At 45.9% G+C, this 50,737-nt stretch carries 47 protein-coding genes, 4 tRNA genes and 1 pseudogene; 21 read left to right on the top strand and 31 right to left on the bottom strand.

The window, feature by feature from the left end:
• The first annotated feature begins 352 nt into the window (after window positions 1-352).
• On the top strand, window positions 353-1,240 hold the full coding sequence (locus tag HMPREF9431_RS05290) for a DUF6261 family protein (RefSeq protein ID WP_004380135.1): 888 nt from the start codon (window positions 353-355) through the stop codon (window positions 1,238-1,240).
• A 368-nt stretch (window positions 1,241-1,608) separates the two neighbouring features.
• On the opposite strand, the gene HMPREF9431_RS12885 is transcribed toward HMPREF9431_RS05290, so the two are convergent.
• From HMPREF9431_RS12885 to HMPREF9431_RS05275, 3 genes are all read right to left on the bottom strand, one after another.
• Window positions 1,609-1,851, bottom strand: coding sequence for a hypothetical protein (locus tag HMPREF9431_RS12885; RefSeq protein WP_155812951.1), 243 nt, complete (start codon window positions 1,849-1,851; stop codon window positions 1,609-1,611).
• Window positions 1,852-2,932: 1,081 nt separating this feature from the next.
• A complete protein-coding gene (locus HMPREF9431_RS05280; RefSeq protein WP_004380131.1) occupies window positions 2,933-3,364 on the bottom strand; it encodes an acyl-CoA thioesterase in 432 nt (143 codons plus the stop codon).
• A gap of 44 nt (window positions 3,365-3,408) precedes the next feature.
• On the bottom strand, window positions 3,409-3,831 hold the full coding sequence (locus HMPREF9431_RS05275; RefSeq protein WP_004380130.1) for a hypothetical protein: 423 nt from the start codon (window positions 3,829-3,831) through the stop codon (window positions 3,409-3,411).
• 137 nt (window positions 3,832-3,968) lie between these two features.
• On the opposite strand from HMPREF9431_RS05275, the gene HMPREF9431_RS05270 reads away from it, so the two are divergent.
• The gene (locus HMPREF9431_RS05270) at window positions 3,969-5,621 is read left to right on the top strand and encodes a glycosyltransferase (protein ID WP_004380129.1); all 1,653 of its coding nucleotides are present in this window, start codon (window positions 3,969-3,971) and stop codon (window positions 5,619-5,621) included.
• A 35-nt stretch (window positions 5,622-5,656) separates the two neighbouring features.
• A complete protein-coding gene (gene glgP, locus HMPREF9431_RS05265; RefSeq protein ID WP_004380128.1) occupies window positions 5,657-8,218 on the top strand; it encodes an alpha-glucan family phosphorylase in 2,562 nt (853 codons plus the stop codon).
• 249 nt (window positions 8,219-8,467) lie between these two features.
• Here glgP and HMPREF9431_RS13460 read toward each other — a convergent pair whose 3' ends face one another.
• A complete protein-coding gene (locus HMPREF9431_RS13460; RefSeq protein WP_040560885.1) occupies window positions 8,468-8,782 on the bottom strand; it encodes a hypothetical protein in 315 nt (104 codons plus the stop codon).
• A gap of 82 nt (window positions 8,783-8,864) precedes the next feature.
• Window positions 8,865-9,710, bottom strand: a complete 846-nt coding sequence (locus HMPREF9431_RS05255; protein WP_004380127.1) for a hypothetical protein — start codon at window positions 9,708-9,710, stop codon at window positions 8,865-8,867.
• Between the two features lie 176 nt (window positions 9,711-9,886).
• Here HMPREF9431_RS05255 and HMPREF9431_RS05250 point away from each other — a divergent pair, with 176 nt between their 5' ends.
• From HMPREF9431_RS05250 to HMPREF9431_RS05230, 5 genes are all read left to right on the top strand, one after another.
• A complete protein-coding gene (locus HMPREF9431_RS05250; RefSeq protein WP_004380126.1) occupies window positions 9,887-11,662 on the top strand; it encodes a biotin/lipoyl-binding protein in 1,776 nt (591 codons plus the stop codon).
• A gap of 10 nt (window positions 11,663-11,672) precedes the next feature.
• Entirely contained in the window at window positions 11,673-12,209 is a 537-nt protein-coding gene (locus HMPREF9431_RS05245) for an HD domain-containing protein (protein WP_040560883.1), read from the top strand.
• A gap of 931 nt (window positions 12,210-13,140) precedes the next feature.
• Window positions 13,141-15,969, top strand: a complete 2,829-nt coding sequence (locus tag HMPREF9431_RS05240) for a putative LPS assembly protein LptD (protein WP_004380123.1) — start codon at window positions 13,141-13,143, stop codon at window positions 15,967-15,969.
• A 5-nt stretch (window positions 15,970-15,974) separates the two neighbouring features.
• Complete coding sequence (locus HMPREF9431_RS05235; RefSeq protein ID WP_004380122.1) at window positions 15,975-16,238, top strand: Hcp family type VI secretion system effector; 264 nt, start codon at window positions 15,975-15,977, stop codon at window positions 16,236-16,238.
• Between the two features lie 27 nt (window positions 16,239-16,265).
• Window positions 16,266-17,006 carry a nucleoside-specific channel-forming Tsx family protein gene (locus HMPREF9431_RS05230; protein WP_004380121.1) on the top strand — a complete coding sequence of 247 codons (741 nt, stop codon included), beginning with the start codon at window positions 16,266-16,268 and terminating at the stop codon, window positions 17,004-17,006.
• A gap of 683 nt (window positions 17,007-17,689) precedes the next feature.
• Here the strand turns inward: HMPREF9431_RS05230 and HMPREF9431_RS13455 are convergent.
• The 8 genes and pseudogenes from HMPREF9431_RS13455 to HMPREF9431_RS05190 all read right to left on the bottom strand — a co-directional run bounded on the left by HMPREF9431_RS13455 (window position 17,690) and on the right by HMPREF9431_RS05190 (window position 22,943).
• A complete protein-coding gene (locus HMPREF9431_RS13455; RefSeq protein WP_004380120.1) occupies window positions 17,690-18,037 on the bottom strand; it encodes a hypothetical protein in 348 nt (115 codons plus the stop codon).
• Between the two features lie 172 nt (window positions 18,038-18,209).
• Window positions 18,210-18,677, bottom strand: coding sequence for a hypothetical protein (locus HMPREF9431_RS05225; protein ID WP_004380119.1), 468 nt, complete (start codon window positions 18,675-18,677; stop codon window positions 18,210-18,212).
• Between the two features lie 862 nt (window positions 18,678-19,539).
• Window positions 19,540-19,695, bottom strand: coding sequence for a hypothetical protein (locus HMPREF9431_RS12870; protein WP_004380117.1), 156 nt, complete (start codon window positions 19,693-19,695; stop codon window positions 19,540-19,542).
• Window positions 19,696-20,372: 677 nt separating this feature from the next.
• Window positions 20,373-20,801, bottom strand: a complete 429-nt coding sequence (locus HMPREF9431_RS05210; RefSeq protein WP_004380115.1) for a hypothetical protein — start codon at window positions 20,799-20,801, stop codon at window positions 20,373-20,375.
• Between the two features lie 500 nt (window positions 20,802-21,301).
• Window positions 21,302-21,589, bottom strand: a complete 288-nt coding sequence (locus tag HMPREF9431_RS12865) for a hypothetical protein (protein ID WP_155812947.1) — start codon at window positions 21,587-21,589, stop codon at window positions 21,302-21,304.
• A gap of 218 nt (window positions 21,590-21,807) precedes the next feature.
• Window positions 21,808-22,275: a hypothetical protein gene (locus tag HMPREF9431_RS05200; protein ID WP_155812946.1), complete on the bottom strand. Its 468-nt coding sequence runs from the start codon at window positions 22,273-22,275 to the stop codon at window positions 21,808-21,810.
• 77 nt (window positions 22,276-22,352) lie between these two features.
• Window positions 22,353-22,547, bottom strand: a pseudogene (locus HMPREF9431_RS05195) (RHS repeat protein); the annotation flags it as partial.
• A gap of 15 nt (window positions 22,548-22,562) precedes the next feature.
• Window positions 22,563-22,943: a hypothetical protein gene (locus HMPREF9431_RS05190; protein ID WP_231287714.1), complete on the bottom strand. Its 381-nt coding sequence runs from the start codon at window positions 22,941-22,943 to the stop codon at window positions 22,563-22,565.
• 484 nt (window positions 22,944-23,427) lie between these two features.
• On the opposite strand from HMPREF9431_RS05190, the gene HMPREF9431_RS05185 reads away from it, so the two are divergent.
• From HMPREF9431_RS05185 to HMPREF9431_RS05155, 7 genes are all read left to right on the top strand, one after another.
• A complete protein-coding gene (locus HMPREF9431_RS05185; protein WP_004380108.1) occupies window positions 23,428-24,978 on the top strand; it encodes a glycine--tRNA ligase in 1,551 nt (516 codons plus the stop codon).
• A complete protein-coding gene (locus HMPREF9431_RS05180) occupies window positions 24,978-25,616 on the top strand; it encodes an FKBP-type peptidyl-prolyl cis-trans isomerase (protein ID WP_004380107.1) in 639 nt (212 codons plus the stop codon). The genes HMPREF9431_RS05185 and HMPREF9431_RS05180 overlap by 1 nt, the downstream gene beginning before the upstream one ends.
• Before the next feature lie 818 nt (window positions 25,617-26,434).
• Window positions 26,435-27,604 (top strand): UDP-galactopyranose mutase, encoded by a 1,170-nt coding sequence (gene glf, locus HMPREF9431_RS05175; protein ID WP_004380106.1) that lies wholly within the window; start codon window positions 26,435-26,437, stop codon window positions 27,602-27,604.
• Between the two features lie 157 nt (window positions 27,605-27,761).
• Complete coding sequence (locus HMPREF9431_RS05170) at window positions 27,762-28,178, top strand: GtrA family protein (protein WP_004380105.1); 417 nt, start codon at window positions 27,762-27,764, stop codon at window positions 28,176-28,178.
• A complete protein-coding gene (locus HMPREF9431_RS05165) occupies window positions 28,175-28,888 on the top strand; it encodes a glycosyltransferase family 2 protein (protein WP_004380104.1) in 714 nt (237 codons plus the stop codon). The genes HMPREF9431_RS05170 and HMPREF9431_RS05165 overlap by 4 nt, the downstream gene beginning before the upstream one ends.
• Window positions 28,888-30,486, top strand: coding sequence for a glycosyltransferase family 39 protein (locus HMPREF9431_RS05160; RefSeq protein WP_004380103.1), 1,599 nt, complete (start codon window positions 28,888-28,890; stop codon window positions 30,484-30,486). Before HMPREF9431_RS05165 ends, HMPREF9431_RS05160 begins: the two co-directional genes overlap by 1 nt.
• 648 nt (window positions 30,487-31,134) lie before the next feature.
• Entirely contained in the window at window positions 31,135-32,529 is a 1,395-nt protein-coding gene (locus tag HMPREF9431_RS05155; protein ID WP_004380102.1) for an MATE family efflux transporter, read from the top strand.
• A gap of 386 nt (window positions 32,530-32,915) precedes the next feature.
• Here the strand turns inward: HMPREF9431_RS05155 and HMPREF9431_RS05150 are convergent, their stop codons facing one another.
• A complete protein-coding gene (locus HMPREF9431_RS05150; RefSeq protein WP_004380101.1) occupies window positions 32,916-33,854 on the bottom strand; it encodes a ribose-phosphate pyrophosphokinase in 939 nt (312 codons plus the stop codon).
• 231 nt (window positions 33,855-34,085) lie between these two features.
• Here HMPREF9431_RS05150 and nspC point away from each other — a divergent pair, with 231 nt between their 5' ends.
• The 4 genes from nspC (at window position 34,086) to HMPREF9431_RS12860 (ending at window position 36,758) form a co-directional block, all read left to right on the top strand.
• Entirely contained in the window at window positions 34,086-35,249 is a 1,164-nt protein-coding gene (gene nspC, locus HMPREF9431_RS05145) for a carboxynorspermidine decarboxylase (RefSeq protein WP_004380099.1), read from the top strand.
• A gap of 96 nt (window positions 35,250-35,345) precedes the next feature.
• Window positions 35,346-36,047, top strand: a complete 702-nt coding sequence (locus HMPREF9431_RS05140) for a queuosine precursor transporter (RefSeq protein WP_004380098.1) — start codon at window positions 35,346-35,348, stop codon at window positions 36,045-36,047.
• A complete protein-coding gene (gene queF, locus HMPREF9431_RS05135; RefSeq protein ID WP_004380097.1) occupies window positions 36,040-36,522 on the top strand; it encodes a preQ(1) synthase in 483 nt (160 codons plus the stop codon). The genes HMPREF9431_RS05140 and queF overlap by 8 nt, the downstream gene beginning before the upstream one ends.
• Window positions 36,523-36,599: 77 nt before the next feature.
• Window positions 36,600-36,758 carry a hypothetical protein gene (locus tag HMPREF9431_RS12860; RefSeq protein WP_155812945.1) on the top strand — a complete coding sequence of 53 codons (159 nt, stop codon included), beginning with the start codon at window positions 36,600-36,602 and terminating at the stop codon, window positions 36,756-36,758.
• A gap of 305 nt (window positions 36,759-37,063) precedes the next feature.
• Here the strand turns inward: HMPREF9431_RS12860 and HMPREF9431_RS05125 are convergent, their stop codons facing one another.
• From HMPREF9431_RS05125 to nosZ, 14 genes are all read right to left on the bottom strand, one after another.
• Window positions 37,064-37,663 carry a 4'-phosphopantetheinyl transferase family protein gene (locus HMPREF9431_RS05125; RefSeq protein WP_004380095.1) on the bottom strand — a complete coding sequence of 200 codons (600 nt, stop codon included), beginning with the start codon at window positions 37,661-37,663 and terminating at the stop codon, window positions 37,064-37,066.
• 1 nt (window position 37,664) lies between these two features.
• Window positions 37,665-38,990: a gliding motility-associated protein GldE gene (gldE, locus tag HMPREF9431_RS05120; RefSeq protein ID WP_004380094.1), complete on the bottom strand. Its 1,326-nt coding sequence runs from the start codon at window positions 38,988-38,990 to the stop codon at window positions 37,665-37,667.
• A 20-nt stretch (window positions 38,991-39,010) separates the two neighbouring features.
• Entirely contained in the window at window positions 39,011-39,481 is a 471-nt protein-coding gene (locus HMPREF9431_RS05115) for a single-stranded DNA-binding protein (protein ID WP_025070767.1), read from the bottom strand.
• A gap of 36 nt (window positions 39,482-39,517) precedes the next feature.
• Complete coding sequence (locus tag HMPREF9431_RS05110; protein ID WP_004380092.1) at window positions 39,518-40,063, bottom strand: hypothetical protein; 546 nt, start codon at window positions 40,061-40,063, stop codon at window positions 39,518-39,520.
• Window positions 40,064-40,088: 25 nt separating this feature from the next.
• A tRNA-Gly gene (locus HMPREF9431_RS05105) sits at window positions 40,089-40,161 on the bottom strand.
• Between the two features lie 32 nt (window positions 40,162-40,193).
• Window positions 40,194-40,276, bottom strand: a tRNA-Leu gene (locus HMPREF9431_RS05100).
• A 27-nt stretch (window positions 40,277-40,303) separates the two neighbouring features.
• Window positions 40,304-40,384 (bottom strand) — tRNA-Leu (locus HMPREF9431_RS05095).
• A gap of 45 nt (window positions 40,385-40,429) precedes the next feature.
• A tRNA-Gly gene (locus HMPREF9431_RS05090) sits at window positions 40,430-40,502 on the bottom strand.
• Window positions 40,503-40,693: 191 nt separating this feature from the next.
• Complete coding sequence (locus HMPREF9431_RS05085; protein WP_004380091.1) at window positions 40,694-41,461, bottom strand: ABC transporter permease subunit; 768 nt, start codon at window positions 41,459-41,461, stop codon at window positions 40,694-40,696.
• Between the two features lie 6 nt (window positions 41,462-41,467).
• On the bottom strand, window positions 41,468-42,175 hold the full coding sequence (locus HMPREF9431_RS05080; protein ID WP_004380090.1) for an ABC transporter ATP-binding protein: 708 nt from the start codon (window positions 42,173-42,175) through the stop codon (window positions 41,468-41,470).
• Complete coding sequence (gene nosD, locus HMPREF9431_RS05075; RefSeq protein ID WP_004380089.1) at window positions 42,172-43,428, bottom strand: nitrous oxide reductase family maturation protein NosD; 1,257 nt, start codon at window positions 43,426-43,428, stop codon at window positions 42,172-42,174. The genes HMPREF9431_RS05080 and nosD overlap by 4 nt, the downstream gene beginning before the upstream one ends.
• Window positions 43,392-43,877, bottom strand: coding sequence for a nitrous oxide reductase accessory protein NosL (locus HMPREF9431_RS05070; protein WP_004380088.1), 486 nt, complete (start codon window positions 43,875-43,877; stop codon window positions 43,392-43,394). Before HMPREF9431_RS05070 ends, nosD begins: the two co-directional genes overlap by 37 nt.
• Window positions 43,878-43,882: 5 nt before the next feature.
• Window positions 43,883-44,506 (bottom strand): hypothetical protein, encoded by a 624-nt coding sequence (locus HMPREF9431_RS05065; RefSeq protein ID WP_004380087.1) that lies wholly within the window; start codon window positions 44,504-44,506, stop codon window positions 43,883-43,885.
• 101 nt (window positions 44,507-44,607) lie between these two features.
• Complete coding sequence (gene nosZ, locus HMPREF9431_RS05060) at window positions 44,608-46,590, bottom strand: Sec-dependent nitrous-oxide reductase (protein ID WP_231287712.1); 1,983 nt, start codon at window positions 46,588-46,590, stop codon at window positions 44,608-44,610.
• 347 nt (window positions 46,591-46,937) lie between these two features.
• Here nosZ and HMPREF9431_RS05055 point away from each other — a divergent pair, with 347 nt between their 5' ends.
• Window positions 46,938-47,177, top strand: coding sequence for a hypothetical protein (locus HMPREF9431_RS05055; RefSeq protein ID WP_004380085.1), 240 nt, complete (start codon window positions 46,938-46,940; stop codon window positions 47,175-47,177).
• Between the two features lie 482 nt (window positions 47,178-47,659).
• Here HMPREF9431_RS05055 and HMPREF9431_RS05050 read toward each other — a convergent pair whose 3' ends face one another.
• The 3 genes from HMPREF9431_RS05050 to HMPREF9431_RS12855 all read right to left on the bottom strand — a co-directional run bounded on the left by HMPREF9431_RS05050 (window position 47,660) and on the right by HMPREF9431_RS12855 (window position 50,434).
• Window positions 47,660-48,331 (bottom strand): hypothetical protein, encoded by a 672-nt coding sequence (locus tag HMPREF9431_RS05050; RefSeq protein WP_004380083.1) that lies wholly within the window; start codon window positions 48,329-48,331, stop codon window positions 47,660-47,662.
• Between the two features lie 514 nt (window positions 48,332-48,845).
• The gene (locus HMPREF9431_RS05045) at window positions 48,846-50,093 is read right to left on the bottom strand and encodes a phosphoglycerate kinase (protein WP_004380081.1); all 1,248 of its coding nucleotides are present in this window, start codon (window positions 50,091-50,093) and stop codon (window positions 48,846-48,848) included.
• A 146-nt stretch (window positions 50,094-50,239) separates the two neighbouring features.
• Complete coding sequence (locus tag HMPREF9431_RS12855) at window positions 50,240-50,434, bottom strand: hypothetical protein (RefSeq protein WP_155812944.1); 195 nt, start codon at window positions 50,432-50,434, stop codon at window positions 50,240-50,242.
• A gap of 131 nt (window positions 50,435-50,565) precedes the next feature.
• On the opposite strand from HMPREF9431_RS12855, the gene HMPREF9431_RS05035 reads away from it, so the two are divergent.
• Entirely contained in the window at window positions 50,566-50,733 is a 168-nt protein-coding gene (locus tag HMPREF9431_RS05035; protein ID WP_155812943.1) for a hypothetical protein, read from the top strand.
• Window positions 50,734-50,737: the final 4 nt, after the last annotated feature.

The following is a 50,737-nucleotide window of genomic DNA, read 5'->3' as shown; positions in this document are numbered from 1 at the left end:
CATGTTAGTGAGCGGCTCGCTGTACCATTTTTAAAGCGAAATCATGTTAGTGAGCGGCTCGCTGGCCATTTTTTAAGCGAAATCACGTTAGTGAGCGGCTCGCCGGCCATTTTTTAAGCGAAATCACGTTAGTGAGCGGCTCGCTGGTCATTTTTTAAGCGAAATCACGTTAGTGAGCGGCTCGCTGACCATTTTTCAAGCAAAATCATGTTAGTGAGCGGCTCGCTGACCGTTTTTTAAGCGAAATCACGTTAGTGAGCGGCTCGCTGATGATTTTTTAAACAGAGATTAACCGGCGGAAGCTTCCGCCACATCATTATATTTTTATATTTTGTAACTAAAACGATTAAAAATGAAAGAAATCAACGGAATTGATTTGGCGCACATGAAAAGTGGTGCCCATTTTTTGTTCATCACCGACACGGTGGGGCTCGCCACGGCCGATGCCAAAGTAAAAACAAAGGTGACGGCCGAGTTGACGGCCCTGCAAACGGCGCTGAAGGCCGAGGACGATGCGCTGGCGTTGTCGAAAGCCAACCTGCTGAGCAAGGAGATTAAGGCTATCGATGCCGAGCGCGATAAGCACTACAAGGCGCTGCGCAAGGCCATCACGTTTTTCCTGAACCATCCCGATGCCCAGCTGGTGAAGGCCGCCGCGCGGTTGGAACAGCTGCTGAAGGATTACAACATCGATCCTGCGATGCAGTTGGACCGCGAGACAGGCTTGTTGCTCAACCTCATCAGCGATTTGGAAACGAAGTCGGCTGCCGATGTCACGGCCTTGGCTCTCACGCCCGTGGTGCAGGCCATGAAGCAGGCCAACGACAAGCTGCGCGAGGTGACGCGGGCGCGTGCCAACGACCGTGCGGTGCAGATTGTGGGTCAGTTGAGGCAGGCGCAACACGCCTCCGACGAGGCCTATCACACGTTGGTGCAAAAGGTGAATGCCTTGGCGGTGGTCGAGGGCGAGGCCGACTATGCCGATTTCATCAGCAAGATGAACGAGCAGGTGAAGCACTACAAGCAGGAGGTGCTACCCAAGGCGAAGAAAAAGGGCGATGGCAAGCAGCCTGGCGACGGTGGAAAACCCGGAGAGGGAAAGAAGCCCGGCGACGGCGGGAAGAAGCCCGATGGCAAGAAGCCGGGTGATGGTGGCGATGGCAAGGATAAACCGGGCGGTGGCAAGGATCAGCCGGGCGGAAAGGGTCAGGGCGATGCCACGGTGACGCCGAAATCATAACTTGCTTTAAAACAAAAGGGCATCATCTCGATGCCGGTTTGCATACAAAACTTGTTTTAAAGAATGGGGGCGGGAGTGCGCGATGCATTTCCGCCCCCGATGTGTTGTGTAGTTGTATTCATTCATTTGCGTATGGAAACGCCGCTGCGCGGACGTTCGGGCGGGCACGCAGGCACCGCCCCTACGTATTTTGCTTGGATGGATTGCGTGTGAATGTAGAATGGCATTTGGACAGGTTGCGCGTGGAATGGGTGATTTCGTTTGGTGGATTGCGTGTGGGTGGTTTTGTTTGTTTGGAAAACGGTACACATGAACCAACACCATCGGTGTTGTACTTTTGTCAGCCCAGGGTTGCCGACGATAGGAGGCTACCCTGGGTAAAGTCGTGGAGGGGAACCTATGCCATCGGCATTGTACTTTTTAAAATCAATTTTCGTGTGGGGAAACCATTCGCGAATAATCCATTCGCGCGTGTGGTAATGATGTGCGATGAGAAAGAGTACAACCCCCAAGGGGGTAGCCTCCTCGCTTGCACTGTTACCCAGGGTAGGCTGCGTTGCACTTGCCAACCCTGCGCTATCGAAAGTATAACCCCGATGGGGTATGGGCACACCGCATGGTTTGGTGGAGATGGGTAGGGGCGGATTGCATATGGGTGGTTGATGTCGTTTGGGCAGATTACGTATGGGACGGTTGGTTTCGTTTGGGTGGATTGTGTGTAAATGGTTATTTTGTTTGTGTGGGATTGCGTGGAAAAATATGATGGAGATTGGTAGGGGCAGTGCCTGTGTGCCCGCCCATGTCGCCCCACAAGGGCGCATCCATCATCCATTCCCAGCGCACAATGCGTGTATTTTTGGTATGGAAACGCCGCTACGCGAACGTTCGGGCGGGCACACAGGCGCCGCCCCTACGATTTCGTGTGGGTGTTTTTATTTGTTTGTTGGTTGGTGAAAACGGTACACATGAACCAACACCATCGGTGTTGTACTTTTGTCAGCCCAGGGTTGCCGACGATAGGAGGCTACCCTGGGTAAAGTCGTGGAGGGGAACCTATGCCATCGGCATTGTACTTTTTAAAATCAATTTGCATGCGGGAGATCATTCATTCGCCGCGTGTGGTAATGATGTGCGATGAAAGAAAGTACAACCCCCAAGGGGGTAGCCTCCTCGTTTGCACTGTTACCCAGGGTAGGCTGCGTTGCACTTGCCAACCCTGCGCTATCGAAAGTATAACCCCGATGGGGTAATGGCACACCACATGGTTTGGAGCTATCGAATGTGCAATACGGTGGGGTATGAACACACCTTGCGATTGGCGTGGGCTATCGAATGTACAATGTGATGAGGTAGGGGCACACCGTGCGGTTTGATGGAGATTGGTAAGGGGCGGTGCCTGTGTGCCCGCCCGCGTCGCCCTGCAAGGGCGCATCCATCGTTAAAATTCCCGCGCACAATGCATGCATTTTTGGTATGGAAACGCCGCTGCGCGGACGTTCGGGCGGGCACATAGGCGCCGCCCCTACGCATTTTGCTTGAGAGAATTGCGCGCGGATGTTCGCCCCTACGGTTTCGTTTGGGTGGAGTGCGCGATGCATTTCCGCCCCCGATGTGTTGTTTGGGTAGGGGGTTATTCTTCGACAATACTGGCTTTATTGCCTTTCTCTTGTCAAACTCAAATGTGGGTGGGGGTTATTTTTTCCGTCGCACGTCGCGCCCTTCATATTTGCAAATGGCTTCAATCCATTCTTCGGGCATGGGGATAGAATGGTTTTCGAGCAGGTCGTAGGCCACCATCACTGTGCGCCCCACGCATTTCACGGCTTTCGTTTGGCAGTCGATGAGCTGTTGTGTGAGCGTGAAACTCTTGGTGCCGATGGCGGTGATGGCTGTTTGCACTTCCACTTGGTCGGTGCTATAGACCTGTGCGAGGAAGTCGGCTTCGACGTGTGCGGCGAAGATGGCATAGCGCTCGTTGGGGATGTTGCACACCTTGCGCACGTAATCGATTTTTGCGGTATCGTAATATTGAAAATAGGCTGTGTTGTTGATGTGTCCGAATTGGTCGGCATCGGTAAATCGGAGCTGAATGGGAAGGCTGTGGTGAAATGTTATTTGTTCCATAGGGTTTGTTGGTGTTTTTTGTTGAATGATGTTTGAACGGGGCGTTACTGTTTGACGAAGACGAGTCGGCGCGGCATCTTTTGCCATTTGCGCTGGATGGCAAATTTGATGGTGCTGCCTTTACCTTGCTCGAAGACGAATGTGCCGTCGGGCTGGGCCGTGAGTGTGGCTTCGAGGTCTTCGCTGCCATAGTCGTTGGTCACCAAGAGTGCGGCCGTGTGGTTGTCTTTGAGGGTTACGTTGGTGAAAATCCATTTGCGGCTGTCTAAATCGGCGCCGAAATAGCCCGCCACTTGTCCGAAGAGCTCTTGCCCCGGGATGAGGATGTTGTTTTGATAGAAATTGATGTGCAGATAGACTTTGTACTCCTTATTATATAGATGGCCTTTGAAAGGCTCGTTGGTGTTTTGCGCCCATGTGCATGTGCAGGCGAGCGTGAGGAGGATTGATAAAAACCATCGTTTCATTATGCGATACACTTAGTTGCGTGCAAAGGTATAAAGTTTATGTCAAGGAATGGGCGCTTTTGGGCAAAATAGTGTGCGCTTCATTGGCTTTTTAGGAATTTTATGCTATCTTTGTCGCTCAAAAAAAGGTTTTTCGTATGGTTAAAGGGCAGTGTGTTCCGGATTATATTTTTGAATCGAGTTGGGAAGTGTGCCACATGGTGGGTGGCATTTACACCGTGTTGTCGACGCGTGCCAAGACCATGCAAAAGCTGTTTGCCGACAGGGTGTTTTTCGTTGGTCCCGACTTTGGCGACGAGGTCGATAATCCTTTGTTTACGGCGGATGAGAAACTGTATTCTGATTGGCGTGTAAAGGCGCAGCAAGAGGGATTGCACGTGCGTGTGGGGCGCTGGAATGTTCCGGGAGCGCCGATTGCGCTGTTGGTGGATTTCCGCCCGTTCTATGCGCAAAAGAATGATATCTATGGTCAGATGTGGGCCGATTTCCAGGTGGATAGTCTGCATGCCTATGGCGATTATGACGAGGCATCGATGTTTTCCTATGCTGCGGCAAAGGTGGTCGAGAGTTTCTATCGGCATGTGTTGCCGGCTGCGGCAAAGGTGGTTTATCAAGGCCATGAATGGATGACCTGCTTGGGCTTGCTTTATATTCATAAGCATGTGCCGCAGATAGGCACTATTTTCACGACGCATGCCACGAGCATCGGGCGTAGCATTGCGGGCAACATGAAGCCGCTCTACGAATATCTTTGGGCTTATCGTGGCGACCAGATGGCCGAAGAACTCAACATGCAGAGTAAACATTCGGTGGAGAAGCAGGCTGCGAAATATGTGGATTGCTTCACCACCGTGAGCGACATCACAGCTGTGGAATGTCGCGAACTGTTGGATAAGCCCGTGGATGTGGTGCTGCCCAATGGTTTTGAAGACGATTTTGTGCCGCGCGGAAAGGCTTTCGATGCGCAGCGCATGGCCGCACGAAAAGTTTTGTTGCAGGTGGCCAATGCCTTGACAGGCGACCGTTTCGACGACCAAACGTTGATTGTTTCGACGAGTGGGCGCTACGAGTTTCGCAACAAAGGCATTGATGTGTTTATTGAAGCGATGCATCGATTGCGCCGCGCCCCTTTGCCACAAAAGGTGGTAGCCTTTATCGAAGTGCCGGGCTGGGTGGCTGGTCCGCGCGAAGATTTGCAAGTGCGTCTGCGCAGCGGTCAGACTTTTGACACGCCTTTGGACAACCCTATTTGCACCCATTGCTTGCACGACGTAGCAAGCGATCGCGTGTTGGGCATGATGAACTATTTGGGCATACACAACGCTTTGGACGAGCGCGTGAAACTCATCTTTGTGCCTTGTTATCTGACGGGGCAGGATGGCATCTTCAATCAGCCTTATTATCATTTGGTGGGCGGCAACGATCTCTGCGTCTATCCGTCCTACTATGAGCCTTGGGGCTACACACCACTCGAAGCCATCGCTTTTCATGTGCCGTGCATCACAACCGATTTGGCCGGTTTTGGTCTGTGGGCAAACCACACTGTTGGGCATGAAGCAAGGTTAGCAGATGGCGTCTGTGTGGTGCATCGCGATGACAATAATTATCAAGAGGTGGCCACAGCCATTTGCCAAGCTATTGAACACTATGCGAAGGCCGACGAGACGCAGCGTAAAACTTGCCGAAAGGCGGCTTGGAACTTGTCGAAAGCGGCACTGTGGAAGCACTTCATTCCTTATTATGAAAAGGCCTATGCCCTTGCACTGCGCAAAGCTGCTGCACGGGCGTAGCAACAATATTTTAAAAACATTATCAATCAAGCGGTATGAAAATTAAAGCTGACTATGTAAATGCCCCCCAATGGCGGGAGCTAACAGTGAAATCGCGTTTGCCTGAGCAATTGAAATGCTTAGACGAATTGGCTCACAATCTATGGTGGGCATGGAACAATGAGGCACCCAAGCTCTTCAAGAGCCTCGATGCCGACCTCTATGAGGCTGTCAATTACAACCCGGTGTTGTTGCTCGAGCGTTTGAGCTATGAGCGGAAAGAGGCTATTGTGAAGGACAAGGCGCTCATGAAACGCGTGAAGGATGTTTACACGAAGTTTCATGATTACATGGCTGTGAAACCCAACAAGAAGCGTCCCTCGGTGGCCTATTTCTGCATGGAATTTGGTTTGACGCAGGTATTGAAAATCTATTCGGGCGGTTTGGGCATGCTGGCCGGCGACTATTTGAAAGAGGCTTCGGACAGCAATGTCGACATGTGTGCCGTGGGGTTCCTCTATCGTTATGGCTATTTCACACAGAGCCTCAGCATGGACGGCCAGCAGATTGCCAAGTATGACGCACAGAATTTCAACTCCTTGCCCATTGAGCGTGTGCTCGATGCCAACGGCAACCAGATGGTGGTCGACGTGCCCTATATGAACTATCATGTGCATGCCTTGGTGTGGCGCGCGAATGTGGGGCGCATCAGCCTTTATCTGTTGGACACCGACACCGACATGAACTCCGAGTTCGACCGTCCCATCACCCACAGCCTCTATGGCGGCGACTGGGAGAATCGTCTCAAGCAAGAGATTCTGTTGGGCATCGGCGGCATCTTGACGCTGAAGAAATTGGGCATCAAGAAGGACATTTATCACTGCAACGAGGGGCATGCCGCGCTCTGCAACTTGCAGCGTCTGTGCGATTACGTGGCCGAAGGACTCACCTTCAACCAAGCCTTGGAACTGGTGCGCGCCTCGTCGCTCTACACCGTGCACACGCCCGTTCCGGCAGGTCACGACTATTTTGACGAAGCTCTCTTTGGAAAATATATGGGTGGTTACCCCGAAATGTTGGGCATATCGTGGGACGAATTCATAGGAATGGGTCGCGAAAATCCCGATGATCACAACGAGCGTTTCTGCATGAGTATTTTTGCCTGCAACACCTGCCAGGAGGTGAACGGTGTGAGCAAGCTCCACGGATGGGTGAGCCAAAAGATGTTTGCACCCTTGTGGCAGGGCTATTTCCCCGAAGAAAACCACGTGGGTTACGTCACCAACGGCGTGCACTTGCCCACCTGGACGGCCACGGAATGGCGCCTCATCTATGACAAATATTTCGATCCGAGCTTTATACTCGACCAGAGCAACGAAACCATTTGGCACGCCATTGAGAAGGTGCCCGATGCCGAAATCTGGGAAACGCGCATGGCACTGAAGCAAAAGCTCGTCAACTACATCCGCGAGAAGTTCAGCGAGACGTGGTTGCGCAACCAGGGCGACCCGGCACGTGTCGTGTCGTTGTTGCAACGCATCACGCCCAACGCGCTGATGATTGGTTTCTGTCGTCGTTTCGCCACCTACAAGCGCGCCCACTTGCTCTTCACCGACATCGACCGCTTGGCCAAGATTGTGAACAATCCCGAGCGTCCCGTGCTCTTCTTCTTCTCGGGAAAAGCCCATCCGGCCGATGGCGCAGGGCAGGGACTCATCAAGCGCATCTACGAAATCAGCCAGCGTCCCGAGTTCTTGGGCAAGATTATCTTCTTAGAAGACTACGACATGCAGCTGGCGCGCCGCTTAGTGTCGGGTGTCGACATTTGGATGAACACGCCGACGCGCCCCTTGGAAGCCTCGGGAACATCGGGCGAGAAGGCCGAAATGAACGGTGTGGTCAACCTCTCGGTGCTCGATGGTTGGTGGGTTGAAGGCTATCGCGAAGGTGCGGGCTGGGCTTTGCCACAGAAGCGCACCTACGAGAACCAGGAATACCAGGACAAGTTGGATGCAGCCACCATCTATGGCTTGTTGGAGAACGACATCATCCCGCTCTACTACGACCGCGGCAAGAAGCCCTATAGCGAAGCGTGGATCAAGGTGGTGAAACGCTCTATCGCAACCATCGCGCCCCATTACACCATGAAGCGCCAGCTGGACGATTACTTCGAGAAGTTCTACGACCGTCAGGCAATGCGTTTCCGCGAGCTGAGCAAAGACAACGACAAGTTGGCACGCGAGTTGGCCCACTGGAAGGAGTGTGTGGCCGAGCGTTGGGATGCCATCCACGTGGTGAGCCGCGACACCTCGCTCTTAGACGAAGGGGGCGAAACGGGCAAGAAATACACCATGACCTATGTCATCGACGAGCAGGGCCTCGACGACGCTGTGGGTTTGGAGCTTGTGGTGCTCAACAACCAGGCCGATGCCGACGGGCGCGAGGTCTATCAGGTGCATCCTTTCAAGGTGAAACAGCACGAAGGCAACCTCTATACCTTCGAGGCCGTGATAGAGCCCGACGAGGCCGGTGCCTTCAAGAGCTGTGTGCGCATGTATCCCAAGAATGCCAATCTGCCCCATCGGCAGGACTTCTGCTATGTGAAATGGTTGGATTAAACGCCGGTTGATCGTTTATGTAAAGGCAAGCTGCTGTGGAACGCGTTTCCCGGCAGCCTGCTTTTTGTTGCATGCCGTGCGGGGATGAAGCGGAGCCGAAAAGCCGGAATGGTTTTCGTTGTTTTTCGTGAAAAACCTGCCTCCGAGTCTTCTGTAAAGGTGTTTTCCGAAAAAGATACCCATTCAGAGGGTCTGCAAGGGTGTTTTCGAAATTTGATGCCCATTCAGAGGGTCTGTAAGGGTTGTTTTTTAAATTCGATGCTCATTCGGAGGGTCTGCGAGGGTTGTTTTCAAAATTCGATGCCCATTCAGAGGGTCTGCAAGGGCTGTTTTCAAAATTAGTCGTCCATTCGGAGGGTCTGTAAGGGTTGTTTTCAAAATTCGATGCCCATTCAGAGGGTCTGCAAGGGCTGTTTTCAAAATTAGTCGTCCATTCGGAGGGTCTGTAAGGGATGTTTGGGAAAGAAACCATGCTTTCGCGCGTTGTTTTTCAAAGACTTTTTTCCAAAACACCTTTTCTTGCGTTGTTTTTCGGGGAATTTTCTCCCAAAACAGCATTCCCATGTGCTTGGGAATGCTGTTTTCGTAGAGGGCGACGTGGCATGTCGCTCGTTTGGATGGGGAAAGCGGCAAGGCTCACCGCCGATTATCCTTCTTGCGTTGTTTTTTTGAGTGCTTCGCGTTTCAGCTTCTCGGCCATGTAACGCGCCTTCACGTTCACATCGTTGATGTCCTTTTTGCGATAGTAGCTGCGCGAGGCACCTTCGCTGCTCAGCACCAGTGAGTCGTTGCCTAAATAGACAATGTCGCAGGTGTCGATGCGCGGGTCAATGGTTTGGATGGTGTTGTCGTTTTTGAAAATAGGCGTGGCGCTGAGGATAATCACCTTGCCATTCCAAATGCGCCAGCCCGTGAAATAGCCTAATTGTGGATAGACCACGGGGCTCTCTTGCTCTAAGGCCGATTGCTCGCTGACGTAGCCGACGCTCTGTGCGCCCCACTGCCGCCGCAGCCAAAAGCCATATTCGCGTGGGATGAGATAGGTGCGCTTCACGGAGTCGGGCATGTCGCGCATCATGCGGCGTTGCAGGCTCTTGCTCATGTATTCGTAATCGCGCATCTTGGGCATCACCACGTAGCACCAAATGCCTTTCAGCTGGTCGAGGTTCACCACCTCGTCGGCAACGCGCTTGTCATAGCGATTGGCCACAATGCCAATCCAGTCGCCAATCTGTATGTCGCCCAGAATGCGCTTGTTTCTTCGTGCATCCACCACATCGTAGGTCACGGGGTCGCTGCCATCGTTGGGCAACAACACAATCACCGAGTCGTTGCATCCCTCGCAGGCCAACCCATAAATGGTGCTGTCGCCAATGGATTGGTAATCGGTCTTTATCTTTTGCTGTGTGGTTGATTTCTTGGTTGTCTGCTGTCCGCAGGCTGCAATACATGCGATGGCTATGCTGAGTGTTGCGATTGATTTGAACTTCATGTGCGTTTTATTTTGTGCAAATATAAGAGAATAATCACAAAAAAAGGGGATGAGGCGGGCGTTTTTGATTTTTTTTATCTAATTTTGCAGGCCGACGAGCTGCCGTTCTGCTACTGTTTTACGCATTCAGAAACGCCCCGTTCGTTCGTTTTTAAGGATATCAATACAACAAAATAATGGGAAAGAAAATTCAGTTCAGTCTCGTATATCGAGATATGTGGCAGAGCTCCGGAAAGTTTCAGCCACGCAAGGATCAACTGGTGCGCATAGCTCCCGTCTTCGTGGAAATGGGTTGCTTCGCCCGTGTAGAAACCAATGGTGGTGCTTTTGAGCAGGTGTGCCTCTTAGCCGGCGAAAATCCGAACGAAGCCGTTCGCGCGTATTGCAAACCATTGCATGAGGCCGGCATCAAAACCCACATGTTGGACCGCGGTTTGAATGCGCTTCGCATGTATCCCGTGCCCGACGATGTGCGTCGATTGATGTACAAGGTGAAACACGCGCAAGGCACCGACATCACACGCATTTTCGATGGGTTGAACGATGTGCGCAACATCATCCCTTCGATTAAATGGGCCAAAGAGGCCGGCATGACCGCACAAACGGCGCTCTGCATCACCAATTCGCCCATTCACACGTTGGAATATTACACCAAGATTGCCGACGAGCTGATAGCGGCTGGTGCCGACGAGATTTGTCTGAAAGACATGGCCGGCATTGGGCAGCCTGCCTTGTTGGGCAAGCTCACCAAGGCCATCAAAGATAAGCACCCCGAAATCATCATCGAATACCACGGCCACTCGGGACCAGGCCTTTCGATGGCTTCGATTTTAGAGGTGTGCAACAATGGTGCCGACATCATCGATACCGCCATCGAACCGCTGTCATGGGGTAAAGTGCATCCCGACATCATTTCGGTGCTCAGCATGCTGAAGAACGAAGGCTTCGATGTGCCCGAGATCAACATGAATGCCTACATGAAGGCGCGTGCGCTGACGCAGGAGTTCATCGACGAGTGGTTGGGTTATTTCATCAATCCGTCCAACAAAATCATGTCGTCGTTGCTGCTCGGTTGCGGTTTGCCCGGCGGCATGATGGGCTCGATGATGGCCGATTTGGGCGGCATTCGCCAAACCATCAACAACCTGCGCAAGAAGAAGGGCGAAGACGAACTCACGATGGACGACATGCTCGTGAAACTCTTCAGCGAGGTGGAATATGTTTGGCCGCGCGTGGGCTATCCGCCATTGGTTACGCCCTTCAGCCAATACACCAAGAACATCGCCCTGATGAATCTGCTCACGATGGAGCAAGGCAAAGGCCGCTTCGTGATGATGGACGAATCGATGTGGGGCATGATCCTCGGAAAGAGCGGCAAGGTGCCCGGCGCCATCGATCCCGAATTGGTTGAATTGGCCAAGAAACAAGGACGCGAATTCACCGATGCCGACCCCCACACGCTGCTCACCAATGCGCTGGATGACTTCCGCAAAGAGATGGACGAGAACGGTTGGGAATATGGGCAAGACGACGAGGAGCTCTTCGAATTGGCCATGCACCCCGAGCAATATCGCAACTATCGCAGCGGGCAGGCAAAGAAAAATTTCCTGGGCGACTTGCAGGCTGCCAAAGATGCCAAGCTCGGTGCCAAGGTGAGCCCCGAAGAGGCTGCGGCCTTTAAACACGCCAAGGCCGACGCTATTGTTTCGCCCGTGAAGGGACAAATCTTTTGGGAGTTCCAAGGCGACGGCGAAGCGCTCACAGCGACCGAGCCCTTCATTGGCAAGGAATACAAAGAGGGCGATGCGTTCTGCTACATCTGCACACCGTGGGGCGAGTTCGAAACCATTCCGGCCGCGCTCGGCGGACAGTTGGTTGAGATTAATGCCAAGCAGGGCACGAAGGTGAATAAAGGCGATGTGATTGCCTATATTCAGCGGCCCGAGGCTTAACCCTCAGCGCATGGACTATCAACAGATTATCGACAAATATTATCCCGAAGCCAATCGACTTCGGGATATTCTTATCACCCACAGCACGCTCGTCATGAAGCGTGCTGTGTTGGTTTGTGAGCGCCATCCCGAGTTGCAGCTCAACCGGCCGTTCCTCATCGAAGCCGCCATGCTCCACGACATCGGCATCTTTCGCTGCCATGCGCCCGGAATAGCATGTTTCGGCACCGAGCCCTACATCTGCCATGGCCGCATCGGCGCCGAGATACTGCGCAGCGAAGGCTATCCGCAGCATGCCCGCGTTTGCGAACGCCATACCGGTGCGGGCCTCACGAAGCAAGAGATTATCGCGCAGCATTTGCCTTTGCCCCACGAAGACTTCCTGCCCGAGACGCTCGAAGAGCAAGTTATCTGCTACGCCGACAAGTTCTATTCGAAGAGCCATCCCACCGACGAGAAACCGCTTGCTGCCGTTGAGGCCACCATGGCTCGCTTTGGCGCAGACAGTTTGCAGCGCTTCCGTGCTTGGGACGCTCGCTTCCGTTAACCCCCAATCGGTCGTCAGGTTGCCGGAAGAGGTGCTCGCCGATGTACTAAATCGAGAAAAGGTTGCCGGAAGAGGCTCCGCCGACGGACTAAAACAAGAAATGATTGCCGGAAGAGGCTCCGCCGACGGACTAAAACGAGGGAGGTTGCGTGGCAGAGGGGGTTGATGGAGGTTGGTAGGGGCGGTGTCTGTGTGCCCGCCCGTGTCGCCCCACAAGGGCGCATCCATCGTTAGCAGGCGTGCATCATGCGCAATGCACAAACATTTCAACGCATGGAGATGCCTTCTTTGCGGATGGGGGATGTGCCCTTTGCAGATGGAAACGCCACCTTTGTGGATAGGGACGTGTTCTTTACGGATGGAAACGCCGCTGCGCGGACGTTCGGGCGGGCACACAGGCACCGCCCCTACCATTTCTCGTGTGACTCCGTGTCCTAAGGTTGCCGGCGAATAGTTCGCCGACGGACAAACACACGAAATGTATGCCGGCGAATAGTTCGCCGATGGACAAAACGAGAAATGATTGCCGGCGAATAGTTCGCCGATGAACAAAAACACGAAATGTATGCCGGCGAATAGTTCGCCGATGGACAAACACACGAAATGATTGCCGGCGAATAGTTCGCCGATGGACAAAACGAGAAATGATTGCCGGCGAATAGTTCGCCGATGGACAAACACACGAAATGTATGCCGGCGAATAGTTCGCCGACGGACAAACACATGAAATGTATGCCGGCGAATAGTTCGCCGATGGACAAACATGAGAAATGATTGCCGGCGAATAGTTCGCCGACGGACTAAAATGAGAAAAGGTTGCCGGCGAGGGCTTGAACGGCGGCATAACGCGCTGCTGCCCACGTGGGGTTTAATCATCTTTTAACGCCGTGGGTTGGACAATCTACAGATTAATTGCTAACTTTGCAGCCCAATGAGAAGATTTTCGTTTATTGCAGCTTTTCTGCTCGCCGTGCTGATGGTCATGGCCGGCGTCAACTATCCCTTGCTCAAAAAGCGCAAGAAGGGTGGGGCGCAGACGGCTGCAATGAAAGATAGTCTGCCGGGGGATAGTGTTGCGCGCATGGCTGTGGACACCACGAAGATGGACTCGCTGCAACGCGCCATCTATCGGCACAATCAGGCCATCGACGACTCTATTCATCTCGACTCGCTCAATCGGCAAAAGAAGAATGGCATCGAAGCGCCCATCGACTTCGCGGCCAAGGACTCGATGGTGTATGATGCGCGCAGCCGAACGGCCTATCTTTATGGTTCGTCGAACGTGAAATATGAGAACATGAACCTCAAGAGCGAGCGCATTCATGTCAACATGGACAGCAGCATTATTCATGCAACGGGGGTGCGCGACACGGCTTCGAAGAAGCTCACGGGAACGCCCGTCTTTGCTATGGGGAAGGATAATTATGAGAGCGACACCATTGCGTTTAACTTTAAAAGCAAAAAGGGGCTCATCCGCAACACCTACACGCAGCAGGAGGAGGGCTATCTGCGCAGCGAATTGGCGAAGCGCGACTCTTTGGGCAATGTTTATCTGCAACACGGACGCTACACCACCTGCGACCTCGACCATCCCGACTTCTACATCTCGCTCTCACGCGCCAAGGTGCGCCCCGGCAAGGATGTCGTCTTCGGCCCGGCCTATCTCGTGGTGGCCGATGTTCCGTTGCCTTTGGCCATTCCTTATGGCTTCTTTCCCTTCACGAAGAAATATTCGAGCGGCTTCATCATGCCCACCTACGGCGACGAGAGCACCCGTGGTTTCTATCTGCGCGACGGCGGATATTATTTCGCCATGAGCGATCGGTGGGACCTGAAGCTCCTCGGCGAAATCTATACGCGCGGCTCATGGGGGCTCAGTGCCGCCAGCAACTATCGCAAGCGCTATCGTTACAACGGCACTTTCTACGCCAGTTTTCAAAACACCAAGACCGGTGACAAGGGCATGCCCGACTATATCAACCAAAAGAGCTTCAAGGTGCAATGGAGCCATCGGCAGGATGCTAAGGCCAACCCCTATAGCACCTTCTCGGCCAGCGTGAACTTTGCCACGAGCAGTTACGAGCGCAACAATCTCGGAAGCCTCTACAATCCGCAGACGATGACGCAATCGACGCGCACCTCATCTGTGAGCTGGAGCACATCGTTCTCGAGCATTGGACTCACACTCAGCACCACCGCCAATCTTAATCAGAATATGCGCTACGAAACCATTGCACTAACGTTGCCCGACCTCAACCTCAATCTTGCCCGCTTCTATCCGTTCAAGCGGCGGCATGTTGTGGGTGCCGAGCGGTGGTATGAGAAAATCTCCGTCAGTTATACCGGGCAACTCAGCAACTCTATTGACACGAAAGAAAGTGAATTGTTTCACTCTAATCTGGTCAAGGATTGGCGTAATGGAATGCAACACCGCATCCCCATCAGCGGCAGCTTCACCTTATTTAATTATGTCAACATCAATCCCTCGTTCAATTTCACCGACCGCATGTATAGCAACAAGACACTTCATTCTTGGAATGTAGCCACGCAGAAAGAAGAAAGCGAACAGGTGAATGGCTTCTATAACGTCTACAACTGGGACTTGAGCCTCAGCGCCAGCACAAAGCTCTATGGCATGTTCTTGCCCAATCGCAAAATATTTGGCGACAAAATACAGGCTGTGCGCCATGTGCTTTCCCCGCAAGTGAGCTTCAGCTATGCGCCCGACTTTGGAACCTCGCGCTATGGCTACTATGCCACCTACCAGCGTACCGATTCCCACGGCAACGTCAGCCTCGTGGAATATTCGCCCTTCCAGCCCAACCTCTACGGTGCACCCGGACGAGGAAAAACAGGAAGCGTCAGTTTCTCGCTGGATAACAACATCGAAATGAAAATCAAGTCGGATAAGGATTCTACAGGCATCAAGAAAATCAGCATCATCGACAACCTGGGCTTCCGCATGTCCTACAACATGGCCGAGAAACTGCGTCCGTGGAGCGACCTCGGCGTCAATCTTCGTTTGAAGTGGTGGAAGAACTACACTTTCAACCTCGACGCCGTCTTTGCGTCCTATGCCTACGAGCTTGATGCCAATGGCCATCCCTACGTCGGCACACACACCTATTGGGGCATGGGCAAGATAGGGCGCTTTCAAGGTATGTCGCAAAACATTTCGTTCACCCTCACGCCCGAGAAACTCAAACATCTTTTCGGAGGCGGCCCGAAGGACGACGACGATGGTCTGCGCAAGCATAAAGATGCTGAAGGTATCGACACCGACATCGAATCGAATGTCGACGACACGATGATTGAGGGGCAGCGCAATGCACGTCAAGATAAAACTTCGGCAAAGGCCAAAACCGACGATGACGGCTACATGTCGTTCTCCATGCCGTGGTCGCTCACCTTTGGCTACGGCATCACCATGCGCGAGAACACCGACATCGCCAAGTTCAATTACAACACCATGCGCTATCCCTACATGTTCACGCAGACGCTCAACGTCAGCGGCAACGTGAGGCTTAGCGAAGGGTGGAACATCAGCTTCACCTCGGGCTACGACTTCAACACCCATGCCATCAGCATGACCACTGCCAGCCTGCAACGCGATTTGCATTGCTTCAACATGAGCTGCTCGGTGGTCATCGCCCCCTACACCAGCTACAATTTCTCTTTCCGTTGCAACGCCAGCACCCTGACCGATGCACTCAAATATGACAAACGAAGCGGCTACACCAACGCCGTGCAATGGTATTAAGCACAATGAACATCAACCAAGTTTCACCACAGAGCATTGCCTCGGCCTATTGCTTCTTCCATCAGAAATGGCAGGTTTATGCTTTCTCGCATAGCGAACGCCAGCGCGACGACATCGAATATGCCATTAGTGGCTATGTCAACGAGATGGATCCGCAGCTCTACGAAGCATTGGCCCGGGGCAGGGAGGGCTTTCTGCTCACGCATGCCTCCTTTGCCGCCGACATGCAAGAGGCCATCGCAACGTTGGATACCCATCTGCAACCTTAGCATCACTTTTAATTCCGATTATATAAAATGAAAAAAGCATCATTCCTGTTCCTCTTTGCCATCATGGCAGTTACAGCCGTTGCACAAAACATTCAAGTGCATTATGATTTAGGCCACTCGCTCTGCAAGGATCTCACCAATCGCCCTTCGCTCACCACCACACTCGAGCTGTTTAAGCCCGACAAATGGGGCAGCACCTTCACCTTCACCGACATCGACTATCAGCGCGATGGCGTGGCAGGCGCCTATTGGGAAATTGCACGCGAGTTTAACGTCTCGCGCAACAAGCAATGGGCTGCGCATGTAGAATATAATGGCGGCTTGGCAAGCGATGAAGACACGTGGCAAGCCAATCGATTTCAACATGCCGTGCTCCTCGGCGGTGCGTGGAACTGGCATAGTGCCGACTTCTCGAAAACCTTTTCGGTGCAGGCACTCTATAAATATTATTTCAAAAATCGCCACTATGGTGCCCATCCGTTCAGCGGCTTTCAGCTCACCGAGGTATGGGGCATCACCTTTGCAAAAGGCCTCTGCACGTTCAGCGGCTTTTGCGATGTGTGGTATAATCCCGATGTTAATGGCAAACTCATCGTCATGTCCGAACCGCAGTTTTGGGTAAACCTCAACACCTTACGCGGCATGCAAGGCGTCAACTTGAGCCTTGGCTGCGAGGTGGAGCTGAGCAACAACTTTGTGTGGAACAAGCGCGGCGAGCACAATCGTTTCTATGCGCTCCCTACACTTGCTGCCAAATGGACATTCTGATGGCTTAACGAGCCTCGCTGAATAGCAACGCTCACGTTACTCTTTTTGATGATGGTCAACACAAAAAAGCCAAGAGCAACACTCACCATCAACAAAGGATGCGCCGACACCAACCTGTCGGCGCATCCTTTTTCATTCTCTATGCTTCCCACCCTTCTTTGTTTTTTTAATTTTGGGTGCTCACAGTTGGGACTGCAAGGCTTAAAACAAATATTTTAGTGCTTGCGGAGCTTCCGCAAATGTCAAACCAAAAGTTTTAATGTTTGCGGAGCTTCCGCAAAGGCCACACCAAAAGTTTTAGTGCTTGCGGAGCTTCCGCAAAGGCCAAAACAAATATTTTAGTGCTTGCGGAGCTTCCGCAAATGGCAAACCAAACATTTTAGTGCTTGCGGAGCTTCCGCAAAGGTCAAAACAAACATTTTAGCGCTTGCGGAGCTTCCGCAAATGGCAAACCAAAAGTTTTAATGCTTGCGGAGCTTCCGCAAGCGTCCCGGAAAAAGAATTAAACGAAAGACGGAGCTACGTACTCACTTTATCTATCAAATAGAACAAAATAACGACTGGCTTTCCATGGAGATGCCACGGTGACATCAAAGAAATAACTTATCAAGAGCGGGGCGGGAATGTGCGATACACTTCCGGCCCCAAAAGGAAGTGTGCCATTTGGCGTGAGTGTAGATTTCTCATTTATCTTGTATTCGTTTAAAAGAGAATGTGTTTAAATCATCGGGATCTCCCTTGTAGGCATATAATTCATTTTTATCTTTGGCATACATCTCGAACATATACATGCCGGTAATGGTGATTCGGTTATCTTCCATTTTCCACTTGCATGTCAACGTGTCTGGAATATCATCAGATACAGGAAAACTTCCACGTATGTTAGTAATGTATGCTCTACCATCTTGATATAAATAAATCTTCGTTGATTTATAAAACCATTTTCCACAGACATCTTCTCTGTTGATAGTGTGGGTGCAGGATATAGTTAGAAAAGAAATAAAAACAAGAATGTTATAAAATACTCTCATAATGTCACATTTCCAATTTATTTAAATGCTTGGGAAGTTTTTGATGCGTAGCGTCAACCGACAAGTGCAAATATACCTGATATTTTTGAAAAACATTTCCATGGGTATCATGAATTTTAATTTAGCGCGCAATCTCCTTATGTATCCGTGACATTAGTGGTGCGCCAAGCTATTACTTCCTTTTCCATTTGATACTCAATCTATCTAAAATATCTTTTTCGAAAATCTTTTTCATCTTTTCATTTTCTTCGTTTGTAAAATCTTTGGTGTTTATATGCTTAAAGGTTCTATAGTCCAAAGGAGAGATTCTATCTAATAGGATGATAGCAGGATTTGAATGGTGAAAAATGACACTATACATAATTATCGAGGAATCTTTTGTGATAGGAATTTTAAAGTTCAAATATTCGAATCTCTCATTGTAAGAATCCATTTTTACGATACTGTCTGAATCGTTTTCTATCCATACTTCTAAATTTACCCTTTTCTTTTTCAGGCCTTGAATTTTACCGATAAGTTCATTGCTCGTTACGTAGCATTCATATTGTTGCGCATGCGGATAACTTCCAGAGAGGATTAAATCGCAAGATACAAGCATTAAAATAAGCGATAATATAAATGGGAAATAGGTGATTTTCATAAATTCTTTATTTTGTAAAAGATGGTGCTGCTAATATGAGTGCTTGAGCTTTCATGAGATTCCATTACAACTTTTCGCCATGCATGATAGATTTAACAAATACGATGGAGACTAATGTCATCAGTCGGTTATCCTCATTCCAATACATGTTCCGTTCGGTATTCAGACAGTTGACTTTTAGTTATAAAGGTTTATATGTAATAAAAACCAACCAATTCTGAATAAATTTAATCTCATAATTATGATTATATACGATTTTTATGTCTAAATGCTCTTGTACATCTTTCGTAAAGATAGAGGTCGAAATTAGAGTGTCATTTATGTGTTCTATAACAACTCTTTCAAAACAATATTTACTTGGATATTTGTACATAGAATCCATTGATACAGTATTCGACATAATCAATTCTTTTTGTCCGAGGTGATTAGAGTAAAAATTCCCATTCTTTTTGTAAAGTTTCCAAATTTGGACAGAAGAATTATTACTGTTGCAAACTTTACTGATTAATAGTGTATCTTGAGTTTGTACTATCCTAAATTCTTTAATTCCATCCTTTGGAAGCAAACTATTTTCTTTAGGATTTTTTGTACAGCTGAAACAGCAAATACTGAGGAGTAGAAGTCTACAATATCTACTAATACTTTGTATGCTCTTTTTTTGCTTCATTAAAAATATTATTTAGTGAGGGATGTTTCTTAATGTACGTTGTCAAACAAAAGTGCACGACTGTAAATATAGTTATTTATGCTGATACTTCTTTCTTTTATTCTCAAAAATTCTTTTGTTGATTAATTCATAAATTCTTTATGTTGTAAAAGATGGTGCTGCTAATATGAGTGCTTGAGCTTTCATGGGATTCCATTACAACTTTTCGCCATGCATAATAGATTTAACAAATACGATGGGGGATAAAAGCTCCTGCCGTAACGTTATTGCATTGATGCCGTAAACATTGCTGAACTTGCCTGTTCCCAATTTGGAGGCAATCCGTTTGTCGCCGATAAAGTAATGCTTCATAAATCTGTTTTTGCTGACATATATCCAATACTCGTATAATGGCTATTCATTAGCATAATTTTTTAAATACAACAATTCAATAATGTATACAAATAAACCTAATCCTATATACAAAAATCTCTCATAAGGTAACTCATATATAATAAGCCAATTATATATATATAATGAGAGAAGGATTATACTAAAAAACAAAAATAGAATCTTACAAAAAAGATTTTCCCCATAGAAAAGGAAGATTAAGACAAACCCTATAGTATATTGCAAATCGCTATACAGATACAAAATTCCTAAGGAAATATCCCACCTGCCTCCATAAAGATAATGGAAGAAGTTTGATATTGTAAGATACAAGAATATCCCTATTACAATAGAAATAAGTTTCTTTAATATCATATTTATTGTTTATTTTTTTTGATTGTATAGACTCGCATATTTGCAGGAGAATAGTCTTTTCTAACAACTCCTATTTCATATTCTCCATTAGATGTACGAACAGGAGATAATGAATATCTGTTTTATTCGCTGTTCCTTGGAACTTCAGTACAAGCCGTATGAAGAACAAACTTACTTGTTTTGCTGAGATGTAGACTTGAAGTCAGTGATACCACTTGGCATCGGGACTGTCATTCTCCACCAATGTGCGATTATCTTAGCACCATATATATGTTTGTGTATAGTTACTTTTTCTGAACATTCTTCCTCCAATCCTCTATTTTGATTATAGAATCTGTCATTGTATCATAAAAGAAAACGCTACCATTTTTCGGTGAAACATAAAAATTATATATTGGTTCAAATCGATATGAAGTAGAAAAGCCTACTTGAATCCAAAAATAAGGAGTCTCCTTATTGGGGGATTGCATTAGTACAATAGCTTTTCTTCCTTTTACCTTGTAATAACGTTCTAGCTCTATTACTTCTTTTAATTTGCTAACAATATTCATAGCCTCATCTGCTCCCAAACAATCTACTACGATAGAAACAGAGTTGTATTCCCTGTCTGTATCATTATTCTTTTTGTAGTGTGTTTGTAATCGTATACCTTTCCCATAACAAGTAAATAATATACAAAATATGCCTATATACACAAATATGAACTTTTTCATAAATATAATACATTTAAATGTACGTTGTCAGACAAAAGTGTACAACTGCAAATGTAGTTATTTATGCTGATACTTCTTTCTTTTATTCTCAAAAATTCTTTTGTTGATTGAATTTTGCTTTATAGCGTAGCGTCAACCGACAAGTGCAAATATACCTGATATTTTTGAAAAATACTTCCATGGGTATCATGAATTTTAATTTAGCGCGCAATCTCCTAATGTATCTGTTCTATCCCTTTGGATATGCCTTTTCTTCAATATAGTTTTCCGACTCCTTGGAACGAATGCCTTTTTCAAGAATGCTTGTTCCCCAAATTCTTAAAATATAGCTCATACAAACACATGCTTAGTTTTACCATTTGTCGAAGCCAAACGGTTTAAATCGTCGTAAGCATAGCTGTGCTTGAAAGTACCGCCAAGATGAGTAGGATTTCCATTTGTCAGCGATTGTGCATCCACAGCACAGATAATGTTTAATACACACATCAACAGTATTGGAGTTATAATCTATTTACAATAAATCCAATTAAATACCACTTTTCATTAAATTGGAAGATACATTTATAGAAACATCCACTATCAGGTATGTATATATATTCTTCTTGCTCTTTAGCACTTAGCATAGTATATTTTTTTATATACTTAATAGATTTGTATGCATCGTTAACCTCGCGCATATAGAAGATGATATCTTGCTTATCCCATTTATATGCTCCAGTTATTGTATCATCTACAATATGATCATCAGAATTGAACCCTGTAACAATCTTTGCAATCCTTGATTCCATAAAGTGTTTATCACTATGAAATTTCTTGACGAACACTTTAAATGATTCATCTTGTAGCATGTTGGAATGATTTGGAACTTCAGTCTTTTTCCTTATATTTTTTTGTATAGGCTGTCGATTTTCACTGCATGCAAAGAAAAGAGTAAAGCATACCCATATAAAATAAAATCTCATATATATAATCATTAGTCATTATTTGATGGCGATTGAGGATTAATTCACAATTCTGTACTATTTTGCGGAAGTGTGATTGGATTGATTGCTGGTTTTGCTTGAGGAGCTTTACCTGTAACTTCAATCTTTGTTATGATGGCAAAAGGGTATGTAAAATCATACGGCTGTCGTAATTTCTCAAAATAGATAATTCTTATTTTTATCTTTTCACCATATGGGATACTTCTTGTATCACACTTGTTTTTTATGCTAATGTAATATTCTTTTTCCTTATAAACAAGCGAAACGGAACTTTTAGGAATCTCTTTAATCTCTTTTTTTATTGCTGAGGCTATTCCTTGCGTATCTCCGTCTATAGGATTCTTACCAATCCCTTGAAATACGCATTCTATCTCTCGCTCGTATTTTCCATTTACATATTTTATATTGCTATATAGACTACTGTCTTTTGCACTCTGAGCATTCGTCTTACAAGGTAATAATACCGTAAATATTAATAAAATGATTTTCATTTGCATGTCTTTTTTCTTTTTAAAGCTTTTGATGTCCTTACTTGAGAAACTGTATATGGTCTTTGTGAATTTTGAGAGTATGTACAGGTCACTTCACCTGCATTGGGGTGGCTCACCTTGAGCTTATGTCCCAAGAGTTCATATTCATACGTGGTGGTCTTGTCGTTGGGATGCTGCACAGTGGTGAGTTGGACCACGGCATCGTAATCATACTTCACTATGATATTGTCGCCCGATATGTGCTGAATCGTCTCACGATTGCGGCCTTTTATACTATATATATTCATCTATATACTTTTGTCTATGGGTACAGCATGAAGTTTCCCTTTATAGTCTGAAGATAACCTAACTTTCCATCTACCTGCATCCCCAACAGAAACATTTGCAATTTCATATATTCTATTAGGTTTAATAAAGCGCTTACACCTCAAAGGATTATTATGCAAATTCTGGTAAACATTATAATTTTTAGGGAGATAATTTAAATTTATGACCTTAGTCCCAGCTGTATTATCGGCAATTTTCTTTATAAAATAAATATCTCCAGTTTTTAAATCCAATACATCTAATGCCACAATAGTATAACAAGATACAATCTGTTGTCTTTTTTCGTCAAAAAAATATTGATTTGAATTACAAGAAATTGTATAAAATAAAGTGAGTACCATCGTGAAAAGTTTAATTACTTGGCATCTTCTTTTCTCCTTGATATTGTTTCCAATAGTTGTCAATAATACGCTTCTTTTGCCCATCAGTATAATCTTTGGAATTTAAAATAGATACAATACTTTCTTTGTTCTCTGACACTCGTTGAATATAGCTGTTGAATTCTCTAAATGTTTGGGAGCCTTGGTCAGCATATTGATCTTCAGTTAAAGTATCATGACCATTGTTAAAATCACCTCCTTGTTTAATTAGTGCGATTATATATTATATTTAGTAACTGTACGTTGTCAAACAAAAGTGCACGATTGCAAATGTAGTTATTTATGCTGATACTTCTTTCTTTTATTCTCAGAAATTCTTTTGTTGATTGAATTTTGCTTTATAGTCTTTCAACTGACGGCTATTCACATAACTTTGCAGCCCCGTGGGCCTGTTTTCGGATAAATGTTGTATCTTTGCAGCAAAGTAAAAATAAACAGAAGAATTATGGCACAAGAAGATGTTTTCAAGAAAATTGTGAGCCACTGCAAGGAGTATGGTTTCGTTTTCCCAAGCAGTGATATTTATGATGGTTTGGCGGCCGTTTACGATTATGGGCAGAATGGCGTTGAATTGAAAAACAATATTAAGGAGTATTGGTGGAAGAGCATGGTGTTGTTGCACAGCAACATTGTGGGTATCGACGCCAGCATCTTTATGCATCCCACCGTGTGGAAGGCCAGTGGTCACGTGGATGCTTTCAACGATCCCTTGATAGACAACCGCGATTCGAAGAAGCGCTATCGTGCAGATGTGCTCATTGAAGACCAAATTGCAAAATATGAGGAGAAGATTGCGAAGGAAGTATCCAAGGCAAAGAAGCGCTTTGGCGATAGCTTCGACGAGGCGAAATTTCGCGAAACCAATCCACGCGTGCTCGAAAATCAGCAGAAACGCGATGCTTTGCACGAGCGTTACACTGCGGCTATGCAGGGGCCTAACCTTGAAGAACTGAAACAAATTATTCTCGATGAAGAGATTGTCGACCCCATTAGTGGTACGAAAAACTGGACCGATGTGCGCCAGTTCAATCTGATGTTCTCCACAGAGGTAGGCTCATTGAGCGACCAAACCAATAAAATTTATCTGCGCCCGGAGACAGCGCAAGGCATATTTGTAAACTATTTGAATGTGCAAAAGACTGGTCGCATGAAGCTTCCTTTCGGTATTTGTCAAATAGGTAAAGCCTTTCGTAACGAGATTGTGGCACGACAATTTGTGTTCCGCATGCGCGAATTTGAGCAAATGGAGATGCAATTCTTCTGTCAGCCCGGCACGGAAATGAAATGGTTTGAGTATTGGAAGAAGCATCGTTTGGCATGGCACGAGGCATTGGGCATGGGCAATGACAACTATCGTTTCCACGACCATGAGAAGCTGGCTCACTATGCTAACGCGGCAACCGACATCGAATTTAAGATGCCATTTGGTTTCAAAGAGGTGGAAGGCATTCACTCGCGCACCAATTTCGACCTTTCGCAACACGAGAAATACAGTGGGCGGCAGATTAAATATTTCGATCCCGACTGCAACGAGAACTATACTCCCTATGATGTTGAAACCTCTATCGGTGTCGACCGCATGTTCCTTTCAGTGATGTGTCACAGCTACACCGAGGAGCAACTCGAAAACGGTGAGACGCGTGTCGTGTTGAAATTGCCCGAGGCTTTGGCACCTGTGAAATGCGCAGTCTTCCCCTTAGACAAGAAGGATGGGCTGCCCGAGTTGGCACAGCATATTGTTGACGACCTCAAATTTCATTTCAACACGCATTATGGCGATCCGAAAGACTCGATTGGTAAGCGCTATCGTCGCCAAGATGCAGTGGGAACGCCATTCTGCGTGACCGTTGACCACGATACGCCCAACGACCATAAAGTGACCTTGCGCTATCGTGACACGATGAAGCAAGAGCGTGTTGATATCAACGATTTGCGCAAAATCATGGAAGATCGCGTGAGCATCACCAGTTTGTTGAAGAAAATAAATGTTGACTAATGAAACGCATTGCATATTTTTTCTTGCCCCTCGCGCTGGCGCTCCTTGGCTTATCGGCTTGCAAGGAGGACGATAATACGGTAGAAGAGTTTCCTAATTGGCAGGCGCGCAATGAAACTTATTTCACACAAGCCTATCAGCAGGCGCTGACAGCGTCGGCCACCAATCCCAACGTCAAAGTGCTTCATGCGTGGTCGTTGCCTGCAAGTCGCAATCAGCCCACCGACTTTGTGGTGGTGAAAGTGCTCGAGACGGGCACGGGAACCATCGCTCCGCTTTACACCGACACGGCGATGGTGCACCTGCAGGGGCGTCTTATTCCGTCGACCACCTACACAAAAGGAAAGGTTTTTGTGCAGACCTGGCAGACCGAAACATTCAGCCCCACGAGCAATGCACCACAAAAAGTGAGCAATAGTCAGTGGGGTGTGGGGCTCGGAACCGCTTTGTTTCACATGCACAAAGGCGACAGATGGCAAATCACTGTGCCTGCTGCGCTCACTACGGGCATCGACAGTCGTTATGGCATTCCCGCAAATTCCACGCTCGTTTTCGATGTAACGTTGGCCGGAAGCTATCATGCAGGCAAAACGAGTGCGCAGCTCCAAGCCAAGAAACTGATTGGAGCGACCGAATAGCGCAGTTGAGGCCATGTAAAGGTTCTGCCGATAGGGCAGGTAAAAGCATATAAATTGCAAAAGCATGTGACGCAGTTTGATGACTGTTTCACATGCTTTTCTTCTTTAAAGTGGGGCAAATTGGTGACAGAAACTTTAGAGTAAGGTTTATATAGCGTATTTATTACATTTGTTTTAAAATTTTGAATAGTAGGTTATTTTTATCTATAGATATCCTTTTAGTTCTCAAAGTTTTTTCATAATTTTGTGCGAGAATAATGAATTAGAAACTATTGAAAAAGGATTCTGCGTGCGAAGCCATTACTGAATTGTCAGGATGAGGTCGTATTAGTTATGGCATTGAAACCTGCTGATTTCTGTTTAATTTTGTTATTTCGCTCATAAGTGGAAGAATCATAATAGTTTTTTTGCTTGTGAATTATGATGGTTTGCAGGAAGGAGTAAGTATATATTCTTCATTCTTTTAGGTGAAGTTTTCTCTCTTGTTTAGATATATGTTTTAAATGCGTTATATCCGGCTTATTATAAAGGCAAAATAATATTAAGATAGATGAAAATTAAAAGCATAGCTTTACAATCTTCTTATAGTGGGGGACTTATGTTATTGGGTAGAGGTTCTTAATGCGTATCTTGATTAATGGTATTTTATTATCAAGAATTCAATGGTTTCCCACTCCTATCTTCTAAAGAGTTTGACTTACGCTCTAATGCAAAGTTTCCTTTAAGAGCGGTAGCTATATAAGTTAAGCTGTGTCTTGGTTTTGTTTTTTCTTCTTCCTTTGCAGTTTTTATTGTAAAAATTTAAATATATTTTTAGTATGACAAAGTATGATTACTTGATAGTGGGGGGTGGACTCTTTGGTGCTACATTTGCTTATTTAGCAAAGAGGCAAGGAAAGAAATGTTTAGTTGTCGATAAGCGATCACAACTTGGTGGCAATCTTTATTGTGAGAATGTGGAAGGAATAAACGTGCACAAGTATGGTGCACATATTTTTCATACATCCAATAAGCGTGTTTGGGACTTTGTGAACTCTTTGGTCGAGTTCAATCATTTTGTCAATGCTCCTATTGCGAATTATAAGGGGAAACTATACAACCTTCCTTTTAATATGAATACATTTTATCAAATGTGGGGTGTACACACTCCTAAAGAGGCTCAAATCAAGTTAGAAGAACAGCGAACAGAGGTGCTAAAGATAATGAAATCGGAAGGTGTCAATGAGCCGCGTAATCTTGAAGAGCAAGCACTAACATTGATAGGAAGAGATATTTATGAGCGACTAATAAAAGGATATACAGAAAAACAATGGGGGAGAAAGTGTACGGATCTTCCTGCGTTTATTATAAAACGCCTCCCTGTACGCCTTGTTTATGATAATAACTACTTCAATGATAAATATCAAGGTATTCCTGTAGGCGGATATAATAAGTTGATAGAGACTATGCTTGACGGTATTGACACTATAAACAATCTTAATTTTTTTGATTGTGAACATTCTTATGATGTTAGTTCTGAGATTCATACAGTTAGGAACTCTGAATTTTGTTATCAGTGCAAGCAGCTTGTTTTTACAGGGAAGATAGATGAATATTTTAATTATCAATTTGGGAAGTTAGATTATCGTACGGTTCGGTTTGAGCAAGAAACATTGAATATGGCTAATTATCAAGGAAATGCCGTAGTGAATTATACAGACTCTATCATTCCTTATACGCGCATTATAGAGCATAAGCATTTTGAGTCGTTTGGGCAAGAGGTCTATGATAACCCAAAGACTGTCATCTCTCGTGAATATTCAACTGAGTGGAAAGAAGGCATGGAACCTTATTATCCAGTGAATGATGAAAGGAATAGTATTCTTGCTGAGCAATATCGTGCATTAGCAGAAAAGGAGCCTAATGTAATTTTTGGTGGCAGGCTTGCAGAATACAGATATTATGATATGGCTCCAATTATAGAGAATGTACTACGTTTATTTGCTTGAGTCTGTTAGGTAGAGGCGGAAACTTGGAAGATAAAGTATTATTTTGCCTGGTGTTATTAGATATATATAGAGAGAACTTGATTTTCTTAAATATGATTATATACTTGCCTAATTGGGAGCATGATACTTCCTATAGAAGAATTTTATAAATAAAAATATGAGTGATAATAAAGTTATACGGAGGGCGTATGGGAAATTCCGTAATTTGATTCTCTATGGCATAATTGGTTGCTGTGCATCTGGTCTTGATTTCTTAATTTACACAGTTTTAATAACAGTTGCAGGCTGTCATTATATCTTTTCGAATAGCATTTCTGTTTTGGCAGGGATTGCTACAAGTTTTATTCTTAATCGTAATTATAATTTTAAAGTTAAGGATAATACTAAGAAAAGGTTTTTCATTTTTTTGACCGTGGGCTTGTGTGGTATGCTGCTCAGTAATCTTATCTTATGGATGTGTATTTATCATTTAGAAATGAATAAGATTGTCTCAAAGATTTGTTCAATTATCTTAGTAGTATGCTTCCAATTCTTGATTAATAAATATGTCACATTTAAACCAATTAAATTATGAATAAAATTTATTTTGTTCTTCCTGCCTATAATGAGGAAGAAAACATTGAAGAGACGATAAAACAATGGTATCCCGTTGTAGAAAAGGTGGGGAGTGATAGCCGTCTCGTAATTGCTAACGATGGCAGTAAAGATGGGACATTAGCTGTTTTAAATAGTTTGAAATCGACCTATCCGCAGTTAATAGTACTTGATAAAAAGAACCAAGGTCATGGTGCTACTGTTATTTTCTTGTATAAGTATGCTTTGTCCCAAGGTGCTGAATATATCTTCCAGACAGATTCTGACGGACAAACAGATCCAAATGAGTTCTTTGCTTTTTGGGAAGCAAGTCAGAATTATGATTGTGTGTTAGGATGCCGGCGTGTACGTGGTGATGGGAAAGATAGAAAGTTTGTAGAAAATGTTTTGCGTTCATACATTTTCCTCTTTTTTAAAGTTTGGGTTCCTGATGCGAATGCACCTTTTAGGTTAATGAAGGCATCTGTTTTAAGTAAGTATCTGCCCTTATTACCGTCTGATTTTAACCTTCCCAATGCCGTCCTTACAGCTTGTTTTAGTAAGTTCCATGAACGTGTTAAGTATATTGAAATAACATTTAAGCCAAGACAAGGCGGTGTTAATTCTATTAATATAAAGAAAATTATAAAGATAGGTTGGAAAGCTGTTAGTGATTTTTGGGTTATACGTAAAAAAATGGGTAATATATAATGGAAAAGAAATATTTTTTGTTGCGTCGTGAGAATATTATTCTAATATTCTGTTTGTTAGTTATATTTTCAATTTATGTTGTCTATCTGACAAAAAGTGGTTTATGGTATGATGAAGGAATAGAATATTTTTATTCTAAGTATCTTGGTGTCTTACCCGAAGGAGTACAAGTAAATGCTGAAGGTAAGACAAACATGTATATGCGGATTTGCTCAACATTTCAGCCACCATTATATAATGTGTTAATGTACTTTTGGTTGCTTCTGTTCGATGGAGTAAATTCTTTCAGGTTTATAGGGATTTTGTTCACATTCATTGGTGCGTTAGGCTTTTTTAAAACGATAAAACTCCTTTCAAATGATAATTGGGCAATAGGTGGCATCGTAGTTTATCTACTGACAAATTCTATTGTATATTATGGACTTGAATGCGGAGAATACTATTTGATGTTATGTATGGAGTCTTGGGCATTATATTATTTTACGAGTTTCTTTAAAGCAGAAGAGTATAATACCAGTAAGAAAAAACTCATAGGCTTTTTGCTTTTCGCAGTCCTATCAGCATATAGTCAGTATGGGGCAATCCTTTTAATGGTTCCTTTGTTCCTAATGCTTTTTATGAATGTCTTAAAGCGTAGAGATAAAAAGTTAGTTATATTTTTGTCTCTTTGTACTGTATTTGTTCTTGTAGTGTTTGCATTACCCTTATTATACTATTTTCTAATTCCCCAAATGACACATCAACACTCTATTGGAGTGTCCCATGCACCAGTCTTCCAGAAAAATGTTATTTATTCTTTTTTTTATGGGATTTATGCAATCCTTAGATTCCTTTTCACTAATACAACTCCTGTATTCTTATTGGGTATAGTTTTGCTTGCATGTCTCCTTTCTTTTATCGGACTATTATCTAAAAATAAGTTTCTGTTCTCGGTTTGGGGCACTCTTGTATTGGTATATATTCTTTATTTTGTATTAGTTGCAACCTCTTTCTATGCTTATAATGAATGGGATGGTAAGAGAGGGTGTTATAATTTCGGTGATCGTTACACGTTATATATGGCTCCATTGATTCTTCTTGCTATTGTGTATGGAATTTATAATTTGATGGAGCTTATAAAAAAGAATGTCTCGCTGAGGAAAAGCCTCAGTATTTGTATTACTGTGCTTGTTATTTCTTTTCCTTTCTTTAATATATGGAATCCTGGTTGGGAAAAAGATTCTGGAGGACGGGATGCTTATAATTTGTGGGAATCAGTTAAAGGGTATAATAAATATACTTTAATTGAAAATGTTGAAAATCCCCCTTTCCAATTTTATTTTCAGCATAGTAAGCATTATAATTCTACTTCTTGTAAAAATGTTCTTGGAGAAGGTACTTGGAGTATTGCTGGAACACCTAATATGATTTATCAAAAGCAAGACAGTATGGGGGTGTATAAGCATCCGATAGTCTTGTTCATAAGTGCTAATAAGCATTTTAAGTCAGAGAAACTGAAGAATAATGATATAGCAATGAAAAGAGCAGGCTATAAAAGAAAGTTTCTACTTGATAAGAGAAAAGACGATAAAGTCAGTGTTATTATGTATTATAAGTAAGTTATTAAATAGACTGCTAATTAAGTAATAGAGCACAGGCAATTAAAAATTGTCTTCTATATGATTAGCTTAAATAAAAGCATGTGACGCAGTTTGATGACTGTTTCACATGCTTTTCTTCTTTAAAGTGGGGCAAATTGGCAGCAAGTGTTTTGATGTAAATCAAAAATTAAACCTCATAACTTCATTTTCTGCGTCGTACATGAATTCCCATTCAACTTTCTTTTTACCTTTGCCACGTATTAGAACGAAAGACAAAGGAGAATGATGGGATATCATTCTTATGAATTAAAAGAAGATTTTCATTCATATAAATCTCATAGGTAAATGCTTTTGGTAAAAGATTTGTTCAGATAACAAGGTATTAGTAAGGTAGAAGATGTAGAAGGGTAACACACTCTTTTGAGTGTTCAACGAAAAGAAAAGGTTTAGTTTCATAAGGTAAGTGAATAGATTGTTCAGGACAACACGTTTTTTTGACGAAAGCATAGATTTGGAAGTTTGAGAGAGTAGACGGTTTTGCGTGAGCAGAATCGTTTTTTTTATGTTCTGTATTGCTTTGAAGACGAGGGGTGCATCGCTTTTTTTAGATGCGACCTTTGAAAATCGTTCAAATTCTATTAATTTTGCACACTCATTTAAACAGATATGTTAGGAAGCAAAAGCAGCGAGAGATTATTGGCCAACATTCGCAACGGATTGCCCATGACGCAAGGCGAGAAACTGCGGCTCATCGTGAGTTTGAGTGTCCCGTCGATGTTAGCGCAGCTAACCACCGTGATGATGTTCTTCATTGATGCCGGCATGGTGGGGCATTTGGGTGCCGAAGCCTCGGCCAGCATCGGGCTGATTGAGTCTACAGCGTGGCTCATCGGCAGCGTGCTGAGTGCGTCGGCCATCGGCTTTTCCGTTCAGGTGTCCCATTTCATCGGAGCCAACGACTTTCCCAAGGCGCGGCAAGTGTTTCGCCAGGCCTATATCTGCGAGATTGTTTTGAGTTTGTTGCTGCTGGTCGTCGGAGTCGCCATCCACCATTCGTTGCCCTTGTGGCTTGGAGGCAGTGCGACGGTTGCAGCGCAGTCGGCACGCTATTTTTTTATTTTCTCGCTGACGATTCCTTTTCTGATGCTGTTCCATCTGTCGTGCGATATGCTGAAATGCACGGGCAACATGCAATTAGCCAGTGCCATGAGCGTGCTGCTGTGCGTGTTGGATGTGGCGTTCAACTACGTTTTCATCTACCGGCTTCACTTGGGGGTGATGGGTGCCGCCTTGGGAACTGCCGTGGCCTACATCTGCACCTCGCTGCCGATTACCTGGTTTGCCACTTGCCGAGACAAAATTTTAGCGTTGAAATGGGACAGAGCACCATTCCATTGGGTGTGGAACTACGTGATGAAGGCCGTGAAAATCAGCCTGCCCATTGCCGTGCAGTCAATTTTAATGAGCGGCGCACAGATCATCAGCACCATCATCGTGGCACCGCTGGGCAACGTGGCCATCGCCGCCCATTCGTTTGCCATCACGGCCGAAAGCCTGTGTTACATGCCGGGCTATGGCATCGGCGACGCAGCAACCACCCTTGTGGGCCAGACCTTTGGTGCCGGACGCAGCGCCTTGTGCCGCAGTTTTGCCCGTCTCACGGTGGGCTTGGGCATGAGCGTCATGGCGGCGATGGGCGCCATCATGTATGTGTTTGCGCCCGAGATGATAGCCCTGCTCAGCCCCGTTGCCGATATTCAGGCGCTCGGAGCAAGCGTGTTGCGCATCGAAGCTTTCGCCGAACCTTTCTTTGCGGCCTCTATCGTCACCTATAGCATCTGCGTAGGTGCGGGCGACACCTTGCGCCCAGCCATCATGAATCTGGCCTCGATGTGGTGTGTGCGCCTCACGCTGGCAGCCTATTTGGCGCGCGATTACGGGCTACGTGGCGTGTGGATGGCCATGGCCGTCGAGCTCACTTTCCGCGGCCTGCTCTTTCTCTATCGTTTGTTTCGTGGCAACTGGCTCAAGGCGTTGGAAGAAAAAGCACCGGCAGCATAAGTCCAAAGCTACCTTTCCATACGCCTCTTTTGGGGCTTGCGGAATTTCCCGACGCCCGTCTTTTTGCTTTTTTGTCCTTGCTAATTTGTTAGCAGGCCATCTTTTTGCTTTTTTGGCCTTGCTAACTTATTAGCAGCCCATCTTTTTGATTTTTCGCCCTTGCTAATTTGTTAGCAGGCCATCTTTTTGATTTTTCGCCCTTGCTAATTTGTTAGCAGCCCCATTTTTTGATTTTTCGGGCTTGCTAATTCGTTAGCAGCCCATCTTTTTGATTTTTTGCCCTTGCTAACGCGTTAGCAGCGGCGTATGAACATGAAACGGGCGCTCATTCGAAGAACAAATGAACGCCCGTTGATGGTTGGCTTTCGTGCTTGGCGCGCAAGCCGTTAAACTAAATATTGCGACGAGATGCTCTCGTTGTCGACCACGCGGCGGATGGTTTCGGCAAACATGTCGGCCACGGAGAGCTGTTTCACCTTTGCGCTGCGGTTAGCGTAGGGGATAGAGTCGGTGAAAATCATCTCTTCGAGGGCCGAGTTTTGCACCCGTTCTGATGCCGGCCCGCTCATCACGCAATGCGAAGCGCAGGCACGAACCGACAGTGCGCCGGCCTCTTTCATGATGTCTGCCGCCATGGTGATGGTGCCTGCCGTGTCGACCATATCATCAATAATCACTACATTTTTGTCTTTCACGTCGCCAATGATTTGCATGCTGGAGACAACGTTGGCACGTGCGCGCGTTTTGTTGCACAGCACCAGTGGGCAACCTAAATATTTGGCATAGGTATTGGCACGTTTTGAACCGCCGACATCGGGCGACGCAATCACCATGTCTTTGAGGTGGAGACCTTGCAGATAGGGCAAAATCACGCCCGAAGCATAGAGGTGGTCGACGGGAACATCGAAGAAACCTTGAATTTGGTCGGCATGCAGGTCCATCGTGATGAGACGGTCGATGCCTGCAACGCTCAACAGGTCGGCCACTAACTTTGCCCCGATGCTCACGCGCGGCTTGTCTTTGCGGTCTTGCCGTGCCCAGCCAAAATAGGGGACCACGGCAATGATGTTGCGTGCTGAGGCGCGCTTAGCGGCATCGATCATGAGCAGCAGTTCCATGAGGTTGTCCGAATTGGGGAACGTGCTCTGAACCAAGAACACGTCGCGGCCACGAATAGACTCTTCATAAGAAACGGCGAACTCGCCATCGGAGAAGCGCGTCACCACTAAGTTTCCTAAAGGACAATTTAAACTTGCACAAATCTTTTCAGCGAGGTAGCGTGTGCTCGTACCCGAAAAAACCAAAAAAGAGTTATTTTCACTCATTCTTATTCGTGTTTATGTTGATGAAGTTGATTGCGTGGGGCGCTAACTTTTCTTCAACGTGCAGAAAGCGGTTGGCCTTCGGCGCGTGGGCATAGAAACGGATGTGGGGTTGCCTCTTCATTATGTTAGCGTTGAAAAACGTTGCAAATGTAGGAAATTTCTATTAAACCCGCAATTATCTCATTGCAAAAAGTTACCTTTGCACGACAAAAAAAGAGGAGGAGCAGACAAATGAAAGTGGATATCGAAACATTTCAAGGCATCGCACGCCCGATGTATGTGCTCGAGGAAGTGCGCCTGCGTCGCAATCTAAGTCTTGTTGCGCAGGTGGCTCGTGAGGCGGGTGTAGAGGTGATTTTGGCTTTTAAGGCCTTTGCGCTGTGGAAAACCTTTCCCATTTTCAAGGAGTATATCCGCGCTACAACCGCCAGTTCCTTGAATGAGGCTCGTTTGGCCTTTGAGGAGTTTGGCAGTGCAGCCCACACGTTTTCTCCCGCTTATACCGATGATGAAATCGACGCGATAGCCCGTTGTTCGAGCCATCTGCAATTCAATTCGCTCACGCAATATGCACGTTTCCACGAGCGGGCGAAGCATGTCAACCCGGCCATCAGTTTTGGGCTGCGCATCAATCCCGAATATTCTGAGGTGGGCACCGCGCTTTATAATCCCTGCGCGCCCGGCACACGCTTTGGCATCACGGCCGACAAGTTGCCCCAGCAGTTGCCTAAAGACATCGAAGGTTTTCATTGTCATTGCCATTGTGAGAGCGGCGCCGACACGTTTGCGCGCACCTTGCAGCACATCGAGGCGAAGTTTGCGAAGTGGTTTCCGCAGCTGAAATGGATTAACTTCGGTGGCGGACATCTGATGACACGTGTCGATTACGACGTGATGTTGCTTGTCGACCTGCTGCAACGCTTCCGCCAACGCTATCCCTGGTTGCACGTTATTCTTGAGCCGGGCAGTGCCTTTGCCTGGCAAACGGGGCCGTTGGTGAGCCAAGTGGTCGATGTGGTGGAGGACAGAGGCATCAAAACGGCCATCCTCAATGTGAGCTTCACGTGCCACATGCCCGATTGTTTGGAAATGCCTTATTTCCCCACCGTGCGCCATGCCGAGCATATCGACCCGGCAGCTGAGCAGCCACAGCGTGCCTATCGGTTGGGCGGTAACTCCTGCTTGAGCGGCGATTTCATGGGCGATTGGCTGTTTGACCACGCATTGCAAGTGGGCGAGAACATCATTTTCGAAGATATGTTGCATTACACCACCGTAAAAACCAACATGTTTAACGGCATTTCGCATCCCGCCATCGTCTTAGCTAAGGCCGACGGAACATTCCAGATGTTGCGCGAGTTCGGCTACGAAGATTATCGCAGCCGCATGGATTAATCTCGCACAACGTGGGCGTTTTGCCAAATTATTTGTAACTTTGCGCCCACGTTTAAACAGAACCGAGTGCTTGACAAACCTCGTAAAAAACAAGAAATGAAACAAGAAAAGAACATGGTGAGTGTGCTGTTCATGCTTTTCAGCATCCTCTTTTGCGTTTGCCTCATTGCGGCCAACGTGCTCGAAACAAAGCAAATCTCAGTATTTAACATCAGTCTCACGGGCGGCTTAATCGTCTTCCCCGTCTCCTACATCATCAACGACTGCGTGTGCGAAGTGTGGGGCTATCAAAAAGCGCGACTGCTCATTTGGACAGGCTTTTTGATGAACTTCTTCTTTGTGACGATGGGCGCGATTTGTGATGCCATTCCCGGCGCGCCCTACTGGACCAACGACGCGGGATTTCATGCCATTTTCGGTCTGGCTCCCCGCATTGCAGCTGCCTCGTTCATTGCCTTTCTGTCGGGAAGTTTCGTCAATGCCTATGTCATGAGCCGCATGAAGTTGCGCGACCGCGGCCGCCATTTCTCCGCACGTGCCATCTGGAGCACCGTCTTTGGCGAGAGCATCGACTCCATCATCTTCTTCCCCTTGGCGTTAGGCGGCGTAGTGCCTTGGGCTGAATTGCCCAAACTCATGCTGTGGCAAGTGGTGCTGAAAACCGTTTATGAAATCATTGCGCTGCCGCTCACCATTCGCGTCGTGGGCTATCTCAAACAGCACGAGGGCGAAGACACCTATGACGAAGGCATCAGTTACAACGTTTGGAAAATATTTAATCTGAAAAATAATGGATAGAAAAGATGAGGGCCTGCACGCCTTGGGCCGCACCACACGCTATGCAACCGACTATGCGCCCGAGGTGCTGGAGACTTTTGACAACAAGCATCCCGGCAACGATTATTGGGTGCAATTCAACTGCCCCGAGTTCACGTCGCTTTGCCCCATCACCGGGCAGCCCGATTTTGCCGAAATCTGCATCCGCTACATTCCCGGAGCGAAGATGGTGGAGAGCAAAAGCCTCAAACTCTATCTCTTCAGCTTTCGCAATCACGGCGATTTTCACGAAGATTGCATCAACATCATCATGAAGGATTTGGTGCGTCTGATGCAGCCCAAATACATCGAAGTGGTGGGCTATTTCACGCCTCGTGGCGGCATCAGCATCTATCCGTTTGCCAATTTCGGCCAACCCGGAACGAAATATGCGCAGCTGGCCGAGCATCGGTTGATGAACTATCAGATGGATGGAGCGCCGTTGCGCGCAAAGTAGTTCGCATTCCCAGCAAAGGAAGGAAAGCAACCGAAAAATGTTTTTCACGGCAGAGAGGCGTTTGTCAAGAATTCCATGTGGAAATCTTGACGCCCGAGGTCGTTTGTCAAGAATTCCATGTGGAAATTTTGACGCCCGAGGTCGATTGTCAAGAATTCCATTTGGAAATCTTGACGCTTGAGGTCGATTGTCAAGAATTCTATGTGGAAATCTTGACGCCCGAGGTCATTTGGTAAGAATTCCATGTGGAAATCTTGACGCTCGAGGTCAGTTGGTAAGAATTCCATGTGGAAATCTTGACGCTCGAGGTCAGTTGGTAAGAATTTCATGTGGAATTTTTACCCCCGAGGTCAGTTGGTAAGAATTCCATGTGGAATTTTTACCGCTCGAGGTCAGTTGGTAAGAATTTCATGTGGAATTTTTACCGCTCGAGGTCAGTTGGTAAGAATTTCATGTGGAATTTTTACCCCCGAGGTCAGTTGGTAAGAATTTCATGTAGAATTTTTACCGCCGTGGGGTTGTTTGTCCCCAAATGGGCACTTTATGCGATGTAGGTGAGCACAAAGGCCTCGTTGGCGCGGTGAACGATGGTGAAGCAACGGCCTTGGCGCAGGTTTTCGATGGCTCGGATGCCGGGCTTTTCGTCACGAGAGGCCACGCGCATGTCGAAAAATTGCAAAGCTTCTGCCGAGCAATATTTGTAGAGTGTCTCTTTGGCACACCATATCAACAGACGCTCTTCGGTCGTCGGAGCCTGCTCGTCGGGCCGCATAAATCGGCCGGCAATGCGGTCGACGCGTGGGCTGACGTATTCGATGTCGACAGCAACCTCGTGCGTTTTCGACAGGATGACCGCGGCATAGCCTTTCGTGTGGCTGATGCTGATGTGATAGCCGGCGATGAAAGGCTTTCCGGCTGCATTGTGCGTGATGCGGAGGGGCTGCTGTGTGAGCCGTTCAACAAGCGCATAAACGGCCAAGCGTTCCACTTGTCGGCTGCTGCTGTGGCACGTCGTCAGTTCGCTTTGGAAAATGGTTTGCAGAAAGGGGGATGATGCGCAGAAGTCGGCGGCCGTCTCTTCTATTTTCCAAACGCCCAATAAAGTGTCGGGGTTGACGTTTTCGAGGGAAAGCAGTGGCATGTTAACCCTCTTTAGGATGAATGGATACTTTGATTTTGCTGATGCGGCGGGCCTCGATGCTGAGGATTTCAAAGGTGAATTGCTGATAGTCGATTTTCTCGTGCATCGCGGGGAAATCGCCTTTGAGCTCCAACAACAGGCCGGCCAGAGAGTCGGCATCGCCCTCGACATCGTCAAAAATATCGTCGTCGAGTGCAAGGATTTTGCAGAAATCACTCAAAAGCACTTTGCCTTCGAAAATATAGGTGTTGTCGTCAATCTTGGTGTAGCTTTTGACGTCGTCGTCGTATTCGTCGTTGATTTCGCCGACAATTTCTTCTAAAATATCTTCCAAAGTGATGAGCCCACTGGTGCCGCCAAACTCGTCGACGACGATGGCGATGTGGATTTTGTTTTCTTGGAATTCGCGCAGCAAATCGTCGATTTTCTTCGTTTCGGGCACAAAATAGGGTGGGCGAATGAGGCTCTGCCAGCGGAAAGTTGCCGACTTCGAGAGGTGGGGCAGCAAATCTTTGATGTAGAGAATGCCGCGGATGTGGTCGGTATTGTCTTGATAGACGGGAATGCGGCTATAGTTGTTCTCGACGATGCATTGCAGCACTTCGGTGAAATTGCTGTGAATGTCTAAGTTAACAATGTCCTGGCGGGTGGTCATCACTTCTTTTGCGGTTTCATCGCCAAAGCGAATGATGCCTTGCAACATGCTTTGCTCGTCTTTAATGTCTTCTTTGTCGGTGAGCTCCAAGGCTTGCTCTAAATCGTCGACGCTGAGTTGGCGATTTTTCTTTTGCCACACTTTCTCAGCGATGACGCCACTTTTGGTGAGGATGGTTTCTAAAAGCCAGAAAAATTTGCGGAAGAAAAGGATGCCGTTCACGGCGAAACGGCAGAAGATGAGTGGATTTTGACGGCTATAAACCTTGGGCATGATTTCGCCAAAGAGCAGCAAAAGAAAGGTGAGCAGCACCGTGAGCACCAAAAACTCGAGCCATTCCGCTCTTGGTCCAAAGTGGATGAGCGAGCCGAAGATGAAGTTGCAAAGCATGATGACGGTGACATTCACAAAATTGTTGGTGATGAGAATGGTGGCCAACGTGCGTTCGCTGTCTTGGCGGAGCATTTCTATTTTGCGGTCTTTTGCGCTGTGTTCGACATCTAAGTCGGCGATGTCGGCGGGCGAAAGACTAAAGAAAGAGATTTCTGATGCGCTGGCAAACCCCGAGAGTAGCAGCAAAAACACCACTAAAAAGATGGAAATCACTACGCCAAGGGTGGGCGTCTGAAGGGTGATGTCGGAAAAAGCTTCTGTAAACGATGATATGTCCAAGGGGTTCCTCGTTTTAAAACTTAGAATGGCAGAATTTCATCATCGGCAGTTGTCGCAGTGGTTGCCGATGGCTTCTGCTTCTCATTCTCAGGTTGTGGGGTGGAAGGCTGCGTAGTTGTGGATTGTGCAGCTGTGTGTTGTGCATTCTCCTCTCGCTCTGCAGGCTTGGGATTGAGCAGTTCCATGTTCTCAACAAGAATTTCAGTGACATAGCGCCGCTGCCCTTTTGGGTCGTCATAGCTGCGGTAGCGGATGCGCCCTTCGACATAGAGCTTGTCACCTTTGTGCACATGTTTCTCTACCACTTTGGCCAATCCGCGCCACACAACGAGATTGTGCCAATCGGTGTGGTCGGGCACCTTTGTGCCATTCTGCAAGGTGTAGCCACGCTCTGTCGTCGCAAGCGGGAATTGTGCCACAGCTTGATCGGCGTCATAATAGCGCACGTCGGGATCTTTTCCCACGTTACCAATCAACATCACTTTATTCATTGTGAAAACTTTAAGTTGAAATGAATGAAGAAAAGACTATTTCCACATGCCTAAATAGCGGAATTGGAAATTCTTTCCTTTAGCCGATGGGAATTGCGAACGATTGTCAACGCGTGTGCGTAGATATTCAACAATACGGTCGTAACAATCTTGTCCCGAATTGGCTTTGCACTGCACCACGAACAGTGTGTCGCGATATTCGTGCTTACCTGTGGCAGGAACGAGCACTACGCGTTTGAAATTTAATGAACCTTCATACCATCCGGGCTGCATCTCGGTGAGGCGCGTCATGGCTGAAGTCGCTAAAGCATGTTTCTCCATCAAAGGAATATTGGGCTGCATGGCCTTCTTTTCTTTAAAATCTGTCATTGTTGTTGCTGTCGTCTTGATGATGATGAAATAGGCACGTTGGTGCACTTTATAACGTTTAGGATACGAAACACCGCTGGCCACATAAGCTCGGATGTCGTCTTCTAAAGCATGGGTCAGTACGATATCAGGAATAGAACTTAGGAAATCGAGTGCTTCTTCAACTGAAGAAACCAAAACCTCACGATTGAAATATCTTAAATACAGATTCATGAACTTGTATGTTTCTCGATAAAAGAGCGGAAAACGGGACTCGAACCCGCGACCCCGACCTTGGCAAGGTCGTGCTCTACCAACTGAGCTATTTCCGCGTAGAGAATAATTTCTTCACCTATTTTGCATGTGAAGAGGAGGAGACTCGAACTCCCACGTCACAATTGACACTACCCCCTCAAAGTAGCGCGTCTACCATTCCGCCACCTCTCCAACATGTTTGTAATACTAAATAAAATGTGCCCAGAACAGGACTCGAACCTGCACGCCGTTAAACACACGCACCTGAAACGTGCGCGTCTACCATTCCGCCACCTGGGCTTATGAGAAGAGATAAATCTCTCTGCGCATCTTATTCAGCATTAGAGCGGAAAACGGGACTCGAACCCGCGACCCCGACCTTGGCAAGGTCGTGCTCTACCAACTGAGCTATTTCCGCATAAAACCTTTATTTCAAAGTGTATTTCGCTAAATGCGGTTGCAAAGATAAGGCTTTTTTTAAGACACCACAAACTTTTGCTCATTTTTTTTGGAAAAAGTTTGTCAGCATCTTTTTTCATAAGTATCATTACGACGCCTTAATAATAGAATGAGTTGCACGGTGGAGTGAGTGTGTTTATAAAGATTTTCTTATAAATCTTTCCGCTTGAATATGTGTGATGAGAACACATAAGGAAGTATAATCCATAGCAGGAGCAGTAAGGAAGAGATGATGATTCCGCCAGTGGCTCCTAAAAACTCTTTGAATGCGGCACCACCATATCCCATCATGGCAGAGACATCCATCTTAAGAATTACCTGAAAGCGAGCTAAATCGAGTGGGTTAAGCATCAGAAGCGAAAGCAAAGGCGTTTCTATAGGCCATTCACTCAATAGGAAAACAAGATAGAGAAGCACGGCATCATAAATCATTGTCAGCAGCAACCAAATGAGAATGGATATGCCTATACCCCGTGTTTTTTCGCTTGTGAGCATTGTTGTTAAAAAGGCCAATGACACGAATATTTGCGTGGTTACACAGCCCATCACAATTAAAATCAGTGCAGTTCCGCTTTCTGTATAGAGCAACATGGGAATACCTGCTCCAATCAGGAACGCAAGATGCAGACTGAAAGATACGCCAATGTAAAGGCTCCGCCAAATTTGTTGCCGTTTGAGTGGCTGACTTAACAGCAGCACAATAAAGTCATGCGAATCGTAAAGATAGGTGACTGTGTAGAGCAGCGACATGAGTGGGGTGATGAATAGAATGATATTCAGTTCTGTGAGTGCCCCTTTTGATGCGTTATCTTGCAACAGAAGTGATGTCCATGAGAGGAGCGCTAATAAAATAAGGTATATAACGACGACCTTATCCTTAATATTATCTGTAAAAATAATCTTCGTAATCTTTCCCATATTGTTTTATTGTTTTTGGCGCTTCTCTAACAACGACATGACGGCTTGCGAAATATTCTCTTGCCCAGTCTCCTGTAAAAGCTGTTGAACCGACATAAAGAACAGCACTCTGCCTTCATCCATAAAGATGATGTGGGTGACAATACCTTCTAATTCGCTGAGGATATGTGAGGTGATGAAAACCAATTTATGCTTCTCTTTCGCAATTTTATTTTTTAGAATATTAGCAGCAATGGGGTCTAAACTGGCAGTCGGCTCATCAAGAATCAGAATGTCGGGATTGAAAAGAAATGCTAATGCGGCATTTACCTTTTGACTCGTTCCGCCCGATAACGCTTTCGTTTTTTTATTCGCAATGGCATCAATGCGGAATGCTTTATACAATTCATCATCACATTCGGTGTTGTTTCCGCGTATTTCTCGGATGGTTTTGAAGGTTTCAGCCACACTCATATTCTCTGGGAAACAGCTACTTTGAGGCATAAACCCAATGTGCTGACGATAGGAAGGATGCACGTTGATGTCCACACCATCTACTAAAATCTGTCCGGACTGTGGGCTTACCAAACCAAGGATACACTTCATGAGGGTTGTTTTTCCACATCCATTGGGCCCAACAAAGCCAATGCACTGACCTTTTTCTAATTGCAAATTAACATCGTGGAGCACATGTAATTTGCCATAAAACTTATTGAGGTTGCTTATTGTTATCATATATTAATGGGTTTCATATAGGGGTGGTTGTCAACATAATTGTCGGGTGTGATGGAGGGCAACAGCTTCTCAGTGCTGTCAAGTAAATCCATTAAGAAGCTGTGGAAAAAGAATAATACATTCTCATTTTGTTCAGCCAGCATAGAAAAAAGACTTAAAGGATGGAAGGGAACATCGCCTCTGCCATCTTTATTTAAGTCATAACCTTCATACTTATCCCAATAATTACCATTCACAATATTGCGATTATAGCTCACGTTGGTCGTCATATCGAACGTGTTTCCGAGAAAGTTATTCTCGCAAATGGTATCATTTGTACTGGCCGAAATCAACCGCATGCCCCAGCCATTGCCCTTTATTTCGTTGTGTTTTATGAATAAATCCGATCCGCCATCAACAAGAAGTCCTACTGTATTGTCAAGAAAACGATTTCCTTTAATGGTGCTGTATTGCAGTTCTTTGATGAGCAAGCCATAAGACGAGCTGCCTCGATTGAATGTAAAAACATTATTCAACATCGTTACATGGTGTGCAAACATAACTGCCACACCCGCTTGGTTGTGACTAAAGAAATTTGCTCGGTAGACATTAAAATGCGAAAACATGAAGTGGAGTCCATAGCGTGCACATCCGCTAACTTTATTGTGTTCGATGCGCGAAGCATTTACAAATTCAAGGTAAATGCCATCACGATTATGCCCAATCACATTCTCGGCAATGTGCATGTCGTCACATTTCCAGCAATGTATTGCGTTTCCCATGATTGCATTTTGCACTATATTGCTCGAAATATTGTTGTGAATTACCGTGCAATGTCTACTGTTTTGGAACATAATACTGAATTGATTTGCTCGAAACACACAATGACGGACAATGACGGATCTTGCATTTTCGATGTGCAGGCCACTGTAATCAATGCGCGAAGAGCGTGCAGAATGCTGTATTTGAAGTCCGTCAATCACCACATCATTGGCTTTTACTTGAATGACATTTCCTTGCAGACTGCCGTCAATGATGGGCAAACCTACTCCTCTGAGGATGATAGGTTTATCAATCAGTAAATGTTCTTTATACACCTTTCCTGCATGCACCACAATTTCATCGTGGGGCTTTGCTGATTTCAGGGCATCATGAATCGTAGGAAAGGTTTTTCCCTTTCCTACGTCAATCGTGCGCCCTAAACTCGGAAGCGTGCACAACAAGCCGAGAAACAGCGTTAGTTTACGGCATGTTGTATTTTTAATCTTTCCCATGAATCGAGTAGGATAGAGCGAGTTTTCGTAGCAAACGTGCGTGCATGATTTTTATTTTTAAAAGCTGCTACGCCACCATTCATCGGACTTTTAATGTCTTCGCCGAGCACAAGATTGGCCGTTTTGATGTCGATTAAAGAGTCGGGGTGTTCGTAATCTGCTACATATATTTTTGCAACGATGCTATCCGAAAGTTTCTTGTCATGGATGTGATGAAACAAACATGATAGATCGTCGAATTTAAAACATTTCCCTTTGTCGGTAATGATTTCACATGCAAACTGAGGTTCTTCAATGGTCATGCCACATTTTGCACAATTATCTTTTCCTAAATCAACGGGCTGTGGTTTGTCGTTGTGTGTGCAAGCGCTGACACAAAGAAGTGTCAGCAACAGCACAAAGGCTGCTGCTGACCCCTTTATCAGTTTCTTACGAAAGTTTTCTTTCATACGAATTAGTCTTGTTTTGCTTTGTTCCCAAAGACGACAACCTCTTTTACAACAACATACAAGAGGATGACACCTGCAAGCATAAGCAAGTATCCGCCGACATTAGGTTGTGAAAGGGCGTCGAAACTTAGGAGTTGTTTCTCGCCAAGAATAGGGGGTTGGTAGGACATGCCCGGGACTTTGATTGGTGCATCGGGCGAAAGATTGTGCCCGTAAACGTAGGTCCAATGGTAGAAATCAATAAAACCAAGAACGCCAAAGATACCAAACGATATTAAAGAGGCGATGCTTAACTTTTTGTTTTTAATGAATGCTGTGACTAAAAAGAGCACAGCAAAGGCACCAAGGATGATGGGCAAAGCCGTGAATTCCCAGAAATCTCCGGGGTGGATTTGTGCCATTCCCACATAGTGATTCAATTCATTAATCTTGTAAAGATCATTGCCTTCGTCTCCACCCGAAACACCATCGAGGCCACCGATGTAGAGAACCATCCCCTCGGGATATTGTGGTGCAGTAAGATCAATTCGCCATACAGATGTAAAAGCGCTTATCGCTGTGAATATGCCTGCAACAATAAGCAATATCATGCTTGATTTTGAGAGCTTGCCTGTAAAATTAAATTTCATATACTTTCATCTATGATGAACCTGTCGTCGGCGCAAGTCTTTGATGTTGATCTTAACACGCGACAGGTTCATGATTGTTTCCTTTTTATTTTGTTCTTTGATTATCGTTTGTGTGTTGTTGGAGCAGCACCCGATTGTGTGGTAGGTTTCGTCACAATGAATTGTGATGGCAACTTATCGTCAATCGTAAAGCTCAGAGGCGTATTGCTTCCTTTGGGAGACACGCGAACATAACCTTGCATTTCTTGGTGCAATGCGCTGCAGAAGTCGGTGCAGTAGAATGTCAAGATGCCTACGCGATTGGGAATCCATTTCAACGTGCATGTTTCTCCGGGCATAACCAACAACTCTGCATTGTTGTTGCCTTTGACAGCGAAACCGTGTGGAATATCCCATTCTTGTTCGATGTTTGTTACATGGAAGTAAACCTCATCGCCCATCTTAATGCCTTCGATGTTGTCGGGAACGAGACGCGAACGGATGGCTGCCATGTAGACATCAACGCGGTTGCCATGGCGTTCAACGCGAGCTTCTTGTGCGGTGCTAATCTTGTAAGGATTGTGGTTGTTCTTCAATAAAGTGAAGTTCACCATGTTGGTTTTTAACATGTCTGCTGCAATGGCACTGGCATAGTGGGGCTCACCAATCAATGGGAACTCAAGAAGCAACTTCATCTTATTACCACTAATGTCATAGAGTTGTGCAGCTTGGCAAAGTTCTGGCCCCGTTGGGAGGAAGCAATCCTTCGTGATCTTGTTGTAAGCAATCATATATTTGCCATAAGGCTTCTTGGTATCGGCACCGAGGACAGAGAGGTGACCCACCGAATAATAAGTTGGGATGCGGTCTTCAATCTGACAATCTTTGAGACGCCATTTCACAATTTCCGAAGAAATGAAGAAGCTGGTGTAGGCATTGCCGTCGGCATCAAACTCGGTGTGGAGCGAGCCTAAGCCCGGAGCCTGCACTTCGCCATGCAAAGCGTCTTCATATTTAATGACGTTGATGCCTTCAACCTTACCATCAAACTTGTGGTTCTTGATGGCTTCTTGAATCTTTTTGAAGCTGAACACAGGGAGGTTGGCGCTCAACTTACCATTACCCACGATGTATTCGCCCGTCGGGTCGACATCCACGCCGTGGGGAGACTTTGGACATGGGATGAGATAAAGGAAGTCGTTGACCTTGCGCGTGTCAATCACTTTCACCTTGTTTAGAATCTCAGACGTTGCCTGCTCGGTGTTTTCGTTCATCACGTTGTGCGCATATTTGCAAGCCTTCCAATCGAAATCGCCTTTTGCGGCATGCTCAGCGGCTTTCTTCCAGTTGATGGCGAGGATATAGTCCTTATCGTTTTGCGAAGCATTCACCTCTAAGAGCGAGTGAGCTTCCTCGGTGTTGTAACACGTGAAGAACGACCAATCGGCTGATTCATTCTTGCCGCTGTGGCTCAAATCATAGTTGAACGGAGGCAGGTTTAATTGGAAATCCAAATTCAGATGTCCTGTCTTTTGGTCTACCTTGATATAAGAAACGCAACCGCGGAACTTGGTCTTGTAGTCTTTAATCGAAACGTCGCCATTCTCATAGTCGGCAGGAACGCTGAACCGAGAGCCTGAAACAATATATTCGGTGTTGCTCGTGATGAAAGGCGAAGCGTGGTTACCGCTGGTGTTGGGCAACTCAATGATTTCTGCTGTGCGGAATGTTTTTAAGTCGATGCGCGCAATACGTGGCGTGTTGTTGGCATTGATGAAGAGCCAACGGCCATCGTACATGGCATTTGTCTCAGATAGTTGGGTGTGGTGTGAGTCATCCCATGGCACAAAACCAAATGACGTGTTCAGCAGAGGTTTGGTGTTTTCATCATAGCCATAACCGTTTTCTCCATTTTGAGAGAACACAGGAATGACTTTCAAAAGGCGTCCGGAGGGAATGCCATAGACGGAAACCTGACCGCTAAAGCCACCAGAAACAAAGTCATAATACTCGTCGTAGTGCCCGGGAGCCACATAAACCTGCTTGGCAGCGTCGTCGTCAACGGCAATGTGGCCAGCCTTTTTGGGCTTACAAGCATGCAACACGCCGCCTAAGTATAGGGCACAGAACGAAACGTATATAGATGATGAGAGGACGAAAAGGAATGAAGTTGTTTAATATCAAGATGTTACGTGTATTTAGATAGTCGAGGCTCCTCAAAACGAAATGTTACATCGTGTTACATTCGTGTTACATCTGAGGGTTTATCCGGCTGACGATTGATACATAAATGTTACATGGGTGTTAATTTGGGGTTACAGATGGGGGATGCGGAGCGATGAGGGGGTGATTGTATCGCCTCTTTTTTATTGCCTCTTTTAAAAATATTAGATGCGTTTTTATTCTATATAATTATTATTTGGTATATTTGCAGCAAACAAACAATGAGAATATGGCAAAGGTTATACATGTGCATCTACTGCATGGAATAGAGGGAACGAAGCAGAAGGATTGGTATTTCAGTAGCATTTCGGCTGTATATACGGTATTCACGTCGAAACAGGTTGGAGTGACACGTAATTACTTGCTCCACGCGGGGCTTTCAGGTAATGGTACAATCGTTACGAAACGGGCCGTAATAAAGCAATCTACACTGATTTCGGGTGGTTCGGGAACAATGTATAAGGACTGAGAAGAGACGGGCTTAGAACTCTATAAAAATGGCATTAGAATGGGAGGTAATGGCAGGAATGGCATTACCTCTTTTTTGGGGTATATGGACGAGGTCGGTTTTGGGAAAAATACATAAAAACATGTGGATTGTAGGTGTTAGGTGGACTGTTAGATGGACAGTTTAGATGGACAATTTCAAAAGTTTAGGTGGACAAAACTCCTGCCAAGACACCCACTGTGAGGATATAGCAACAATCCAAAAAAGGGGGGATTGATACAAGAAACTGACACTTTGCGAGCAACTTTGAGATAGCGTTACACCTTAATTATGTATAGGGATTTAGGATAAAAAGGGAGTCTTCCAGGGGGGGGCACCCCACACGGGGGTACACTTGGATGGTTTGGGAGGTGCCATCAGACGAGGCGGACAGGTCCGATGATGGTGCTGCGGGAGAATGTTGAAGTGACTGAATTAAAAACCTATATTATTGGATGATTATATTACCAAGTATCAATGTTTTTATCGTCATTATGTTTATTTAAGTAAGATAAAAAGGATGACATTATATTGTAGGAGTATGCGTTGCAGTTAATAAATGCCTGTGAATAAGATTCTTTATGATTACCATTAAGATTTGATGGGAACACATCTTTAGGAGAAATTAAATTTGATTCTGCCCCATTTTTGAATAAATCAAATGCGCCTAAAATATAATGAGGTACTTTTGTTTCAAAAGTTAGAGAATCTTTATATATCTTTATTCTTATTTTTAATTCAGCATGTATAATAGTTGCATTATAAAGTCCTATGACCTGCCCCACATTTGCCCATTTCCCTTCACCGTAGCAAATATTATTAATCGTGTCTATCTTTATTTCTGCACCTTTTTCTAAATTAAGAATTGATTTTAAGAAGCCATCACTCCTTTTCGTCATTTCCTTTATAGTCATATTGCAATTATTAAACACAGTATACTTATAATAAATATCTCCATCCAAATTAAGTGGGAATTGTTTTATTGCCTCTTTTGCCCATTTCTTATTGCTACTTTTTTTTATTGCATTCCATTTTGCTTGTTTAGAAATAAAATCCATACATTCAAATTTTTGTGCAATAGAATTTGTCGAAGTTAGAAACGCAAAAGCTAATAATAGTAATAGATACTTTTTCATTGTGTAAAATTTTAATTAGTTTATAATACAGGATCTACAAATACAGAAAGCGGCGCGGGGTTGTAATCCCGAGAAAAGGACGGAGAGGTGTCGGATTTTGAGGAGACTTTTCGTTATTCTTTCTTTTGCCAACGTCCTCCTTTTATAACTTTGTAAGATGCAGAGTGAAGCCAATGCGTAAATTGAAGATTTCTTCATAAAATATCTGATTAAAATATGTTATTTGGCTGTAAAATTATATGATTTCTTCGACAGATGCAAATATTGCCCGTTTGTCATGGCTTTTCTTTATAAAAAATTAAACTTTCGGTATGCGCATGAGGTCCGAAATCATCTCCTTGCCTTTTTATGATATAAGGTGGATGAAGAAAATGGTCATTCGGAGGGCAAAACGGCCTTTTACAGCGTTGCGGTAACCCTCATTCACAGCTGGCGAGCGGGTATAAATAAGAACTTGCGGCACACTCAGATGGAGCATGCCGCAAGTATAATAAGGTGGAATGGCGCTCGGCCATTAACCTTTGATGGCTGCAATGCCGGGAAGTTCCTTTCCTTCGATGGCTTCTAACAAGGCGCCGCCACCGGTAGAGATATAAGAAACCTGGTCGGCCAAGCCAAACTTGTTGATGCAAGCCACAGAGTCGCCGCCACCAATGAGCGAGAATGCACCGTTCTTTGTGGCTTTGGCGATGGCTTCGGCAATGGCTTTTGAGCCACCAGCGAAGTTGTCGAACTCGAATACGCCGGCAGGACCGTTCCACAAGATGGTCTTTGATTTTTCAATCACCTCGGCGAAAGCCTTACGCGATTCGGGACCGGCATCCATCCCTTCCCAGCCATCGGGAATGTTGTCCGAGGGTGCGACGCTCTGTTTGGCATCGTTCTTGAAATCGTCGGCGATGATTGAATCGGTGCCGAGCACCAAGTTCACATGGTTTTCCTTGGCCTTCTTCATCACATCCAACGCCACGTCCAATTTATCTTCTTCGCAGATGCTCTTGCCAATCTTTCCGCCTTGCGCTTTGGCGAAAGTGTAGGTCATGCCGCCGCAGAGAATCAGGTTGTCGACCTTGCCCAGCAAGTTTTCGATGATACCAATCTTGGTCGACACCTTCGAGCCACCCATGATAGCGGTGAAGGGGCGTTTGATGTTGTTGAGCACAGCATCAACGGCCTTCACTTCTTTCTCCATGAGATAGCCCAACATCTTGTGGTCGGCATCGAAATAATCGGCGATGACTGCCGTAGAAGCATGTTTGCGGTGAGCCGTACCGAAAGCGTCCATCACGTAGCAATCGGCATACGAAGCCAGTTTCTTCGCGAAATCCTTCTGGCGCGCTTTCATCTCCTTCTTCGCCTCGTCATATTCGGGTGTGCCTTTCTCAACGCCCACGGGCTTGCCCTCTTCTTCGGGATAGAAACGGAGGTTCTCCAACAGCAGCGCTTCGCCGGGCTTCAGTGCAGCCGCTTCGGCTTCGGCATGGCCACAATCTTTGGCAAATTTCACCTCAACGCCCAATGCGTCCGACACATTTTTCACGATTTGCGAGAGCGAAAGCTCAGCCTTCACCTTACCTTTGGGCTTGCCCATGTGGCTCATCATGATGAGCGCGCCACCATCGGCCAGCACCTTCTTCAACGTTGGCAATGCACCGCGAATGCGCGTGTCGTCAGTCACTTTTCCATTTTCGTCCAAGGGAACATTGAAGTCCACGCGAACGATTGCCTTCTTACCAGCAAAATTAAATTGTTCGATCGTCATTTTACAGTTATTTTTGATGTTAAAAATCTTTTGTTTTATACTCGGCAAAGATACGGCTTTTTCGTTGAAACAGGGAAACCTTTACCGAGATTTCATTGCTTTTTCTATGCTATCGCCGTGTTTTGGCACATCAAGTTGGCAATATTTCAGGCGCATGGTGCTCCATCGAAAAGGGTTGCCGGCGAAGAGTTTGCCGATAAACAAACGCGCGGAATGGTTGGTGGCAAACGGTTCGCCGACGGACAAAATGTAAAAAAGTTGCGTGGCAGAGGGGTTTGATGGAGGTTGGTAGGGGCGGCGCCTGTGTGCCCGCCCGTGTCGCCCTGCAGGGGCGCATCCATCGTTAGCAGGTGTGCATCATGCGCAATGCACAAACATTTCAACGCATGGAGATGCCTCCTTTGCGGGTGGGGAACGTGCCTTTTACGGATGGAAACGCCTCTTTTACGGCTGGGGAACGTGCCTTTTACGGATGGAAACGCCGCTGCGCGGACGTTCGGGCGGGCACACAGGCGCCGCCCCTACCATTTCTCGTGTGGCTCCGTGTCCCAAAGGTTGCCGGCGAACAGTTCGCCGACGGACAAACACAAGAAAAAGGTTGCCGGCGAAGAATTTGCCGATAAACAAACGCGCGGAATGATTGG

The organism is Segatella oulorum F0390, assembly GCF_000224615.1.
GTDB lineage: Bacteria > Bacteroidota > Bacteroidia > Bacteroidales > Bacteroidaceae > Prevotella > Prevotella oulorum.
This window is presented reverse-complemented; position numbering and strand designations above follow the sequence as displayed.

Bases quoted from the DNA above. Each gene is read 5' to 3' on its own strand.
- HMPREF9431_RS05115 (WP_025070767.1), bottom strand. From the start codon at position 39,481: ATGAATAAAGTGATGTTGATTGGTAACGTGGGAAAAGATCCCGACGTG.
- glf (WP_004380106.1), top strand. From the start codon at position 26,435: ATGACAAAGTATGATTACTTGATAGTGGGGGGTGGACTCTTTGGTGCT.
- HMPREF9431_RS12870 (WP_004380117.1), bottom strand. From the start codon at position 19,695: ATGAAGCATTACTTTATCGGCGACAAACGGATTGCCTCCAAATTGGGA.
- HMPREF9431_RS05080 (WP_004380090.1), bottom strand. From the start codon at position 42,175: ATGATAACAATAAGCAACCTCAATAAGTTTTATGGCAAATTACATGTG.
- HMPREF9431_RS05200 (WP_155812946.1), bottom strand. From the start codon at position 22,275: ATGAAAATCATTTTATTAATATTTACGGTATTATTACCTTGTAAGACG.
- HMPREF9431_RS05270 (WP_004380129.1), top strand. From the start codon at position 3,969: ATGGTTAAAGGGCAGTGTGTTCCGGATTATATTTTTGAATCGAGTTGG.
- HMPREF9431_RS05085 (WP_004380091.1), bottom strand. From the start codon at position 41,461: ATGGGAAAGATTACGAAGATTATTTTTACAGATAATATTAAGGATAAG.
- glgP (WP_004380128.1), top strand. From the start codon at position 5,657: ATGAAAATTAAAGCTGACTATGTAAATGCCCCCCAATGGCGGGAGCTA.
- HMPREF9431_RS05140 (WP_004380098.1), top strand. From the start codon at position 35,346: ATGAAACAAGAAAAGAACATGGTGAGTGTGCTGTTCATGCTTTTCAGC.
- nosD (WP_004380089.1), bottom strand. From the start codon at position 43,428: ATGGGAAAGATTAAAAATACAACATGCCGTAAACTAACGCTGTTTCTC.
- HMPREF9431_RS05185 (WP_004380108.1), top strand. From the start codon at position 23,428: ATGGCACAAGAAGATGTTTTCAAGAAAATTGTGAGCCACTGCAAGGAG.
- HMPREF9431_RS05055 (WP_004380085.1), top strand. From the start codon at position 46,938: ATGGCAAAGGTTATACATGTGCATCTACTGCATGGAATAGAGGGAACG.
- HMPREF9431_RS05225 (WP_004380119.1), bottom strand. From the start codon at position 18,677: ATGAAAATCACCTATTTCCCATTTATATTATCGCTTATTTTAATGCTT.
- HMPREF9431_RS05110 (WP_004380092.1), bottom strand. From the start codon at position 40,063: ATGAATCTGTATTTAAGATATTTCAATCGTGAGGTTTTGGTTTCTTCA.
- HMPREF9431_RS05245 (WP_040560883.1), top strand. From the start codon at position 11,673: ATGGACTATCAACAGATTATCGACAAATATTATCCCGAAGCCAATCGA.
- HMPREF9431_RS05045 (WP_004380081.1), bottom strand. From the start codon at position 50,093: ATGACGATCGAACAATTTAATTTTGCTGGTAAGAAGGCAATCGTTCGC.
- HMPREF9431_RS05275 (WP_004380130.1), bottom strand. From the start codon at position 3,831: ATGAAACGATGGTTTTTATCAATCCTCCTCACGCTCGCCTGCACATGC.
- HMPREF9431_RS13460 (WP_040560885.1), bottom strand. From the start codon at position 8,782: ATGGGAATGCTGTTTTGGGAGAAAATTCCCCGAAAAACAACGCAAGAA.
- HMPREF9431_RS05155 (WP_004380102.1), top strand. From the start codon at position 31,135: ATGTTAGGAAGCAAAAGCAGCGAGAGATTATTGGCCAACATTCGCAAC.
- HMPREF9431_RS05250 (WP_004380126.1), top strand. From the start codon at position 9,887: ATGGGAAAGAAAATTCAGTTCAGTCTCGTATATCGAGATATGTGGCAG.
- HMPREF9431_RS05035 (WP_155812943.1), top strand. From the start codon at position 50,566: ATGGAAACGCCGCTGCGCGGACGTTCGGGCGGGCACACAGGCGCCGCC.
- HMPREF9431_RS05230 (WP_004380121.1), top strand. From the start codon at position 16,266: ATGAAAAAAGCATCATTCCTGTTCCTCTTTGCCATCATGGCAGTTACA.
- HMPREF9431_RS05255 (WP_004380127.1), bottom strand. From the start codon at position 9,710: ATGAAGTTCAAATCAATCGCAACACTCAGCATAGCCATCGCATGTATT.
- HMPREF9431_RS05050 (WP_004380083.1), bottom strand. From the start codon at position 48,331: ATGAAAAAGTATCTATTACTATTATTAGCTTTTGCGTTTCTAACTTCG.
- HMPREF9431_RS05125 (WP_004380095.1), bottom strand. From the start codon at position 37,663: ATGCCACTGCTTTCCCTCGAAAACGTCAACCCCGACACTTTATTGGGC.
- HMPREF9431_RS05210 (WP_004380115.1), bottom strand. From the start codon at position 20,801: ATGAAAAAGTTCATATTTGTGTATATAGGCATATTTTGTATATTATTT.
- HMPREF9431_RS05070 (WP_004380088.1), bottom strand. From the start codon at position 43,877: ATGAAAGAAAACTTTCGTAAGAAACTGATAAAGGGGTCAGCAGCAGCC.
- HMPREF9431_RS05180 (WP_004380107.1), top strand. From the start codon at position 24,978: ATGAAACGCATTGCATATTTTTTCTTGCCCCTCGCGCTGGCGCTCCTT.
- HMPREF9431_RS05280 (WP_004380131.1), bottom strand. From the start codon at position 3,364: ATGGAACAAATAACATTTCACCACAGCCTTCCCATTCAGCTCCGATTT.
- HMPREF9431_RS13455 (WP_004380120.1), bottom strand. From the start codon at position 18,037: ATGAGAGTATTTTATAACATTCTTGTTTTTATTTCTTTTCTAACTATA.
- HMPREF9431_RS05290 (WP_004380135.1), top strand. From the start codon at position 353: ATGAAAGAAATCAACGGAATTGATTTGGCGCACATGAAAAGTGGTGCC.
- queF (WP_004380097.1), top strand. From the start codon at position 36,040: ATGGATAGAAAAGATGAGGGCCTGCACGCCTTGGGCCGCACCACACGC.
- HMPREF9431_RS05190 (WP_231287714.1), bottom strand. From the start codon at position 22,943: ATGGTACTCACTTTATTTTATACAATTTCTTGTAATTCAAATCAATAT.
- HMPREF9431_RS05065 (WP_004380087.1), bottom strand. From the start codon at position 44,506: ATGAAATTTAATTTTACAGGCAAGCTCTCAAAATCAAGCATGATATTG.
- HMPREF9431_RS05170 (WP_004380105.1), top strand. From the start codon at position 27,762: ATGAGTGATAATAAAGTTATACGGAGGGCGTATGGGAAATTCCGTAAT.
- HMPREF9431_RS05160 (WP_004380103.1), top strand. From the start codon at position 28,888: ATGGAAAAGAAATATTTTTTGTTGCGTCGTGAGAATATTATTCTAATA.
- HMPREF9431_RS05165 (WP_004380104.1), top strand. From the start codon at position 28,175: ATGAATAAAATTTATTTTGTTCTTCCTGCCTATAATGAGGAAGAAAAC.
- nspC (WP_004380099.1), top strand. From the start codon at position 34,086: ATGAAAGTGGATATCGAAACATTTCAAGGCATCGCACGCCCGATGTAT.
- HMPREF9431_RS05240 (WP_004380123.1), top strand. From the start codon at position 13,141: ATGAGAAGATTTTCGTTTATTGCAGCTTTTCTGCTCGCCGTGCTGATG.
- HMPREF9431_RS05150 (WP_004380101.1), bottom strand. From the start codon at position 33,854: ATGAGTGAAAATAACTCTTTTTTGGTTTTTTCGGGTACGAGCACACGC.
- HMPREF9431_RS12855 (WP_155812944.1), bottom strand. From the start codon at position 50,434: ATGGATGCGCCCCTGCAGGGCGACACGGGCGGGCACACAGGCGCCGCC.
- HMPREF9431_RS05235 (WP_004380122.1), top strand. From the start codon at position 15,975: ATGAACATCAACCAAGTTTCACCACAGAGCATTGCCTCGGCCTATTGC.
- HMPREF9431_RS12865 (WP_155812947.1), bottom strand. From the start codon at position 21,589: ATGGAATCAAGGATTGCAAAGATTGTTACAGGGTTCAATTCTGATGAT.